Here is a 57,671-nt window from a genome sequence, read left to right as displayed (position 1 = left end):
CCCAGATGCCTTTAAATATAAGGCCAATAAACTTAACAATCGATTTCATAGTCATCGCTATTTTAAGTTGAATAGGCTTTATCAGATAGTGCCGATAAAGAATGAATTATTGCAAATGTCCTAAAGAACACTCAATGAGTATGTTAGCGTCTGCTAACGATAGTACCTGTATTTGCTGATCGTCAACTAATCCGTAGCTGGCTGGCCAGTCATTGCGAGGGATAGCCACTGAGCCAGGGTTTAGACGAAAAATGCCATTTGCAGCGCATTCCGCTACGGGAATATGGGTGTGCCCACTGATAAACACGTCTCCTGCTCCTAAAAAAGAAGGGAGTGATTCGGCCGAATAGATATGGCCGTGTGTACAGAATAAGCGGTGTGTGGGTCGAGGGATCATTTGGTAATCCGTTAGCATTGGAAAATGACAGAGAGCCTGATCCACCTCACTATCACAATTACCCCGAATAACGATGAGTCGCTCAGATAATGTATTAAGCAATGCGGCGACTTCTAATGGTGCATAGTGTTCAGGAATAGGATTTCGTGGGCCGTGATTGAGTAAATCCCCTAGACATATTAGATAATCTGCATGGCTTCGCTTAAATGCTTGGATCATCTGCTGGGCGGCATTTATATCGCCGTGAATATCAGAGCCGATAAAAAATTTCATGCCTCTATCTCCAGAAACGAACAAGAGGGGTCGATCATACCTGTTCTGTGTATCAGGGAGAAGAAAATTCCGTCTTGATCCTCTGTTCATCGCAAGATAAAGAATATTCAGGATTATTACGGGATGATATTAAAATTCGATTTTGAGAGATCAATAAGGGACCCGTATCGCGGCTGCTATGAATCCACACATGAAAAAGTGTTTTTTATATGGGGTGGGCCATATACTATATGTTGTGTTTATGTTAATGAGGTTTGATTATGCAAGCGATTGAATTACTTCTAGAACGTCACTCTTGTGCTAAATTAGGGTTACCGGCTCCTGGTGGGGAAGCATTAGCGAATATTTACCGGGCTGGATTGAAAACACCGGATCACGGTGGGTTTACCCCTTGGCGTTTTATCGAAGTTTCAGAGAGTGGGCTTGATACGTTGTCGTCAGTTTTTGCAAAGGCGGCTACAGCCGAAGCGGGGGATGTCGCTAAAGCTGAACAAATGCCTTATCGTGCGCCACTCATTATCGTTGTGATTGCCAGTCTTAAACATCATCCTAAAGTTCCGGATATTGAACAGGTGATGTCAGCTGGATGTGCCGTTCAGGCCATGCAAATGGCGGCGTTAGCACAGGGATTCAACGGAATTTGGCGAACCGGCCCCATGAGTTATAGTGATGTTGTTAACACTGAATTAGGTTTGAAATCTAATGAACAGATTGTCGGCTTTTTATATTTGGGAACGCCTCAATCAGCTATCCCGCAGAAAAAACCGTATGCAATTGATAAATTTGTGTCTAAAATCTGAGTCCATGTCGATTCTGGAACACCTTTGAGTATTCCAGTAAAATAACTTTATCCGTTGCATTCTATTGGTTTTGTCGTCCGGGAGAAAAAATGCGCTCGATTTTAAAGTGGGTCCTTGCTGTCATTATTGTTTTAATTGTTATCATTGCAGCCGCGTTGTGGCTGGTTGATCCGAACCAGTTTAAACCGCAGATTGAGCAGCAGGTGACTCAATTAACCGGACGAACCTTTACGATTGATGGGCCTATTTCATGGCAGCTATTGCCTTCGGTAGGGATTGAGCTGAAAGATGTTAAACTGATGAACCCTGCTGGTTATCCAGAGCGTCCGATGGCGCAGTTGGGGGAATTGGATCTGTCTTTAGCGGTGTTCCCGTTGCTCCGGGGGCAGTTAGAGATTGGCAATGTCACATTGAAGCAGGCCCATGTTGAAATTATTAAACGTGCGCATGGGAAGAGTAATCTAGATGGTTTAACGGGGTCTGCGACTGCAACCCACGCATCGGCGTCGACAACTTCGTTGAAGCCCGCAAAAACAGCCACAGCCTCCCAGGCTACTGCTGCTAATGTTGATAAATCGTCATCCTCGGTGGCTTTATCTGATTTATCCATCGCCAGTGTCGATATTGAAGATGTGCAATTGCTCTTACGTGATGAAACGACCCATAGTGAACAATCACTTCAGGTACAGTCATTGCAGTTAGGTCGATTTCAGTTAGGTCAAAATAGCCCATTTAGTTTCGTTATTTTAGCTAAATCAGATCAGGCAGCGGCAACCCTGAAAGGGAAAGGACAGTTACAGGTTGATCAGAAGTTAAATACCATTCAGATGGAACCTCTGCAGTTAAATGTGAATATAACCGGAGATGCACTGCCTCAGAAACAATTGGATGGTCAATTGACCGGTCATATTAAGGTTACATTACAGCCGCTTATAGCACGGCTGGATCTGTCTCAAATTAGCTTTGATAAGATCACCGGTAAAGGTTCGGTGACTGCTGATTTGACCAATATTCCTGAGCTCAATGCATCATTGTCGTTGGGTCAAATTGATTTAAATCGGTATCTTAAACCAGCTGATTCTACAGCGCCTGCGGCCTCTAAAGCGGCAACGGTTAATACAGAAACGACGAGCCATTCGTCAGCGGCTTCAACAAATAGGCCCTTGTCGGATCAAGAACCAGATTTAAGTTTTTTACAGTCGTTTAACGGTCAATTAAATATTGATATCCAGCAAGTGCTATACCAGAAAGGTTCGGTGGGGCCGATTACATTACAGGCTCAAGTAAAAGACGGGGTTGCTTCGGTTTCGAAAGCTAATGTCCAACTTTATAAAGGGGCTGTAAATGTCACCGGAACTTTAGATAGTAAAAGTAAGCATCCTGATTATCAGGGCGACTTAACGATTAAAGGGATCCAGCTTTTGCCACTGCTACAGGATTTTGCAAAGGTAGATCTATTATCCGGGGAATTGAATAGTTCTGTAAAAATCGATGGTAAAGGACTTTCTGAGTTACGTTTGCAGCGGGATAGTGTTGCGAGTGGGCATTTTGGGTTGAAAGATGGGGCTTATCACGGCGCTAATATTGGCTTGTTGATTCGTAATACCTATCATCAATTAAAAGGTCAAAAAACTGAGCAGACGACTACATCGAATCAGAGTACAGAATTTACCTCATTAACCGGAGATTTCACGAAGAAAGACTATCGGGTAACTAACTCGTCATTAGTGATGGAATCAGCATTGTTGAAAATGAATATGCATGGCAAAGGGACATATCAGTTGGATAACCAGCATATTGATTATCAGCTGCAGGTTGCTGTTAATGGCAGTTTGGATGGAACAGCCAAAAACAATATAGACGCACTTAAAAATGTCACCATTCCATTAGAAGTGACGGGAACCGCACCCGATCATATAAAATATAAAGTTGATCTAAAAGACGTGCTGAAACAGGAAGTGAAACAGCAAGTAAACGTTGAGAAGAAAAAACTGAAGAAAAAAGTGGAACACGAAAAAGATAAACTCTTAGATAAACTTAAAAATAAATTAGGGAATGGTCTTCCCTTTAAGCTATAAGCTATAAGCTATAAGCTGTGAGTTGATGATGAGCTCTTCCTAGTAGAAGAGCCGAGAACGGGAAAGGAAGCCCGGAAAATTAAGATTAAGATGTTATGTATTTTTATGGTTTTAGATAGCATGTCTAAAATGTGTATATGTAACCGTATCTGATTGAGAACAGGGATGATTTTAGAGAAATTGGAACGATGGATTGATGCCACGATTGCGTCATATCCTGAGGCTATACCATGTAGCTGCTTTGCAGAGGAATTTGCGGGTTATTTTCAGCCAGATTATTTAGCACGGTGTCATTTCGTGATCACGGATGAAATCCCTATCCCACAGATGCCGGAACTGGATTCGATTGGCATTCGTGCTTTTTTGAGCCACCCGGATCGGCGTACGATTTGTTACAAACAAACTTATTTTATTAAATCTGCAGTAAAAGATAATCGCCTTTTGCATTTTCATGAGTTAATCCATACCTATCAATGGAAACTGTTGGGGGTCTGGTTTTTTCAACGTTATTTCGATGAATACCACAATTTTGGATATCAAAATGCGCCCTTAGAGCGGATGGCGATAGAGATGACTCGTCATTATCAGAAACGTTTGCCTGCGATTGATGTGCAGTCATGGCTATATGGGCAGATTTGATTGGGTGGCTTGGTTTCGTGAAGGCAATCGCGTTTGAATGGCGAGTGATTAGAAAAGGCTCTTATCATGGATAAAGAGCCTTCGGGTGATAGACACATTTATCGTCATGAGACGATAAATGTATTTAATTAATATTCAGCTAAGCGAGGGGCCCGAGGGAACGGAATTACATCACGGATATTTTGCATTCCAGTAACGTAAGTGACCAAACGATCAAATCCTAAGCCGAATCCTGAATGAGGGACACTTCCATAACGACGTAAATCACGATACCAACCGTAATCTTGCTGACTAAGTCCCATCTCTTCAAGACGACTATCTAATACGTCGATACGTTCTTCACGTTGGCTACCGCCGATGATTTCACCGATCCCCGGTGCCAGAACATCCATGGCTGCGACGGTTTTACCATCATCGTTCATGCGCATATAGAATGCTTTGATATCTTTGGGGTAGTTTTTCACAACGACTGGGGAATGAAAGTGTTCCTCCGCCAGGTAGCGTTCATGTTCAGAAGACATATCGATACCCCATTCAACCGGGTACTCAAATTTGCGTCCGGACTGGAGTAAAATTTCAATGGCATCGGTGTAATCGACCTGCGCAAAATCTTTACTGATGAAATCTTCCAACCGACTAATCGCAGTTTTTTCAATGCGTTGGGCGAAAAACTCCATATCATCTCGACATTCATCCAGAACTGCTTTGAATGCATATTTCAGCATTTTTTCTGCTAATGCGGCGGTTTCGTCTAAATCGGCAAACGCGATTTCAGGTTCAACCATCCAAAATTCAGCAAGATGGCGGCTGGTATTCGAATTTTCGGCTCGGAAGGTTGGACCAAATGTATACACTTTGCTCAATGCGCAGGCATAGGTTTCAACGTTCAACTGACCCGATACGGTTAAGAAGGCTTCTTTACCAAAAAAGTCTTCACTAAAGTCAACATCACCTTTATCAGTTCTGGGCAGATTGGCTAAATCTAAGGTGCTAACCCGGAACATTTCACCAGCCCCTTCACAATCACTGGCGGTAATAATTGGGGTACTGATCCAATAAAAACCCTGCTCGTGGAAGAAACGATGAATGGCTTGTGATAGGCAGTTTCGAACGCGCATCACTGCTCCAATGACATTGGTCCGGGCGCGCAAATGTTGGTATTCACGCAGGTATTCAATGCTATGGCGTTTGGCAGCCATTGGATAGCTGTCGGGATTTTCAACAAATCCGAGTACATTGACTTCTTCAGCCTGAATTTCAAAGTCTTGGCCCTGTCCCTGAGATTCAGACAGAATTCCGATGACTTCAACAGAACAACCTGTTGTCAGCCGCAGAATTTCATTATCATAATTCCCCAGCGAATTAGGAACGACAGCTTGGATAGGGTTAAAGCAAGAACCATCATGAATTGCAAGGAATGAGATACCCGCTTTGGAATCGCGGCGAGTACGGATCCAGCCCTTTGCTGTTACTCGATCACCAGGCTTACAGACGCCTTTGAGCAGATCGGCCACTGAAGTGTGCGTCATAGCAAAAAATTACTCCATCACTAAAGATATTATATTAGAAGGCTAGTTATGTTACTCGCCAGATGTGAAGACTCAAGGAAAAATTGCCCCATTTCTCAGGTTTGTTGAAGTTTTCACAATGGCTGATGGGTTGAATGGGGGATGCTCCTTGGAACATGTCGCTTGGCGTTGAATTTTGTGCAGATTCGGTAGGATTTAGGGACTCATCATAGGAGACCCTAAGCTTAGAATCTATCGGAATGGGCCTGTTAAGCCGAAATGTACCAAACCCGCATGGATCAGACTCTGGGAGATGGTTATTAACAAATCCTATCGAGATCGTCGCAAAGGCCCGGATCGACTACAGCGATCCCTTATGTGGCTCACACTCAGCTGCTGGTTCCTTTTTTTGCTCGCACTTATCTTTTTTCATTACGCTCGGCCGGAAATGCAATATGGATTGTATAAGTATCGAGATATTAATGTGCGGGAAAATTGGGATAAAACTTATTTACCTTGGTATTTAGGGTTACTTTGGTTTTGTTTATTCGTTACAGTAACTGACTTAGTGATTCGGATAAAACGGAACCGGCGTCGCAGTGATCATCGTAATTATAATTTATTGCTGTTATTACTGATGCTCTCTGGTGCGCTGGGAAGTTATTACGTTGGGTTATTCTAAACGAGCAATATTGATGCGTGGTGTCCCTGGTTCGGGTAAGTCATCCTTAGCCCGGCGTTTATGTGATCAGGGATTAAACGGGCGGGGGAGTCGGCAACGCTATTTGGGGATCTGTTCGGCCGATCAGTATTTTTATGATCAAAATGGAACGTATCACTTTGAAGCGTCACGGTTGGTTGAAAATCATGCGCGTAATTTATGGCGATTTCGTCGGTTAGTTCATTATCGCTGGCCACTGGTGATTTGTGACAATACCAATATGTATAGTTGGATGTTGGATGGTTATCTTCAGGCATTATCCGAGACAGATTATCAGATTGATATTTATGAACTAGCGGGTGATGCCTCTATACGACAGCTGCAACAGTTTGCAGCGCGTAACCAACATCAGGTGTCATTATCAGTGATCCAAAATATGTTGACTCACTTAGAGCCGGTACAGCCTGATCAGAAGCGGATGATCGATCATTACTATCGAATATCGGCAGAAAATTGTGTAAACGGTATCGTTGTATGTGAATATTCACATACAACGTACTTCAAGTATTAACTGCATTTATTTAGATCTATATTCACAAGACTACTATTTCTATTCGATGATTAATGAACAACGCCACAATGGCCGTCTGAAGAGGCTAGGTTAGTTGTATCCCCTGCCACCTGTGGCAACAAAGTGGGTAGACAACTGGCATTATCCAACGAATAGTTATAAGGAATGGAAATAGAGGTTGTGGAGTATGGATTTGGGCCTGCAGGATGGTTGGTTGAATTGCTCAGCCATGTAACATTGTCAAACACGTTACCACTGATATCCCAGTATCCCATATCATCGGTATAGAAAGTTCCGATAGGATTTTGTGCGTTTTTGAAATAGTTATTCTGAGCTTTAATTTGCCCTCCAATTCGGGGATTCATACCCGATTTGCTCATATCAACATAGTAGTTGTTGTAAGCGTGGACTGTCCCGAAGCGCAGTAGCGGCATTCGTGAATCAACTTGGCCATAAATATTATGATGGAAGGTCACATAGCCGTTTTCGGTATCACTATCACTGTGGCCAATTAATCCACCACGGCCAGAATGATGTAAATAGTTATAGGAAACAGTGACATATTGAGTATGGTTTTTCATGTCAATTAAGGAATCATATCCATCTTTTTCTCCCCCAGAGGCTTCCAATTCATTGTGATCAATCCAGACATTATGTACATCTTTTTCTAATCCAATGGCATCGCCTCCATTAGAAATAGGGGAGCCTGATTTTTTAACGTTACGGATGTGAACATTGCGGATAATAATATTGGATGCTTCTCGCAGGTGGATCCCGATTTCATCGAATAGGGCACCATTACCTGTTCCGATTAATGAAATATGACTGACCCGTTTAAACTGAATTTCACTATCGGTGGTATCACAACTCCCACGAGCTTGAGTGGTATTGGCATGATTAATCGTACCAGAGACATAGATGATTAACGGTGTATCATCTGTGGCTCGATTACACATAGCTTGGTTGATTTGGGTTCCGGTTGAGGCATAGACGACCTGTCCTCCTTGTCCTCCAACGGTTCCACCATTCATTGATGCGTAGCCATCTACGGCATTGGCTGCATAAACTTGACTCCATGACATTGCTCCAAGCAGTGCAATTGAGCAATATCCTAATTTTAAAGGAAAATGGTTATCCATAATCTCTCCATAATAAATGTGATGGGCCTTGCGCCCATGTAGCAGAATCAAACAGCAAGTGATTATAAAAATAAAACAAAGATATCTTTTTTAAAGAACGATGTTTCAAAATATAAAGTAGGCTACATCTATAAAAAAGGCGTGAGATTTATCACGTTTTGATGAAATAAAAATATCTTGCGGAGGTATCATTTAAATGCTAATGATGAAAATATTTTTAGGTGGAATGAGTGCAGCTACGCTATATAAGTATACTTGTAGATACCACTCTTTTATCGATATCAGAGAGAAGAACGGCTTAGTATAATATAATGATATTTTATTATAAATAGAAATATTTTTAATTTTAATTTATGTAATTGTATGTAGCATGCATATTTATGGGTGATGCTGGAAGATAATCTATTTTTATACCTAATATCTATTTAAACTGGACTTTCATCTTAATTATGGTAAAAATCAAAATCTAAAATAGACACTCTAATTAGGGCTCAGGAGTAATAAATGAAAGGTACTATCCTTGAATTTAATGAATCAACTCGGACAGGAATTATTTCGGGTGAAGATGGCAATCGGTATTCACTCGATATGGAACAATGGAATGGAGGATCGCTACCTAAGTCAGGTACTAAAGTTGATTTTTCAGTAAATGGTGAACAAGCTACATCCATTTATATGATTTCATCTGGAAATGGTTCTTCTAAGAAAATTGCTGCAGCTATTTTAGCCTTTTTCTTAGGTGGATTTGGTGCGCATAAATTCTATCTTGGCTATACAAAACAAGGTGTTATCATGTTGTTGATATTCTTGTTTGGCTTTATTTTAATCGGCATTCCATCGATGATTATTGGGATTATCGCGTTTATCGAATTCATTATCTATCTGACTAAATCAGATGAAGAATTTGAACGAATTTATGTCACCGGGAAGAAACCCTGGTTTTAATTAACTCAAATATTTTGAGTATAATTTAAGTAGCTGATGATAGTCTTAGTGCTAAATCAGCTATTTTTATAAGTTAAATAAATTTAGTCACAATAAATTAACTCGGATGCAATACGTTGTATGATGCATCCATCTATCGATAAATGTGTTACTTTATGGATTTGATTAAATCATAGATAAATAATAACCATAAAAGCCATGATATCTACACTATTATTGTGATTCTAGCCATCCTTATATAGTATGCAAAAATGATTATTGAGCGCATCATTCTTATAAATATATAAGTATCTTATGTATCGATACGACCTTTCTTTTATTATTCTTGATGGTTAATACAAATAGCTAGAAAACTGATATTCAGTTTATTGTTATCTAACTTTTATTATCTTTAAGTTAGAAGATAGTTGTTTTTCCCATGCATGCTAAGTAACAGATGTTGATAAAAAACGTTTGTTACAGTGATACAGAAGCCTTAATTGGGAAAGATGCTACCTCGGTATCGGTTATGGCTCAAAATGAGCGAGAAGGGCAGTTCTGCAATCTGATTGAATAAGAATCCAACAACGCTAAGAAGAGGCCTTTGAACGTAATCGTTTCATTCCGAATAACTTTATTCGTTTGATGACAAGGGTATAATCAAAAATTAGTGATGTTAAAACGTCGATTTTTTTGTATTTTTGTTGTTAATATGGTGAGTGTTGTTATGAAACATGCATTAATTATTAATGCACATCAGCGATATGAAGGTTGGGCTGAGGGAAAACTAAATCATTTATTTGCCCAAGTGGCGCAGTCAACATTGGAATCTCTGGGATATGAGATAAAAACGACCATTGTTGATAGGGGATATGAACCCAACGCTGAGGTAGATAAACATCTATGGGCGGATATTGTGATTGTTCAAACTCCGTTATATTGGATGTCCACGCCTTGGACATTTAAAAAGTATATCGATGAAGTGTTTAATGTGGGTCTTGCGACAACAAAATTAGCGAAAGATGATGGGCGTACAAGACGTGATCCAAGTAAAATTTATGGTTCTGGCGGGCTGGCACAAGGGAAGCAAGTGATGCTTTCGGTAACGTTAAATGCACCCGTTAATGCGTTTAATCCTGAGGAGTTTTTCGAAGGTGTTACCATTGATCAATTATTTATGTGGGTACACAAAGCATACCAGTTTAACGGCTTTGAATCAGTCCCCGGATTTGCCGCGCATGATGTGGTTAAAAATCCAGATATAGAAAATGACGTTAAAAACTATGAACGCCATTTAAGAGATTTATTCAAATAGTCCTTATTTGTACTAGCTCAGATCTGATCTGACAGTTACCCATTTTTTGGTGTCGCCGTCAGATTAGATTTGAGCTAGATTTTTTTAGCTCAAATCAGGCTCAAATTTTTTCAAAAATAATTACGAAAGATTAACCGCCCCAATCATGCGCTCAGATCGGGAGGCGATTATTCATATGGCCGTTTGCCAGGGATTAAACGGTAAATTTATCGGTAATGAGATTCAATTGCCGGTGTAACTCGGCAAGTTTCGTACAGGATTGATCGACCTGAGCCGCCTGATCGGCGCTGTTTTGCGCAATGCCTTCGATTTCAGTAATGTGATTTTGTACGGATTCTGCGCTTTGGCGTTGCTCATTGGTCACCTCTGCAATATGGGTGGCTAATTCTGTCATTTGAATAATAGATACCATCATTGCATCAATGGCTTGTTTCGTCTCTTCACTGGAATCTCGGGTTAATAGGGCTCGGTCAGAGGCCTCTTTCATTGTCGATACAGCAGCTTGCACACTCTGATTCAGATTACTGATCATCTCTTTGACATCATCGGTTGAAAGCTGAGTTTTCCCGGCCAATGCTCTTACTTCATCGGCCACAACGGCAAATCCCCGACCTGACTCACCGGCTCGGGCTGCTTCAATTGCAGCATTGAGTGCTAATAGATTGGTTTGTTCTGCAATGCCACTGATCACCGTTAAGACAGAACCTATCTGGGTTGTGACTTCCTCAATACGCGAAATCGCATTCACAGCTTCGACTACGCTACTGTTTAACGTTTCGATATTATTCCGGGTGGTCTCAACTTGTCCTTGACCTTTGGTCGCATTATCATGGGCATGTTCAGCGGCTAGTGCAGCCTCACTGGTACTTTCAGAGACGGCTTGAATGGCTTCATTCATTTCTCGACTGGCATGATTGACTTCTCGAACGGAATCCGTTTGTTTTTGAAGTGATAGCCGTGTTTGATGGGACATGCGATCTAGGCTTTTGACCTCATCATCGCTGCGTTGAACACTGTCGATCACCTCTTTGACCAAGGCATTAAGCTGAATAATAAACTGATCAAGATAGTGTCCGAGTTGACCTAATTCGTCTTTTCGACTAATCGCTATTCGTTGGGTCAGGTCACCTCCTCCCTGGGCTAGAATTTTAACTCGCTGAATAATTTGTCCCAGATCCTTGGTGATTAATGAAGGGAAGAAAATCAAAACCCATAGACAGACCACAAGCGAAATACCCAGTAAGATCAACTGACCATAGCGATAATTTTGATGCAATTCAGCCAGTTGTTCTGAACGTTGATTCGCATGTGCAATAATGATGTCTGATATTTGATCTAAATAGCCTCGGCTTTCATTAAAAAGTTGTTCTCCCTCTTTATATGACAATCCAATTGCGCTACTTCGTCCCTGACGTGTGTCACTGTCTCGTTCTTTAGCGATACGCTCAGTCATTTCTCGCCATTGAGGGTAGACTTTCCAGAACTGATCCAATAACTGGCGAATTTCATCAGCTTGCGTATAACTCGCCATTTTTTTGATCCGTTCTTCAACCTGAAGAATATTTTCCTGATGCATTTTCTGCATCAACTGATATTGCTCACTACCGACCCGCAGCATCAGCATACTTCGCTCGGCAACTAATGCCTGATGAAAATCGCGGTCCGCCTGTTGCACTAGATTAAGTGAAGGTATCTCATCTGTTGTGACTGTGGAAATGGCTTTGGCTTGCAGATTTTCTGAGTACAAACTTCGACCAGCTAGAATCAGCACCAATATAATCACAACAACCAGTGGTAACGTTAATTTCCAACGGATCCCCAAATTGAAGAAAAAATTCATCCGCATCCTCCAAACATCTGACCTGATCTCATGTAGCGTAACCCTGTGAAATACCCAATCGTTTGAGTCAACAGGGTATGCAATTAATTGCTTTCTAATTGATCTAAGTTAATCCCGATAGTGAGAGCTCCAATTGCTTTGCCTTGATCGAGGATCGGGATGGAGATTTGGGCGAGATAGGCTAAGGTACTGTCATCATATTCGACGTCACTGATATATACGCTCCCAGTGCCGTTACTGTAGGATTTAATGAATTTATCTTCATCACCCTGCCAGTAATCAGACGTTTTATTGGTCATGGCAACATTGGCACCCTGATTATCCATCAGAAACAATTCAACGAAGTAAGGCTTACTTTTCTCTAGCTCCATCAATCGCTTAGCTGCATTATTATTCATTAATGAAGCCATAAAACTATCGACATCAGAGGTTGCGATCCAGGTTTTATCACGCGCTTTAATGGTATCCAGTGACAAATTTTCGTTATTTTGGGCTTTGACTGCTGCGACTAGAGCGGGATCACTTCCCCATGATTGCAGCATAGGTACAATCTTTTGAACCGATACGGGAGCTTGCTCCGCTAAAGCAACGTTCAGCATCAACAAGCAGCCAAACAGACTAGAACATAGTGTAAATAATCTTATCAATTGATGTTTCATGCGGATTCCTTCTATCGATTATTTTCCCTTTATTGAAGGTAGTCGAACATTGGATATTTAGTAAAAAAATTCGCTTCATTCAGTGATTCATTCAGCAATGTTGTGTCCGTTACAGTCAACGAAGCAAATTTAAGACGTACTTTTATGACGATTATTAATTGGGTCGAACGGTATTGTGATCAGTTGCTTAAGCGAACAGATTTAAAATAGGGTACTTTGAGTCTTAAATTTATTGCCCTGTATTGAGAGGATGTTATGGATATTGAAGCCCGATTGCATAGTCAAAAGGTCTACTGCTGTAATGATGATCAGTTGGCTGCAAAGCAGATGGAATGTTTGGATGTACTTTATGATTTTAATCACACGCGTCCCACTGAGATGCATAGACGGCAAGCAATCCTGCAATCACTGTTTGCTGAAATGGGGGAGAACTGTTATATCGAGCCGCCTTTACAAGCCAATTGGGGAATTCACACCCATTTGGGCAAAAATGTGTATGCGAACTTTAATCTAACGCTAGTAGATGACACGCATATCTATATTGGTGACTATGTCATGATTGGACCTAATGTCACGATAGCCACTGCGGGTCATCCCATTGATCCGGCATTAAGGAGGCGAGTGGCTCAATTTAATATTCCGGTGAAAATTGAAAATAATGTTTGGATTGGTGCTAACGCTGTTATTTTGCCGGGAATTACGGTTGGTGAAAACTCAGTGATTGGGGCTGGTAGTGTCGTCACCAAAGATATCCCCCCAAATGTGGTTGCAGTGGGAAATCCCTGTCGTGTTTTACGTGACATCAATGAACATGATCAAACTTATTACTACCAGAATCGGCGATTGGATGAAACGGCATTGTGATGAGTATGCGCAATGATGGTGAATCGGGTAATCTAAATGAGACGCTATCAAGCTTGCAATGTTCCCGATTGATGGACATTCTTTTATCACAGCGTTCATCATGCCGTGATGCGTGATTATTTCCCTATGCAGAGGCATTGCATTCAATCTCGGTTTGATTGGAATCATGTTTAAAGGGGATAGATTAAGAGTTGCTAAATGCAAAGGGGATATATGTTTAAATTAGATCACTTGATGATTGAAGTCGATCAACCTGAGTCGGTTGCTATTGATATCGCGGCACAATTGGGGTTGCCCCTAGCCTGGGCATTGATTGACACTCCGGATTATTCCAGTGCAGGAGTTAATTTTGGCGATATTAATATTGAGTTTATTCAATTTCGCAAGCGGTTTGGCGTGAGTCATACCCACTATAGTGGATTGAGTGGAATCGCCTTTGCAGTTAACGGTTCAGAACTGGCGTGTCAGGAATATTTGGTCGCCAATGGCTTTAGTTGTCGAGTGGGTGAACAGTCAACCGCCCATACGACGATTACCGTGGAAGAGCAACATGTGTTCCCTACCGTTTTTTGGTCAAATATCATTTTGATACAGCGGGTTGGAAAAATCGTTTGCAGTCAGAATTTCAGCAGTCTCAAGGAGGCATTTATGGTATTTCGGCATTTGAATCACTCGCTATCAAGACTGAAAAAGCACAGCGCAAAGATTTATTCATTGAATTTGGTCTAGAGGCCGGCCCCATCAATCGAATCACCTTTTCCGGCTCTGGCTCACAGAAGCCACAAAGGATCGATATAATTCCCGATTTAGAAGTCGTGATTGTATAAATTGCCCCGAATGCGTAAGCGTTCGAGGCAAATTTTTATGGGCTGAATTTAATGAAGTGTCATTCTCCTGGCCTGTTAGGGAGTATCACAAGCCAAGAGAATTTAACTGTGTTTACAGTGCTTCACGATATAACTGACGAACCTGATCGGCTGTGACCGGACGGGGCGCCGTACCGCCGCAAGGGTCCGCTAGCGCAGGTTCAATCCACTGTTCAATATCGTCTTCTTTGATCCCTAATGCTGATAAGCCTGCTGGGATCCCAACCTGTTTTGAGAGTGCTTCAATGGCGTCGACAGCTGCGGCTGCGGCTTGTTGAGTACTCATATTTTGGGTATCGACTCCCATGGCTGTGGCAATCCGGGCAAAGCGTTCGGCTTTGACTTCAAGATTAAAGCGACATAGCACAGGTAATAAAATTGCGTTACAGACACCGTGAGCAAGGTTATGGGTTGCTCCCGGTTGATGGGCTAGTGAATGGACCAGCCCTAAACCAGCACTGTTAAAGGCCATCCCAGCTAAGTATTGTCCATTGGCCATTTTTTCCCGTAACTGGACGTCATTGCCATGTGCGACGGTGTCTGGTAGTGCTTTAGCAATGGTTTCAATTGCAGCTAGCGCACTATGATCCGTAAGAGGATGTGCTGCTGTTGAAACATAGGCTTCAATAGCATGAGTGAGGGCATCCATTCCTGTTGCCGCAGTGACTGATGCCGGTAAACTAACCATTAATGAAGGGTCATTGACGGCAAAATCTGGGATGATCGCCGAGTCGATAATAACCATTTTAACATGGCGACGGGTATCGGTTACCACGGCATTACTGGTCACTTCTGCGGCGGTTCCTGAAGTGGTACTGATACAACCCAGCAGCGGGCCTTCTTGACCGATATGGCCAATACCTTCCAAGTCATAGACAGTTTTATCCGGACAAGCGATCAAGGCCCGAACAACTTTTGCCGTATCCATGGAGCTCCCCCCACCAAAGCCGATGATCATATCGCATCCTCTCTGGCGGTATGCACTGACGGCTTCATCGACGACATGGTCGGTTGGGTTGGCGCAAACATGACTAAAAGTAATGGGGTCAAATCCGTGTTCTTTGAGTAAGCTGAGCAGCGGTTCAATCAGTGATAGTTCAATCAGAGCCTGTTCGGTCACGATTAATGGTTTTCTAAATGGCTTTGCAGCCAATTGTTCAACAAATGCTGATAGAGCTTGAGGGCCGCTTAAGCTAATTTTAGGTAAACATAAAGCAAAACTCATAGAAGAGATCCTTTTAATAGATTAAATAAGGTTAAAATAGATAAATAAATAATGAATGCCTTAATGTTATGGACAGATTTAAATAAAACGTGTCTAAATATCAAAGAATTGATGGCGATATTTAATTGGAGTTGTTCCAAAAAGCTCATGAAACTTATATGAAAAATAATTGCTATCATTAAATCCGCATTCAAAGGCAACTTGGGTAACGGGTATCTTTTTATCTTTTAATAATCGAGATGACTGACATAATCGAACTCGATTTAAATAAGAATTGGGAGTAATCCCCATTAAACTTTTCATTTTCCGAGTGAGTGTTTTAAATGATATATTATATTTATCACTTAATTCTGGCCAGTTGATAGAACAATTATAATTTTCATGGATATACTTAACAATTAACAGTATTTTATTTACGTCTGCATCAAGTAGTTCACTATTGTGAGTGTTTCGCCATAAGGTAATTGCTAACTGATTTAATAAGTTAGTAATCATATAATTTCCATATTGATCATGATGCACATTTTCTTCTTTGATCAGTTGTAGCAATTTATGGCAATAATGGATGGTCTCATCATTTATAAAAAATTGTCCCTGGTTGGGCACAAATGAGTGATCCAGAATATCGCACAGCGAGTTATCCTTAAACTGTTCCGGGTTCAGTAACACATTTGTGAGGCAAAGATTATCCATGTTCACATAGCAATGTTCCAGCTCTGAACGGCTAAGATAGAAGATACTGCCTCTAGCTATCGGTGAGGCAATCCCATCCACAATATGGATCGCTGAGCCCGATAGAACTAAGACTAATTCATAAAATTCATGGCTATGGACCGGGAATTCGGGTTGAGGTGCCCGGGCTAATATATCGACGCCATTATTCTCTGGGAAGAATGATGAACAACTTAGTTGTGTAGTAAGCATTGGTTCACCTCTGAATATGACTGTTATATTCATTATGCGTCGCCTGTTATATTTTATATTCTAATAATTGTCTGTGATAGCTATCACTAAGCGAACAATTAAATAAAAATAAGAGCGAACTGGACCGGTGTGATATATATCACGAAAATAATATGTTTTGCAGAATCTTAATATTATCGACAGATTCTGATTTGAAATGTCCTTATCTAAAAGGAATACGATTAATTAGCCATTTATATTACAGACAAGTGAAATGTAAATGGATAATAAATATGCATTATTATGTCGCTGCTATTGATCTAGGTGCATCCAGTGGTCGAGTTATTCTCGGAATATTTGACAAAGATAACCAATCTTTATTATTTCGGGAGATTCATCGATTTAAAAACCAATTGGTTTTGGAACATGGGCATTTATGTTGGGATATTGATCATTTAGAAAAAGAAATTAAAGATGGTCTGAATCAATTATTAAATCAAGGTGATATTACTCTTAATTCACTGGGTATTGATTCTTGGGGTGTCGATTATGTTTGTCTTGATTCAGAAGGGCAGCGTATCGGACCGGCGATCGCATATCGGGATGATCGCACCTGCGAAGTGAGTCAGCAATTGCTGCAGCAAATCGGTGAAGCGCAGCTTTACCAGCAGACCGGGATCCAGTTTCAGCCGTTCAACAGTATTTTTCAATTTAAAGCGCAAGCTGATGATCCATTCATTCATTCAGAATCCATTCATCAAGTATTGATGATCCCTGATTATCTGCACTATCGCTTAACTGGGGAACCGCATTGGGAATACACCAATGCCAGTACTAGTGGCTTGTTGGATGTAGACGCACGGGATTGGGCTCCCAACCTGTTACAAGCCGCCCAGATTGACCCGGATTGGTTAGGTGAAGTTCGTTTTCCCGGCGAACAAATCGGGACTTGGCAAGCGCCTAATGGTCAGCAAATTCCAGTGATCAGCCCCCCAACACATGATACAGCAGCCGCCGTAGCGGCGACTCCGTTACGTAGTTCGACCAGTGCTTATATTAGTTCCGGAACATGGTCGTTAATCGGGGTTGAACGGGAACAGCCTTGTACATCGGCGATGGCTCGCCAGGCTAATTTGACCAATGAGGGCGGAGCCAATGGCCATTATCGGATTTTAAAAAATGTCATGGGCATGTGGTTGGTTCAAGGGCTGTTGGCTGAAAACCCTGAACTGACGGTTGAAGCGTTAACTGACCGAGCTGCTCAGTATCCCTTATTTACCAGCTTGATCGATCCCAATCATCCGGTCTTTGTGCATCCAGATTCGATGACTCAGGCCATTCAAGATTATTGTCAGGCGACGAATCAAACTGTACCGGAATCGGTCTATGCGTTAACTCGGTGTGTTTTGGATAGTTTAGCACTGAGTTATTGGCAGAGTTTGCGGCAAATTGAAACCGCTTGTGAGTGCCAGATTAGTGAAATCCACGTGGTTGGTGGTGGATCGAAGAACACTTTCTTAAACCAGTTGTGTGCCAATGTTTGCCAAAAACCGGTATTTGCCGGTCCGGATGAAGCATCGGCACTTGGCAATATCGGTTATCAACTTATGGGATTAGGTGCGATTGAAGATGATCGTCAACTTCGACAAGTCATCGCCCAAAATTTCCCACAGCAACACTATCGCCCCCAGCAATGTATTGGATTAGCAGCTGCTCAAGCGCGATTTAACGCATTGCCTGCAATGGCATCGTTAGAACTTAAATCGGAGGAATTAATATGAACCAAGATGTAGAAAAAGCCTATCAGATCGCTTGCGAACGCTATCAGGAACAAGGGGTTGATGTTGCTCAGGCGATTCAGGCTCTCGCTAAAATCCCGGTCTCGATGCATTGCTGGCAAGGTGATGATGTGATCGGTTTCGAGAAAAATGCCAAATCATTAAGTGGTGGGATCCAGACTACAGGGAACTATCCGGGCAAAGCTCAAAATGCTCAGCAATTGCGGCAGGATCTCGAATTTGCGATGAAATTGATCCCGGGTGCGAAACGGCTCAATTTACACGCGATCTACTTAGAAGCTGATGGTGCCGTGGCTCGGGATAAAATCCAGCCGGAACATTTCTCGAACTGGGTGAATTGGGCCAAACAGCAACAAATCGGCTTAGATTTTAACCCGACTTGTTTTTCTCATCCATTAAGCGGTGATGGATTCACGCTTTCTCATCAGGATGATAAAACGCGCCAGTTCTGGATTGATCACTGTAAAGCCAGCCGCCATGTTTCCGCTTATTTCGGCGAAGCCTTGGGAACACCGTCCGTGATGAATATCTGGATCCCAGATGGCATGAAAGATCTCCCAATTGATCGACTCGCTCCCAGAATGCGAATGATGGAAGCTCTGGATGAAATTATCAGTGAACGCATCGATCCCCGTTATCACATCGATGCGTTGGAAAGTAAATTATTCGGGGTCGGACTGGAATCTTACACCGTCGGCTCTAATGAGTTCTGTTTAGGTTACGCCGCTAGCCGCCATATTGCTTTGTGTTTAGATGCAGGCCATTTCCATCCGACAGAAGTGATCAGCGACAAAATTTCAGCCGTTTCACTATATGTCGATCAACTGTTGTTACACGTCAGCCGTCCGGTTCGTTGGGACAGTGATCATGTCGTCCTGCTGGATACTGAAACCAAAGCGATTGCCTCGGAAATCATCCGTAATAAGTTGCTTGATCGTGTGCACATTGGTCTGGATTTCTTTGATGCCTCAATCAACCGTATCGCTGCGTGGGTGATTGGTACGCGCAATATGAAAAAAGCACTGCTTAACGCATTGCTGGAACCTACTGAAAAACTCAGAACACTGGAACAACAGGGTGATTACACCTCTCGTCTGGCATTGCTTGAAGAAGCGAAGAGTATGCCTTGGCAAGCGGTCTGGGACTATGTGTGTGCCAGCGAAAATATTCCGGTTGGTCAGCAATGGCTAGCCCAAGTGAAACAATACGAACAGCAAGTTTTAGAGGCTCGAGGTTAATATGAGTAGCACCTTATCAATTGAACAATCCCCATTCGTCCAGGCTATGTGTAAAGCCACCCATGATGCATGGATCAAAGGTTGGGATGAACGTAATGGCGGCAATATCAGTTTATTGGTGGATGACGATGAGTTAGCGCCCTATTTGGATCAAGTGCAGGGAAATCGGGATTATCCCATGCCATCTCCGACACCGGCATTGGCTGGACGGTATGTACTCATTACCGGCTCCGGTAAATTTTTCCGCAATGTGGAACTGGATCCTGCCGGCAATATCGGTCTGATTCATATCGATGCTACCGGTCAGAATTATCGAATTCTCTGGGGGCTTGAAAATCAATCATTACCTACGTCAGAAATGTCAGCTCATCTGCTGTCTCATACCGCTCGCTTAAGTGCAAGTAATGGCACCAACAAAGTCATCATGCACTGTCATGCCACGAATCTGTTGGCCTTGAGTTATGTGGTGAAACCTACTTCAGCGGCGATGACTCGCACGTTATGGGAAGGATCAACCGAGTGCTTGGTGGTGTTTCCTGAAGGAATTGGTGTGTTGCCTTGGTTGGTCCCTGGTACGGATGAGATCGGTCAGGCAACGGCCGAAATGATGTCAAATCATCCTCTGGTGTTATGGCCATTTCATGGCGTGTTTGGAAGTGGTCCAACCTTGGATGATGCTTTTGGCTTAATTGATACTGCTGAAAAAGCTGCGGAAGTCATGGTGAAAGTCTACAGCATGGGCGGTGTTAAACAAACGATCAGTAAGGAACAATTTGTTGCATTAGGAAAACGTTTCGGGGTTACCCCGAATCAGGATGCGTTGAACGAATAATTCGAGCTGTACCCCAGCGGCGGAATGTTTATTCCGCCGTATAACAATGATTATATAGAGAGGCTCACTATGATTTCGATTATATCTGGTATTGGCTGGCACACTGTAGGGGCTGCATCAGCAGCATCGTTTTATGCCCCTATTAGTAAAGTGAAACAGTGGTCATGGGAGACAACCTGGGCAATTGCAGGACTTTTTTCTTGGATTTTATTGCCGTGGATTGTGACCTGGTTTTTAGTACCTGATTTTTCTAGTTTTTATGGACAAATTAGTTCCCACGCATTCCTTGGAATGTTTTTGTTTGGTGCGATGTGGGGGATTGGTAACGTTAACTATGGTTTAACCATGCGTTATCTGGGAATGTCGTTGGGGATTGGGATTGCCATTGGAGTAACCTTGGTGGTTGGCACTATCATGCCGACGATTATCAATGGGACTTTTTTACACCTGCTGACGACTCGAAGTGGCCAGATCACGATGGTAGGGATCATTATCGCGCTAGTGGGGATCGCGATTGTGACTTATGCCGGACATAAAAAAGAACAGGCCTTAGGCAGTCAGGTGGTTGATTTTAATCTGAAAAAAGGACTTATTTTAGCGGTATTTTGTGGCATTTTTTCTGCCGGATTTGCATTTGGCTTAAGTGCGGCAGAACCGATTCGGCTCGAATCACTGCATATTGGGATCGATCCTTTGTACGCTATGTTGCCGAGTTACGGCATCATTATGGGAGGCGGCGCCTTAGTTAACTTTGCCTATTGTTTTATCCGCCTAGCCATTAAACCTGAATTATCTGTTCGTCATGATTTCTCATTCCCTTGGAAAAATTTGATTATCAACGGGGTATTGGCTGCCACCGGTGGGATCATGTGGTACCTACAGTTTTTCTTCTATGCATGGGGTCAGGCTAGTATTCCAAATAGTTTGTCATTCGTGAACTGGATGTTGCACATGAGCATGTATGTACTCTGTGGAGGGATTGTCGGTTTGGCTTTAGCTGAATGGAAAGGTGTGGGATCTCGGCCGGTCCGAATTCTATGTTTGGGGATGATCGTTATTGTGATTGCGGCCAATGTGGTTGGTCTTGGTATGGCCGCTGAAGCTTAGGAGGTATTATGATTCGTCAGGCATCCATTATGCAAATTAAACCCGGATGTGAAGCCGAGTATCAGCGTCGCCATGATGAGATTTGGCCAGACATGGTCAAAGAGTTGAAAGCGCATGGTGCTCATCATTACAGTATTTTCTTAGAACCAGCGAGTCATCAGTTATTTGCCTACGTTGAAATCGATGACGAGCAACTTTGGAGTCAGATGGCTGAGACTGAGGTTTGCCAGCGTTGGTGGGCAATGATGTGCGATATAATGCCGAGTCATGAGGATAACAGTCCTATTGAAACTGCACTTAAACCGGTTTTTTATCTGGACTAAATTGCATGAGGCTACTATTTTTCGGTTTGTTTTATAGAAGAACCGTCGCCACCAATGGTGTTGTGAAATTTTAATTTCAAGCAAAATGGATTATGACTGGTAAAGCCATCTGCATTGCAGATGGCTTTTTTGTTCGATCTCAATAAAAAGGGAAAACGTTTCCCTTTTTGTTCAATTACTTGCCCCTCTTATTCTGCTCTAATCCTTGCTATTGATAGGGCTAATTTTATATATGACAACATGTGACCTATGTAGCGTTTAGGCTAAAAAAACATGTAAACGTTTACAGAAATGTGACGCGACTCATTCATAAGATACTATTTTTCTCTATCCTTGACGGCACTCATGTTGTTGGAATGCGTTCGATGTTGCTTCCCGTAGTTGAGATTTCATGTGTGAGAGTAAATTTATATCGATAAGGATTTTTTATGAAATCAATCGTCACTAAAGGACTATTGGGCACAATAGCAGCCAGCTTTATGTTTATACATACTAATGCAATGGCACTGGCCAAAGGGGCTGATGTAAGTTGGGTTTCTGAGATGGAAGCTTCTGGGTATACTTTTTACAATAGTAATGGGAATAAGCAGGATTTATTCGCAATCTTGAAGTCATACGGTATTAATTCGATTCGACTCAGACTTTGGGTCGATTCTAATTATTACAATAATGTTGATGATGTAATTAATAAAGCGAAGCGAGCTAAAGCGGCCGGTATGAAAATCATGCTGGATTTTCATTACAGTAATACTTGGGCTGATCCGGGACATCAGGCAACGCCATCGGCTTGGTCTAGCTATGATTTCAATGGGTTGATGAAAGCGATGTGGTGGTATACCCATGATGCGCTGACCGAGATCAAAGATGCCGGAATTACGCCCACTTGGGTTCAGGTCGGTAATGAAACTAATGATGGCATGATGTGGCCTTATGGCAAGGCATCCAAGCATATGCAGAATTTCACCTATTTGATTAATACGGGCTATGATGCGGTGAAAAATGTGTTCCCAGATGCCAAAGTGATCGTACATTTGGCGAACTGTCAGGACCGTACGGTTCTGAAATGGCTATTTGATGGGATTGGTGACCACGGTGCGAAATATGACATCATTGGAGCATCGATTTATCCGACGACTGCCAGTGGTATGACGTGGCAGCAAGCTGAATCGGCATGTTATAGCAACCTTAATTATTTGGTTTCTCGTTATAACAAAGATGTGATGATTACCGAGATCGGGGCTTCCTGGAATGATAGCAATGCTCAGAACATTGTCTCGACCATGATTAACTATGTGAAAAATGTTAATAATGGCAGAGGATTAGGCGTGTTTTACTGGGAACCTGAAGCGGCTAATTTCCAAAGCTATACGATGGGGGCTTGGAATCCGAATACGATGCGTCCTATGAGTACTTTAAACGCATTTAAATAGCGTTCAAAATTTGGAAATATCAGGCTATTCAGGCAGTCGCTGCTTTGGGAGGTATCCTCTGCATGCAGTGACTGCTTTTTTTATATGATTTCATGAACTTAAACTATAGATTCCCGACCATCGATCTCCAGAGGAAACGACCCTTTGGAATCTATAGGATAATGCGCATTAGTTTAAGTGAGCGATCACTGTTTTCATGGCCGTTGTGATCTGTGTGAGTTGCTCCGGCTCGATAATGTAAGGCGGCATAATATAGACGAGCTTACCGAAAGGCCGGATCCAGACGCCTAAATCGACAAATTGTTTCTGAATAGTAGCGAGATCAACCGGCTGATGTAATTCAATGACACCTATCGCCCCAATGGCTCGAACATCCGCGACAGCGGTTAATTCCAGTGCGGGCCATAGTTCGCTTTTGAGTTGGGCTTCAATCGATTGCAGTTTGGTTTGCCAATCCATTGCGAGCAATTTTCGGATGCTGGCTAGCGCAATACTGCAAGCCAACGGATTGCCCATAAAGGTAGGACCATGCATAAATACGCCGGCTGGGCTGTGATCGATCATTGTGGCAACGTGGGTTGTGGTCAGCACGGCTGATTGTGTCAGATAGCCGCCAGTCATGGCTTTACCCACACAGAGAATATCGGGGCTGATCTGAGCATGCTCACAAGCAAATAATTTTCCGGTTCGGCCAAAACCGGTGGCAATTTCGTCGGCGATTAACAATATTCCGTACTCATCGCATAGTTGGCGGACCCCTTGTAGATAATTGGGATGGTAGATCCGCATTCCACCAGCGCCCTGAACAATTGGCTCTAATATAATGGCGGCAATATCAGCACCGTGCTGGCTGAGTATCTGTTTTAATGAATCTAAGTCGGCTGCATCCCACGGCTCGCTGAAACGACATTGGGGAGGCTTGGCGAAAAACTGCTCTGGCACAAATCCCTGATACATTGAGTGCATGCTGTTGGCCGGATCGGTCACGGACATGGCGGCAAAAGTATCGCCGTGATAGCCCCGACCGATTGTGGCAAATTTAGTGCGTTTTTGTCCTTGACCCTGCCAATATTGCATGGCCATTTTAAGGGCAACTTCAACGGCGACTGAGCCTGAATCGGCCAAAAACACTTTATCTAACCCTTCTGGCGTGATCTGCACTAATAGTTCACATAACTCAACAGCGGGGCGATGTGTGATACCGCCAAACATGACATGAGACATTTGGCTTAATTGAGTTTGCGCAGCCAGATTGAGTTCCGGAACATTATAGCCGTGAATAGCGGCCCACCAAGATGACATGCCATCGATGAGAGTACGGCCATCTTCTAGATGTAAATAGACCCCTTCGGCCCGCGCAACTGGATAGCAGGGAAGGGGATGACTCATCGCGGTATATGGATGCCAGACGGTTTGGCGATCCCGTTCGATAATATTGGTCATTTTTTAGTCTGTTGTAAATTTTATAAAAATCATAAGTTGACAGTTTACGCGCCCGAACTAGACTATTCCATAAATTTCCCAAATTCATGAAATCAATCCACTATGCCAAATTTAATCCGCCATGACTGGACGCTTGCCGAAGTGACCCAGTTATTTGCTTTGCCGTTTAATGATCTGCTGTTTCAGGCTCAGAGTATTCATCGTCAGTTTTTTGATCCGAATCAGGTGCAAATTTCGACGTTACTTTCGATTAAAACCGGGGCTTGTCCCGAAGACTGTAAATACTGTCCACAGAGTGCCCGCTATGATACTGGTGTTGAAGCGGAACGATTGATGGAAGTTGAGCACGTGATCAATGAAGCGAAAAAAGCCAAAGCGAATGGCTCAACTCGTTTTTGTATGGGAGCGGCCTGGAAAAATCCAAAGCAGCGGGATATGCCCTATTTGGTCAAAATGGTTGAAGGGGTGAAAGCTCTGGGGATGGAAACCTGTATGACGTTGGGCATGCTCGATCAGCATCAGGCTGAAGAACTGGCTGGTGCAGGGCTGGATTATTACAACCATAATTTGGATACCTCCCGTGAATATTACCAACAGATTATTACTACGCGTAGCTACGATGATCGGTTGACCACCTTAGAATATGTGCGTAATGCCGGAATGAAAATTTGTTCTGGGGGTATCATGGGGTTAGGTGAAGAGGCCTCTGATCGTAGTGCGTTATTGATGCAGCTGGCTAACTTACCGACTCATCCACAGAGTGTGCCGATTAATATGTTGGTTAAAGTCAAAGGGACCCCATTGGAAGATGTGGCTGATCTCGATCACTTCGATTTCATCCGCTGTATTGCTGTGGCGCGGATCATGATGCCGGAATCTCATGTGCGACTGTCGGCTGGACGGGAATCCATGAATGAGCAGACTCAGGCACTTTGTTTTATGGCCGGAGCTAATTCGATTTTCTATGGCTGTAAATTATTAACGACCCCGAATCCGGAAGAAAGCAGTGATATGAAACTACTACGGAAACTAGGGATGCGTCCTGAAGCTGTATCGACCGAGATCGGCAACGAAGAACAGGAAGAAGCGTTGTACCGGCAGGTCGTTAAAAAAGCCAATGAGTCTGACTTTTTTTATGATGCATCTTAATCATGACTTTGTTTGCAAATCAATTTAACCGGCTGACGCAGCGGCGCGCCAGCTCATTATATCGTCAGTGTCAGGTGAATGATGCCCCGACGGGGCGATTATTTTTTGCCAATGGCCGCAGTTACCTAAATTTTTCCAGTAATGATTATCTGGGGCTGGCCCAGCATCCAGATGTCATTCAGGCGTATCAACAGGGCGCGGCTCGTTATGGCGTGGGCTCCGGTGGTTCACCGTTAGTAACCGGATATCAGCAAGCCCATCATCAATTGGCTGAGCAGCTAAGTGATTGGTTAGGCGTTGATCGAGTGATGCTGTTGACCAGTGGTTTCAGTGCCAATCAGTTGGTATTGAAAACATTGTTGGAGGCAGATGATTTACTGTTGCAGGATAAACTAAACCACGCTTCCTTAATTGATGCCGGTTTAACCAGTCAGGCCTCGATGCGGCGCTTTTTACATAATCAGCCAGAAGCATTGCTCAAGTATCTAAGTCGCTCTGATGCAACGAACAAACTGGTGGTGACGGAAGGCGTGTTTAGCATGGATGGTGATCAAGCACCATTGCATCAAATGGCCCAGATTTGCGAGCAGCATCAGGCTTGGCTGATGGTAGATGACGCCCACGGAATCGGTGTATTAGGCCAACAGGGACGGGGAAGTTGTGATGTGTATCAGGTCCAGCCTCAGATCCGAATGGCAACATTTGGCAAAGCTTTCGGTGTCGGTGGGGCTATGGTGGGGGGAAGTGACGATCTGATCGCGTTTTTGACGAATTTTGGCCGGGAATATATCTACTCGACGGCAATGCCCGCCGCACAAGCTTGTGCCGTGCAAGCGGCATTGTCGCTGATTCGTCAGCAACAGCAGCAGCAACAGCTTCGGGAAAATATTCAATGCTTTAAATCGTTGATGGAGCAGACGCCGTGGACCATGATGGCTTCGGATACGGCCATTCAACCTTTGTGGGTGGGGTCATCGGAAACGGCGTTGGCACTTTCACAGGCACTACGGGAAAAAGGCTTCTGGGTCAGTGCGATTCGTCCTCCAACGGTTCCTCAAGGGCAGGCTCGGTTGCGGATTACACTAACAGCGGCACATCAGCAGCAAGATATCGTGCAATTGGCCGAAAGCCTGAATGAGCTTGCTGTTGTTTTTGCTCAGAATGAGGTCATGCCATGATGGCCACTAAGCAGGCGATTGCCAGCCGTTTTGGTCAGGCTGCGGCCTCTTATGATCAATTTTCAACTTTGCAGCGTTCGACCGGGCAGCGATTGTGGTCATTGATCGGGTCTTCGGCGATGCTCTCAACGCGTTTAGATTTGGGGTGCGGCAGTGGTTATTTTTTACCGCAGCTCGCGCAAGACTGTCAGCGATTGATTGGCGTCGATTTAAGCCCGGCAATGTTGAAAATGAGTGCTCAGCGCAATACCCCCGCAATGCTGATTCAAGGGGATGCCGAGTCACTTCCATTGGCAGATAGTTGCTGCGATTTGATCTTCTCAAATCTGGCCCTGCAATGGTGTGATCATTTGGGGCAGGCTTTAGCTGAGTGTTGGCGGGTGTTAGCCCCGGGGGGAATGCTCCTTTGGAGTTCACTGGCACAAGGCACTTTAGCTGAATTGCAGCAGAGTTTTCAGGTGGTCGATGGTGAAGCTCATATTCGGACGTTTCTTTCTTTGGAGGCGATTGAGCAGCAGGCCTGGCAGCAGCATTCCTGGCAACAGGCTGATTTAAGCTGTGAACCCATGGTGCTTTATTATGCTCAATTGCGAGATTTACTACGGGAATTGAAAGGTTTTGGGGCTAATCATTTAGATCATCGCCGACCAGGATTAATGACGCCGTCACAATTACGTAGTGCCGAACGTTATTATGAGCAAAATTTTGTGACCGATTCCCTGCAATTACCGGCCACTTATCAAGTTATTTATGGAGTATTTAGAAAATGAGTCAGAGACCTTATCCTATTCTATTTGTGACCGGAACGGATACGGAGGTGGGCAAAACAGTCGTGACTTGTTCACTGCTAGAAGCATTTAAGGCCCAACAATGTCGGGCCGATGGATTTAAGCCGGTTGCCTCCGGTGCAGAATATCAAGAAGGGGAATGGAGCAACGAAGATGGCCGGGCATTATTAGCACATAGTTATCGAAAATTACCTTACAATTGGGTTAATCCCAATTTGTTTCAACCGGCAATTGCGCCGCATATTGCAGCCGCGCAAATTGGAAAACCGATCCGGACTGATATTTTGGATCAACAGCTGAGTCAGATATCTGAAGGGGCTGAGATGGTTTTGATCGAAGGTGCTGGGGGGTGGCAGGTTCCATTAAATGATACGCAGCGTTTTTCGGATTGGGTGAGTGGGCATCGCTGGCCCGTTGTGCTGGTGGTTGGTATTCGTCTGGGATGTATTAACCATGCGTTGCTCAGTATTGAATCCATCACGCACTATGGTTGTCAGGTTGTCGGATGGGTCGCCAATCATGTTGTGCCGCGTACTGAGGTGCTGGATGAGAATGTGGCGTATTTAAAGGCCAACATCGATGCGCCTTTGTTGGGGGTGATGGATCATCAGCAAGGTCCTGTGGACCCATACCAAATGTCTACATCACTGGATGTAACAAAATTGTTATAGAGTCGCGTGGCTCCTTCGTGTCCCGTGGCAGCGGCTTGGTGATGGGATTGCCGATTTAACCGATGAATAGCCTCCATATTTTCGATGATAGCTCACTTGACTGACCGTAAGATAAAGCTAATATCCAGCCATTGGTCTTGCATTTTAACATCAAGCACCAATATTAACTTTTAGTTACTTTTAACGGTAGGCGTTAACAAATGAAACGTATAGTGCTGTATATTCTCACCAACTTGGCCGTTGTGCTGGTGTTGGGCATTGTCCTGAATATTATCTTTGCGGTGACGGGAATTAATCCTCGGGGATATATGGGGTTATTAGTTCTGGCTGCTGTATTCGGCTTTGGTGGTTCGTTTATTTCCCTTTTGATGTCGAAATGGATAGCGAAGCGTTCCGTGGGTGCTGAAGTGATTAGTCAGCCTCGAAGTGAACGGGAATACTGGTTAGTGGATACCGTTCGTCGTCAGGCTCAAGCCGCTGGGATCGGCATGCCGGAAGTGGCTATCTATTATTCTCCGGAAATGAATGCATTCGCAACCGGCGCAAGCCGTAATAATGCCTTGGTGGCCGTGAGTTCAGGTTTGCTGGATGCCATGTCAAAAGATGAAGCTGAAGCTGTTTTAGCGCATGAAATCAGTCATATTGCCAATGGTGATATGGTCACCATGACTCTGATTCAGGGGGTATTGAATACCTTCGTGATCTTCTTGTCGCGGGTCGTGGCTGGAATTATTTCTAATGTGGGTAATAATAGTGATGACGAGCGTCCCGCCATAGGTGGGCTGGCTTATATGATGACGACTTTCGTGTTGGAGCTGGTCTTCGGAATGTTGGCCTCTGTGGTCGTGATGTGGTTCTCACGTCAGCGTGAATATCGAGCTGACGCCGGGAGTGCTAAATTGGTGGGCAGTAGTAAAATGATTGCTGCACTACAGCGTCTGGAACGGGGTCATGAGAGTGAGTTAGAAGGTTCGATGATGGCCTTTGGGATTAAAGGACGTTCGAATATGAGCGAATTATTGATGAGCCATCCTCCAATTCAGAAACGAATTGAAGCATTACGCCAACTTTAATTTAAATCATGGCTTTTAGTGTTCGGTTTTATTTTACTCAGACGCGCGTTGAATGTAGCGCGCGTTGATGTGAGTTAATATAGAATAGGGCATGATAAGTGATAATAATGAACTTATCATGCATCAATCGGCTAGATAAACAGTGAGTATACAATGGGTATTGTTGGCAATATGATTGAATAGTTAATATAGCCGATGATATATGACAATTCTATTTTGTATAATCTATAAGCAATTTATTGAAAAAGTATACGGCAAGAAATATCGGATACTGGATATTCGAATCAAATCCTTCAATTTGTTCTTTCCTTTTTTGTCCCGAACAGGGAAACTCTCATAATCAGCAATGAGTCGAAATGTATATTCGTTTATTTCGGGAATATCTGTTCATCAGTAGTGAATGTGTAGGTGAGATATGTTTACAGTCAATTTCCCCTGTTTACCATCATAGTTCATTTAATGACAAAAATCATAATAAAAATAATATCATCAGGTATAGGGAGATAACTGGATGAATCGTTTGCAAAGGGTATTTAGGTAATGCGTCGGTTATCATTAAGCATCTTGATCCCTTTAATTGTGTTAGTGATATGGGGCGTTGTTAATAGTGTTTTTTTTTGGCAAACCCTAGGACAAAATTATCAACAGGCGTTAGCTACAGAGCAACACAATCTGCAGCAATTTAGCCGTCAGATCGCATTTGTGATTCGTCACTCTCATAAGCAGTTATTGTCTACTGAGGGAGAAACCGATGTGGTTCACTTACTGGATGATGGCTCGGTAAGACGACTGCTGCTCATTGATTCTAAAAAGAAAATTCTGCTAGATAGCCAGATGGTTTTGCGTGGTAAAAAATTACAGCCAGATTTGTTACCTGATTTTTCTGTTGCTAGTTATACCCAGACGTTAAATTCGGGAGCATTAAGACAAGTCAACTCGGATCAGTTACAGGGCCAACGTTATCAACTGGTTCAGTGGGATGATGAAAACCATCACATCCAGAGTGGTGTACTTTATTTAAATTATAATTTTTCTGCCCGCTGGCAACAGCATAAACTTGATTTGCTAAAGCATTTTTTGATGCAGTTTGGTGTTGCCGTGTTAGTTGTTTTTATTTTGGCCTGGCTATTGCGGCGTTGGTTGGTCAATCCGGTTTTGGCAATGACGTGTAGTGCTGATGCCTTAAAACAGCAGCAACATCCCCTAGGACATATGGTGAAGGCCCATGGTGAGCTCGGGCGACTCTATGAATCAATCTTCGGTATAGGCCAAATGGTGACCAGCTCACTGGCTAAAGCGAAGCAGGATGAACAGTATTGGCAATATGCATTAACGGGGTCAGGTAATGGCGTCTGGGAATGGCACATTAGCGCTCATAAAATGATTTACAGTCCGCAATGGTGCCAGTTGTTGGGGCTGGAACCCGATAAAGTTGAGGCTGAATTTTATGAATGGGAATCGCGGATCCATGAAGACGACCATGACTCATTCCGGCAATCTTTGGATCAATATTTAAGTGGGCAAATCAGGGAATTTAAACATATCCATCGTCTTTTAAATAAAAAGGGTGAATATATCTGGGTTCTGGCTCGAGGACAGATTGTTGAATACGAAGGCAATACCCCGTTACGGATGTTGGGAACGCTATCGAATATCAATGAGTATCAGCAAACTCGTCAGCAATTGGAATTTCATTACTCTTATGATGATGTGACCGGATTGGTCAATCGGCGTCGGTTGTTAATTGAGCTGGAAAAACGGTTACAACAGCGCCATTCGGATCATCACTATGGCGCGTTGTTGTATTTAGACGTGGATCACTTCAAAAATGTCAACGATCTATTTGATCATCATATCGGCGATGCCTTATTGCGTTTGATAGCAAAGCGGCTTCGCAAAGTGACTCATCATAAAGGGATCGTCGCACGGGTGAGTGGCGATGAATTTGCCATATTACTCGCCGACTTAGGTGAACAGAAACAAACTGCAATTCGAGAGGCGTTACTGTTCGCTAATAAGGTTCGAGCGAGTATGGTCAATGGTTTTCAGATCCGATCGAATGAAGTGAACTTGTCAATGACTGTTGGGATTGCTTTATTCCCAAGTCGGCAGGGGAGTGCCTATGAAATTTTCCGACAGGCTGATATAGCTTTGTATCACGGTAAAGAAAGCGGCCGTTCGGGGAGTCATTTCTTTATTGAGGAGATGGCCACGCGAGTGCATCAACGTCATGAATTGCAATTGTTAATGCGTCAAGCGATGCATAGCCATGATATGGTTTTGTATTATCAGCCTCGGTATAACGATGATTATCAGATGGTGGGGGCTGAAACCTTGCTGCGTTGGTTTGATAGCGAACGAGGTTGGATTTCTCCGGGGCAGTTTATTCCACTGGCGGAAGAATCCGGGTTTATTGTCTCTCTTGGCGCCTGGATTATGCGGGGGGCTTGTCGGGCCCTGAAACAATGGCAGGATCGCGGGTTACCTAAAACCTTTACCACTCTCTCAGTCAACGTGAGTCCGAAGCAGTTTCACCGGAGTCGTTTTGTCCAAGAAACATTGGCAATCATCCATGAAGAAGGCTGTGATCCCAATTTGCTGGAACTGGAAATCACTGAAGGGGTTTTGGTGACCAATATTCAGGAGACCATTCATAAAATTCAACAGTTGCGGGATATCGGGGTCCGTTTTTCGGTTGATGATTTCGGAACAGGGTACTCCTCTTTAGCGTATTTAAATCAATTACCGATTAACTGCCTTAAAATTGATAAATCGTTTGTGGATGAAGTTAAAGCGGATGGTGAACATCAAGGGACGATTATTTCTACAATTATTGCCATGTCGGAGAATCTTGGTCTAGATGTGATTGCTGAAGGGGTCGAAACTGATTATCAGTTGCAGTTTTTAAAATATCGGGGATGTCATATCTATCAAGGTTTCTTGTTTAGCCAGGCTTTGGAGCCGGATATTTTTGAAGGGCTTTTGTTTAAAGATCGATAATGCCATGCAGACTTAGTCGTCTGCATGGTTAGACTATTATTATTCAGGTTTAGCCAGTCGTAGTTGCAATAACGTGATGATGCGATTGCCAAAAAGATTGATGATCAGGGCCAATCCAATGACTAATGCTCCCGTGATTTGCATGGCATTTAAATTTTCCCCTAACAACAAATTCGCACTGATAAGGCCGATGACCGGGATCAACAACGATAGAGGGGCAATACGCCAAGTTTCATAACGTCCCAGCAAATAACCCCAACTACCGTACCCCATGATGGATGCAATACCAGATAAATACACCAGAGCCAGAACGTTATGCCATTGAATATTCAGAATACTGTTCGCCATGGCGTGAGGACCTTCGAAAAGTAAAGAACTCAGCATGAATCCGAACATCGGGACAAATGAGCCCCAGACGACCAGTGACATCATATTGACCGAATAGCGCTGCACAATGACTTTATTGGTGATATTCCCAAGCCCCCAAGATAAGGCCGCGCCCATAATTAAAAGCAGTGTCAGTAATGTGACATGGCCTCCATCACCGGAGTGAGGCAAGGCTAATAAGAGAATCCCGCCAATGGCGAGCAACATGGCCAGTAGATGATAGAACTTGAGTTGTTCTTTAAATAAAAAGGTTCCGATCAATAAGGTGAAGAAAGCTTGCGCCTGTAATAGGAGCGATGCAATCCCGGCAGGCAGCCCCAGTTTCAGAGCAATAAACAACAGCGAAAACTGACCAAAATTGATGGTTAAGCCATAGAGAGCAACCCATTTAAACGGAACTTTGGGCAGTTTAATGAAGAATACGGCCGGGATGGCAGTAAATAAAAAGCGCAGTCCGGCCAGTAATAGTGGCGGCATTCCTTCCAGTCCAACTTTGATCACCACAAAGTTGATCCCCCAGGCGACGACAACCGCAAGCGCCAACAGCATATCTTTAACTGACATTGAATAGTTCCCACATGAATGTTTTTAGCGTTTAGTACAGGAAATTAACTCTGTTTCACAGCCGAGATTTTCAGGATTGATAGGCGATGAAATTTTAGGCGATAGTCTGTCATAATACGCTGGACCATCTAAAAATTAGGTATCCAATCTACCTTTTTATGGAGCTTTTGGCTAGGATCTACTGACTTTTCGTGACTATTTTACAGCCATCTGGCTTCTTGATTTAGGGAAGATAGATGTTGAGCTGTGTAGTCATTCTCCACAAACGATGCTTAAAGGTGCATTCATAGCGCGGATGGCCCTTCAGGTTCATTTGTCATCAAAGTTGTAGATGATGTTCTAACCACTGACCAACTCGGTTAAATATTGCTGGTTGAAACCAAACCAGATCACCGTGCCCTGCATTTTTCAAAAGCTCGTAGTCAACTGGTTGTTGACGAGCCTTTAGTGCTTCATAAAGTTGTTGACTCTGTTCGGGGCTAACCAGTGTATCGGCGCTGCCGTGTAGAATTAGCATCGGTGGTTTAGGCCCTTCTAAGTAGCCCATTGGGCTAGCGGCCAGCGCTTGTTCGGGAGCATCAAAAATGCTGGCACCCGCAAACTGATAAAATGCCGGGCCGTGTAATAGTAAGGCTTCGGTTGCGGCCGGAGAATGATGAACGTCATCGACTTCAGGACCGAATCCTTCACCGATATTTAATAGATTGGATATACCATAAATCGTGACACAGGCTTGGACTTTGGATGACTGATGGAGCCATTGTCCCTGCTCAAATTCGGGACTATCGGCTAAGGCGACCATCTGTGACAGATAGCCGCCGGCTGAGTCGCCCAATACGGCAATTCGATTCGGGTCAATGCCAAAATCCGTCGCGTGCTCACGTAAAAAACGGATCGCGGTTTTACCATCAATCACGGGAGCCGGGAAGCAATCTGGAATCACCCGATATTCAGCGGCAGCCACCACAAAACCGGATTCGGCCAGAGCCATGCGCATTTGAATAAATTTTTCGTGAACGGCATTGGTAAATCCTCCACCTGGGAAATAAACGACAGCAGGTTTGAGCGTCTCTGTTCTGGGGATCAGCAAGGACATCTGTAATTGCCGCATGGCACGTGGCGTTTTAATTTGTGAATAAGTGACCGGGTTAATGGAATCAATCGCGGGGCGGTGGGTTTCGACTTCAAAAATTGAAGCGCCTTGAGTAAAACCGGGCAATGAAGTAGGCATGATGCGTGTATTTTTCAGATAAATGATAGACTTATTTTATCATGTCTTGAGAGATCGTGATTTTTAGAATACTGAAATTAATGGGAATAGTGGGCTGAATAAAAAACGCATTTCAATCCAGAAATCTGAAATGCGTTTCAGTTGATGCTAACCGCCGATGAGGCTCATCGGCCTTCTTTAGAGCGAAGCCATATAGGCTCGCCAGCTTTTAAGATGGGTAATTTCGGTGGCTCCCTTGAGGGCTGCCGGTTCGCAGATAAAACCATTGACCAGACGGCCATCGTTCAGTTCGACCTGACCCAAGCCCAGAGGAGCTTTAATTCCAGCTAGAAAATCGGCCAGATGCTCAGCGGGTAAACGCCAAATTTCGATCTCAATCGACTCCCCTTGGGTTGAGCGAACCAAAGCGGGCCGTTGCGGCTGTTCACTGGCCAGTGCGTACAATTGGTAGTGTGAGGCGGTCGTGGTTTGTTCAATGAGCACGGCCCCTTTTTCGGTTAACTGATGATTGAGAGGCATGCCACTTAAGTGTGCTCCGCATACTGCCAAATCGATACTAGTGGCCTGAGCGGGGAGTGCTCCTAAAGGTAAACCCAGCTGCTTTTGCCAGCGTGAAGCCAACGTCAGCAAAGCATCTTCACAGAACGTTTGACCAAATAACGTGATGCCAAATGGCAATCCCTGTTTAGGGCCGTTTTGACGAAATCCACTCGGTAGGGCTATGGCTGCATAATCGAGCAGATTCATAAAATTGGTGTAAGTTCCCAGATGGCTGTTTAGGGTAATGGGATCCTGTTCAAGCTGTTCAATCGTATAGATGGTGCTGGCCGTTGGTGTGACGATAAAATCAACCTGCGCTAAGCTGGCATCGGCGATGCGCTTGAGTGACTTAAGTTGGTAAAGTGCTTTGTAAGCATCGACGGCGCTATAGCCTTTAGAGTTACCAATAATGGTTTGAATCACCGGCAGGCAACTTTGCTGATGCTCGGTAAAGAACGCTTCGGTCGCGGCCAGACGTTCGGCAACCCACGGGCCTTCATACAGCAATTTGGCAGCATCTAAGAAGGGTTTGAGGTCAACGTTGACCGCTTGGCCTCCCATCGCTTTTAATTGCTCGATGGAATCATAGAACAAGTCTTGGGCGGCATCATCACTAAAAAATTCAAGTGATGCACTATCCGGCACACCAAATGTAAAGGTTTGCAGATGAGTGGCTAATTGTTCAGGTTGTTCACGGGCAAATGGATCGCTGCTGTCAAACTGAGCGGCTACCGGCCAAATCAGCGCTAGATCAGCGGCTGTTTTCGCAAAAATGGTCACGCAGTCGAGGCTTTTGCAAGCCGGGACGACACCGCTACAACTGATGCAACCGACACTGCCTTTGAGTCCCAGAATATTGTTAAATGAGGCCGGAACACGACCGGAGCCCGCTGTGTCGGTTCCCAAAGAGAACACGACTTGCCCCGTTGCTACAGAAACCGCCGAACCGGCACTGGATCCTCCGGAAATGTACTCGGGATTAAAGCTATTTTGGCAAGCACCATAAGGGCTTCGAGTTCCAACTAAGCCGGTTGCGAATTGATCTAGATTGGTTTTGCCCAGTGGAATCGCACCTGCTTCAATTAGTTTTTCGACCACGAATGCGTTTTGCTCGGGCGTATAGCTAAAATCCGGGCAAGCGGCTGTGGTGTTAAGCCCAACTAAATCGATATTATCTTTAATCGCAAAGGGGATCCCAAATAAAGGTTTATCTAGTGGACTATGTCCTTCCAGTGCCTCAATATAGTTTTGCAGTTGTGCTTCAGTGACCGTGCTAATCCAGACCTGATGCGTATCGGCTTTAGCCGCTGCCAGACAGTCGCTCAGCAATTGCTGAGGTGTGATTGAGCCAGATGCATATGCGTGGTGGATTGCGTCAATCGTCATCGGATAGATCATGCGTTTTCCTCCAGAATTAATAACGTTTGTCCGGCGTGGATGGCATGACCTTCGGTATGCATAATGTCCACAATTTTGCCTGCGACAGGAGCCGTGATTTCAATTTCCATTTTCATCGATTCAACAATGATCAGCGGTTGGTCGGCTTGCACCGTATCGCCGGGTTTGACCAATACTTTCCAGACACTTCCGGAGACCAGGCTTTCAACGGCTTGTTGGTTGTCGGTCAGTTCCAGTGGCGCATCTTCTTCGACGGTCATTAAATCGGCTTCACTGTTGAAGTTGGCCTGACCGGTTTCAATCCAGCGTTGCCGCTCGGCTTCAAAGGCTTGCTGTTGACGCGTTTTGGCAGCCACGATCTCATCGTGATTTTGCTCAAGGATCTGGTTGTATTCGGCGAGCGAGAATTCCGTATGCTGAATATCGAGTGGATAGTTGCCTTTCGGAAATTCGCGGCGAATTCGTTTGAGTTCTTCGGCACTGACTTCATAAAACTCGATCTGGTCAAAAAAGCGCAGTAGCCACGGTTTTTCAAACTCTTGAGTGACGCGATAGCGATTCCACATCTGCAGCGTGCGACCCACAAACTGATATCCGCCCGGGCCTTCCATGCCGTAAACACACAGATAAGCCCCACCGATACCCACGGCATTTTCCGGAGTCCAGGTTCGAGCCGGATTGTATTTGGTCGTCACTAAGCGATGGCGCGGATCTAAAGGCGTCGCAACCGGTGCGCCCAGATAAACATCACCTAAGCCCATCACCAAATAGCGAGCGTTAAACAAGATCTGTTTCACTTCATCCACGGAATCAAGACCATTAATTCGGCGAATAAACTCGATATTCGAGGGAGCCCAAGGTGCATTTTTGCGCACGATCTGATCATATTTCTGGATTGCTAAGCGGGTCGCTTCATCGTCCCATGAAAGCGGCAGCCGTACGATACGGGCTGGAACTTTCATTTCATCGATATTCGTCAGTTCGCTTTCAGCCTGTTCCAGAAGGGTGAGCAGCTCCTCAACCGGCAGGGTTAAATTATCATAGTGGATCTGCAGTGAGCGGATCCCCGGGGTGAGTTCATGGATCCCATCGATGTGAGCATTTTCCAGCCACAGCATCAGTGCATGAGCACGAAAACGCAGCCGGATATCCAGTACTTGCGGACCATATTCAACCAACAAGTAATCATCGCCACTTGGACGATAGACAACGCGTTCACCATAACGGCTGGCGTCAATGGTTTTCAACACCGGCGTTTCGATAGGTGCAGGCGTATACGCAACCGGTTGGGCGGTAAAGCTGGAGAGTTCTTTCAGCTGTGCGCGTTCAATCTGCTGCGCATCGGCCATTGAAACCGCAATAAAACGGACTTTATCCCCGGCTTTGAGTTGCCCCATCATCCACAAATCAGCTTTAATAATTGTCGCCGGACAGACAAAACCGCCTAGGCTTGGGCCATCCGGACCTAAAATCACCGGCATATCACCGGTAAAATCGATGGTTCCGACAGCATAAGCGTTATCGTGTAGGTTGGATGGGTGTAAGCCGGCTTCACCGCCATCTTCACGAGCCCATTGTGGTTTAGGACCAATCAGCCGAACGCCGGTTCGACTGGAGTTATAGTGCACTTCATAGGCACTGGTAAAGAGGGTTTGTATATCGTCTTCGGTGAAAAAGTCCGGTGCTCCATGTGGCCCGTAAATGACTCGAATTTGCCATTCATGCGTCAGTTGAGGGCGAACGGCTGCGGGGATTTGGGCGTCCAGCGGGGTTGTTTGGACGTCAAAAAGATGTAGTACATCCCCAGCCTGCAGTGTGCGTCCCACATGTCCGCCAAACTGGCCCAGCGTAAAGGTTGCACGGCTTCCCAAATACAGTGGGCAATTAAAGCCACCTTCAATGAGCAGGTAACTGCGGCTACCGGTATCTTTGATCTTACCTAATTTTAAAACACTGCCTGCGGCCACCGTGATGACTTGCCACATCGCAAGTGTTTGGCCATCCAGTGAAGCATCGATATCCGCACCGGTTAGGACAATTTTTCGTTCACTGTTAAAACTGAGTGTCGGGCCGTTTAAGGTCATTTCCAAACCACTGCAATCAGATGGATTACCCAGTAGTTGATTCCCAAGTTGGAAAGAACGTGAGTCCATAGGCCCTGATGGCGGTACCCCAATGTGCCAATAACCGATACGTCCCGGATAATCCTGGATCGTGGTTTGTGTGCCGCCACGGATCACATCAATGGTTTCACTCGGGGCGTGGAATTGGCCTAAGCTTTGAGTGAGTATATGGCCTTGTTGCATCACGTCGCTTTGTAAGAGCGCCAGTAGATAATCACGGTTGGTTTCAATGCCGTAAACTTCAGTTTCACCCAGCATCTGTGACAATTTATGAAGTGCTTGTTCACGATTCTCCTGCCAGGCAATAAGCTTCGCCAGCATTGGGTCAAACAGTGCTGGTACAGTGATCCCGGTTTCGAGCCAATGATCGATACGCTGTTCAGGGAGGGAGACTTCAGGGAAAGCAACATGACTAACCAATCCGGCACTAGGGCGGAACTGTTTACTGGGATCTTCAGCGTATAAGCGAGCTTGTATGGCATGGCCATGTGGGACCAAATCAGCGGCTAATTGTGACAATGGTGCGATATCGCCTGAACCGAGTTCGATCATCCAGCGAACTAAGTCGATCCCATAAACTTGTTCGGTGACGCCGTGCTCAACTTGCAACCGGGTGTTCATTTCCAGAAAATAAAATTGCTGAGTATCGGCATCGAATACATATTCAACGGTTCCCGCACTGCGATAATGGCAGGTCTGACCAAGCCGAACGGCGGTTTGATGCAACTGGGCGCGAGTGGCATCACTTAAATGGGGGGCCGGGCACTCTTCGACGACTTTTTGGTTCCGCCGCTGTGCGGAACAATCACGCTCACCAATGGCGATCACTTCACCTTGGCCATCACCAAAAATTTGAACTTCAATATGGCGGGCACGCTCAATGAATTTTTCTAAGAAAACCCCACTGTTACTGAAGTTATTTTCACTTAAACGTTTAACGGTTTCGAATGCATTTTGAAGGCTTGCTACATCATTACAGCGTTGCATGCCGATACCACCCCCTCCGGCGGTACTTTTGAGCATGACCGGGTAACCGATGTGTTCGGCTTGTTGAATGGCCTCTTCTACGGTTTCTAATAATTCGGTGCCGGGGAGTAACGGAACATGGGCTTGCTGGGCGAGGGCACGGGCTTTATGTTTTAAGCCAAAGTCGACCATCTGGGTGGCCGTTGGGCCTAAAAAGACCAGATTTTCCTGTTCGCAGCGCTTGGCAAAATCGGGATTTTCACTTAAAAATCCGTAGCCGGGATGAATCGCCTCGGCTCCGGAGCGTTTGGCAATTTCAATAATGAGGTCTTGGTTAAGATAAGTCTGTGCGGCGCTGCCATCGCCGAGTGAATAGGATTCATCCGCACCGTGAACATGACGGCTATCGGCATCGGCATTATGGTAAATTGTTACCGCCGTGATTCCCATCGCTTTGAGTGTCCGGATAATCCGGCAGGCAATCGCCCCTCGGTTGGCAATTAACACTTTGGAAAACATAGTCAACTCGCTCTTGCTTCTCGCAAATCACGCGGGTCGTCCCGCAAATATAAATGAGCGTTCGCCAAGGTCGTCCTTGCGCTCTTTACGATTTAGTTCCAGATCAGAGTTTCGACTGGAGTTGGATTATAGGCATTACAGGGGTTATTGAGCTGTGGACAGTTCGAAATCAGCACCAACACATCCATTTGGGCTGTTAATTCGACATATTTGCCCGGTGCACTAATCCCATCGGCAAAGGTCAGACCGCCTTCAGTGGTAATCGGTACATTCATAAAAAAGTTAATATTATGAGTGATGTCTCGTTTGCTTAAGCCATACTCAGGATTTTCAGTCACGGCGAGTAACCAACTGTCGCGACAGGCATGCATATTTTTCTTTTCTAGCGCATAGCGGATTTGGTTACTTTCGGTGGCGCAGGCACCGCCTAAAGTGTCATGTCGGCCGCAGGTATCAGCAGTAATCGTTAGCATTGGGCGACAGTGATTACTCATCAATACGGTATCGGTGCTCAGATAGACATTGCCTTGTTCACGGATGGTGTCAACAGCGCTATAACGCTCTGCTGGATCTTCAGCACTGAAAAACAGGGTATCTGCGGCCTGATTACCTTCTAGGTCGACAATTCGAAAAGTTTGTCCCGCTTTAACGGTGTGTAGCCAGTAAGTACCCGCATCAACTGTTTCACGGTAGATAGCATCTTCAGCTTTGAGTGGACTTTGTTTGATCATCACATTCTCCTTATTTAGCAATACCTAAACCCAGACAGTAACGACGGGTGTTTTCAAAACCACGGCCGTTTTCAGGTCGAGAGTTCAGACATAAATCATCATCCTGAACTGGATCCGCACGGAGGACTTCAAAGTGAACGCCTTTGTGCGGGTATTGTTCAGCCGGATTGAGTGGATGAGGACAACTATTCATGACTACAACGGTGTCCATTTCAAAGCGCAGGGTAATGGAGTCGCCCGCTTTGGAGTGCTCTGGGGCATAAACGAGTGCGCCGTCTTCATCGGTAGCGACTTTACTAAATAAATTCAGATTAGCCGCCAGATCGCGATCACCTAAACCATATTTCGCAATTTCAACTAAAAAGCTGTCGTAGCCGTTTTGTTTCCAGTTATTGCGATCATGCTGATAATCGCGTTCACCCCAGCGTTGATTGACCATTGCTTTGTTGGTGGTTCCGGCAACGGTATCGATCCAACCAGTGGTATCTTCGACGATAGAGCAGAAAATATGACCCATATCCGAATAGAGACAGTGGCCCGCAGTGAGTTTAAAGGTGTGCTGGCACTTTAGCGTATCGGGTGCATTATAGCGTTCCAGAAGATTGTGAGGGTTGTAAAATAACATGCCGACATTAGCCCCTCCTTCGATGTCGGTTAGCCTCAATGCGGTTCCTGCTGCGAGTTGTAGCGACCAGTGGCTGTTTCCGGGCAAATCATCTTCATAGAGTAATTCACTCATGCTTGTTCTCCTCTCTTAATTGAATGTTGAATATCTTTTAAATCTTGCGCTCCCAGTTGCTGGTGGTTGAGCGCAATGTCATAGGTAATTTGAGCCCCAAAACGCTCAGGGGCGTGTGGATCGTGGCGAATTTTATCGAATACCCACAATCGACTACCTAACTTAAACCCTTCTTTTAAATCGTGGGTGACCATGAAAATAGTCAGCCCTTGTTGTTGCCAAAGCTCATGGATGAGAGTGTGCATATCCGCTCGAATCCCTGGATCCAGTGCGCCGAAGGGTTCATCGAGTAGCATGACCCGTGGTTGTTTCATCAGGGCTTGGGCGATGGCTAGCCGTTGCTGCATCCCCCCTGAAAGTTCATGAGGATAGCGATGCAGGGCATGGCTGAGTCCCACGCGTTCCAGCATGGCTTCAGCGCGTTCTTTGACTTCTTGCTTGGTCTTGCCGAATAATTTTCCAAGTAGTTTGGAGTGACTGAATTCATCGGCGAGCATGACATTACCTAATGCCGTTAGATGTGGAAATACCGAGTATTTCTGAAACACAATCCCTCGCTGTTCATCCGGTTGATTAGGAATGGGTTCTCCATCCATTAATAATTCACCGCGGCTGGCTTGTTCAGTCCCTAAAATTAATTTTAAAAAGGTACTTTTGCCACATCCGGAAGCTCCGACGACGGTGATAAATTCACCGGGATCAATCGCAACATTAATGCGTTCTAGAACGCAGGTATCGCCATACTCTTTCCAAATGTTTTTGGCTTGCAGAATCGGCTGGCTCATGCGTTTTCTCCTCCATTTGGACCGTAATACCAGGGAAATGCTTTATGGGAGAGGGTCTTGAGTAACCAGTCCATTGCGAATGCTAACAGCGTAATCCAGACCACATAAGGCAGAATCACCGCCATATCCAGATAACGTCGAACCAGAAATATTCGATAACCCAAGCCACTGGTAGCGGCGATGGCTTCGGCCGCAATTAAAAACAACCAAGCACTCCCGAGTGTTAACCGGACGGCTTCTATTAGACGAGGTAACACTTGTGGCAGCATGACTCGAATCAGAATATGCCAGCTGGATGCTCCAAGCGTCTGGGCTTTAATGAGCTGCTCGGCCGGCAAACTGGACGTTTTTAATTGCAGGTCTCGCACTAATATAGGCGAGACTCCGATGACAATGAGCATGACTTTGGCAAAATCACCGAGGCCGAAGGCAATAAACAAAATCGGTAAAATTGCCATCGGAGGAATCAGTGATAAAGCGGTAAACAAAGGAGACAAAGGAGCTTTGATTAATGGAATAGCGCCATTGAGCAGACCGATCACCAATCCGATCAAAGCACTAAACCCCACACCCATCACTAACAGCCGTAAACTGGACCAGGTATCTGACCACAGTAGGTAATCCCCGGTACGGCGACTGGGTACCATCGCTACACGATAAATTGCGTTGGCAATGCTATGTAGCGAAGGGAGTAGTTTATCCTGTGCATTGACTGCCAGCCTGGCCTCCGAGTTAATGATGTACAGTGCCAAAATAATGATAAACGGCAGTAATCCTAATAGTACTCGACTAACGTGATCAGGCTTGCGGTTGATGAGTCGGCTCATCGAAAGCTCCTTTGACTTATCTAAAGGTTATAATTTGCCGTCTGCAGCAAGTTGCATAAAGGTTGGGTTAAAACGCATTTTGATATTATGACTATCCCCAAAGACGCCAGTGGGTGTTTCGATACCGATAAACTGAGCACTGGGTGCGCTATCCCCTAATAAACCATGATCAAAAGAGAAACGGGCAATACGCGACATTGTATCTTTGAGTTTGGCGTTGTTGGTCAGAGCGACAGCTTTTTCTGGTGAATAGAACATATAAGTGGTTTTAAGTTGGCCCTCATAGTTCGCTAAATCAGTCCCTGATGCTTTTGCCATCATGGAACGAGCTTCACGGCCTTTGTCATCATTTTTGGACATGACCTGCATGGTTTCATACCAAGCACCGGTTAACGCTTTGGCTAGTTCAGGATGTTGTTTGACGGTATCGGTTTTAACGACCATCAGGTCCAGAATTTCACCAGGGATCATATGCGAACTAAATACTTCGTGAGCATTGGGCTGATCTTTAATGACAGATAGCATTGGGTTCCAGGTGACGGTTGCGGTCACGTCATCACTGGCAAATGAAGAAACGATATCTGAGTCAGATGTATTAACGAGAGTGACATCTTTTTCGCTCATTCCCTGGAATTGCAGGGCACGGGCTAGCAAATATTCAGAAACACTCAGAGAAACCAAGTTAACACGCTGGCCCTTAATCGCTTTGAGTGACGATTTGTTTTTAAGCACAATGCCGTCATTCCCATCTGAATAATCACCGACAATAATAGCGCTGGAATCGACACCGCTAGCCGCAGGAATGGTTAACGCGTCCATGTTGGTCATGACACAACCTGCAAATTTACCGGCGGTATATTGGTTGATGGACTCGACGTAGTCATTAACCTGAACCAGATTAATATTGATGTGGTATTTATCAGCCCATTTTTTCAGGATGCCACTTTGTTGGGCATAATCCCAAGGCATCCATCCCGCATAGATAGACCAAGCAATGTTAAAAGTCGGGTTAGCAAAAGAACACAAAGAAACGAGCAGTAATAACGGCGCAAGAAGCCATCGAAGCTTAATAAGAACAGTTGAGTATTGCATCTTTCCCTCCTTGGGAACGGTTCAAATAACGGGAGATCAGGGCTGTGCGCCGTTGGTCTCCCGGGCTTTTATCCCGCCGTGTAACCTCAAGAAGGTCGATAACTCTCGGACCAGTCATTACTTAACATAAGTAATCGGAACCCTAGTCATCTATTAGCAAATTGTCTCAGCACAGAGAAATCAGCGTACTTACACGCCCTGATGCCCCAATGTTGCAACCAATTAAAGCATATAGTATGCCTCGTTTTATATCTCTATGTAAAACAAATAGTTATAGAAAAATAAAGGGGGTAATGAAACCCGTGACGCACAAAATGGACGCACCAAAAAAATGCAAATGGAAAAAAGTTGAGCACAATGGGTGCAATTTTACGACATGAGTGAAGAAACTAGATTAATGTGAATTTATTATTGATTTATAAAACAATAAGATACGTGTACTGGTTGATGCTGCTAGTCATTCCCGTATATTTGAGTAAACGGGGGAATTTGTTCTTCCCCTAATTCTTAGATATGAGCGATATTGTTTTTTTGCGTCAATGATATTCAATATTGCTCTTATTGATCGGTAACAAGAAATCCGATATCTGTTGCGGAAAGAACTGGAACGGTTGATTTTCTGACAGCTCTTATTTCGTTAACACTGCCTTTTGCTATTAATTTTAAATTATAAAAAATTCCGGCTTCTTTTTTAGCTTTTGCGAGTCGGTCTATATTAGTAAAATTTGTATTTTTGCTATAGGAAATACCCACAAAACGAATCAGTTTCCCTTTACCGTTTCTGGCTGCAGTAATAATAAAATTTTTGTCGTTTTGAATTGCTAAAACATCTCCAATGTAAAGCATCCCTTTTTCATTGAGTGGTTTATTAGTTTTTACAATTCGGATGGAGTCAGCTTTTAATTTTACCTCAAATGCAGATGGATTTTTATCCTGTTCGGCATAAGCGGTTAAAGAGAATAAAGTGATACAGATTAATAGAGTGCCCCTGAACATTCGCATTCATCCTTAATGGGTGGGTTGTGTATAATTAGTGGTCAGGCTATAAACCAAGCAATTGCTTAGCCTTTGTTATTTGATGTACCCTCTAATCATGAAGATATATTCCATTATATTGAGCTGTGCACTATATTCCATCCTCAACGCTTAGAATAGATAGTTGTGCTACAGGCTCTTGTATTAGAGTATCTAAACGTGAGCCTTTAAGGTATATGACGTTGTCCACTTCCCCTAAACTGAGACAAACTTAAATGGAGTTTTCTACACTAATAGATGTAGGAGAGAACCATGAAACAATCACGATTTACTGAAACTCAGATCGTCAATATCCTCAAAGAGGCTGATACGGGGATGAAAGTGGAAGACATATGTCGCAAACACGGCATGAGTTCGGCCACCTATTATAAATGGAAATCGAAATACGGTGGAATGGATGCTTCTGAACTAAAACGAGTTAAAGAGCTGGAAGATGAAAATACCAAGCTGAAACAGTTATTTGCTGAAGTGAGTTTGGAAAATAAGGCCATGAAGGAGCTCTTCGCAAAAAAGGGTTGGTGAGCACGGAGAAGCGTCATTGTGCCTGGTTGCTGGTTAACTCAGGCCTGAGCATTTTAAAAGCCTGCTCACTGGTTGATATCAGTCGTTCGAGTTATTACCGACCCGTCATGGATTGGCGACAAAGGGATGCGGCTGTGATTGATGCGCTGCGTGCAGAACTCAACACGTCGCCCCGAGCGGGTTTCTGGAAGTGCTTTGGCCGACTCCGTTACAAAGGATATCCGTTTAATCATAAACGAGTGTATCGGGTCTATTGCCGAATGGGGTTAAACCTGAAACGACGGGTTAAACGAGTGTTACCGAAGCGTATGGCCCATCCATTACATGTTGAAGCCAGGGCCGATCATCAGTGGGCATTAGATTTTATGCACGATGGATTGTCCTGCGGAAAACGTTTCCGAACACTGAATGTTGTTGATGAAGGAACGAGAGAATGTCTGGCCATCGAAGTGGATACATCACTCCCGGCAGAACGGGTCATTCGGGTACTGGAGCAACTCAAAGTGGAACGAGGATTACCGGTCCAACTGCGAGTTGATAATGGCCCGGAGCTTATCTCATCCAAATTAACGAATTGGTGTGAACAGCAGACGATTCAACTTATTCATATTCAACCAGGTAAGCCTCAACAAAACGGATTTGTTGAGCGATTTAATGGCTCATTTCGTCGAGAATTTTTAGATGCCTATTTATTTGAATCACTGGAGCAGGTGCAAGAAATGGCGTGGTTCTGGCGACTGGATTACAACGAATGGCGAACCCATGAAAGTCTTGGTCATCTGCCTCCGGCGGCTTACCGGAAACAACTGGAAAACTCTACTTTAGAACTGTCTCATTAATGGGGAAGTGGACAACGTGATGATGATGCAATGAAATAGAGCTATCCATTAGCTGGATAGCTCTATTGAATAAATCTATTGCTGCAAGTTATTGGATGTTGGAATTAAAGTATTTAAGCTGGCATCTAGTGCATCATCAAATTGCAGATAAAAATTTTGCTCACCAATTAATGAAATAATCTTGGCTTTTTTCAGCTTATAAGTCACTCGGGGATTCGCCCCGGAGATTACAACCTGAGTATTTTTCTTTTGAAAACGACGAATAATATCTTCTAATGTTTGTAATCCGGTAATGTCCATAAATGGAACCCATTTTAATCGTAAAATTAAAATTTTGGGATCATCTTGGATCCGGGTCATGACATGCTCAAAGGTCTCTGCGGCGGCAAAGAAAAACGGACCTTCTAGGGCATAAACAGCTAGCTCGCGGGGGAGATGTTCGATCCCGTGGCGTTGTAACTCCTGCGATAAGTCCGTGTCTACATTAGGTTTAACTTCGACACTGGAAGCCATTCGTCTGACAAAATGCAAAATGGCGATGATGACACCAATATTGACGGCAACGACTAAATCGGCAAACACAGTCAGACAGAATGTTAACAATAAGATAACGACATCTGCTCTGGGGGCGCATTTGATCAGTTTGATAAAGTGTCCGGCTTCACTCATGTTCCACGCGACCACAAATAAAATGGCACTGAGTGTGGCCAATGGAATCGTGGTCGCCAACGGGGCTAAAACAAGTAGGATCACCGTTAAAGTAATGGCATGCACAATACCGGAAATGGGTGAATTTCCACCATTTCGGATATTGGTTGCAGTTCGGGCGATGGCTCCCGTTGCGGCAATTCCCCCAAATAAAGGGGAGAGCAGGTTAGCAATCCCTTGGCCGATCAGCTCCTGATTGGAATCGTGTTTTGTTCCCGCCATTCCATCGGCGACCACGGCTGAAAGTAGCGATTCGATAGCGCCTAACATGGCGATAGCGAAGGCCGGGCCAATCAGGGTGAGCATGGTAGAAATGGTCATGGGGGGAAGTGCAAAAGTCGGTAAACCTTGAGGAATACCTCCAAAGGCGCTGCCGATAGTGCGAACATTATCAAACTGGCAAAAATACTGAATTAGCGTTACGACAACCAAGGCCATGAGTGGGCCCGGTATTTTGGATAGTTTGGGAATTTTGGGGATAAAAATAACGATCGCCAACGATAGCAGTGCTAATCCAGTGGTTGCAAGCTGTAGATGGGGAAGTGCCTTAATCAGTGAGAATAATTTTTCATGAAAATGCGCTCCGGTTATACCCGATAACCCGAAAAAATCTTTCCATTGTCCGACCCAAATCGTGACGCCAATACCGCTGGTAAAGCCGATGATGACGGGTTTCGGAATGAAGTGGATGATACTGCCTAGTTTGCTAATTCCCAATAAAAATAAAATCACACCGGCCATCATCGTGGCGATTTGTAATCCTGAGACCCCATATTGCTGGACAATACCCGATAAGATGACAATAAAAGCACCGGTGGGCCCGGCAATTTGCACTTTTGACCCCCCGAATATGGATACTGCGATGCCCGCGATGATGGCGGTGTACAAGCCTTGTTCTGGTTTAACACCAGAGGCAATCGCAAATGCCATGGCTAACGGCAATGCGACAACACCGACAATAATTCCCGAAGTGATATTGTGGAGGATGTTTTTAGGGGCAAATTGGCCTGACTTTATGGATTCTAATAGAACAATCATGGTTCCGGTACAACGAGTGGGTGAGTGAATAAATAAAGAAGAGGCGGATCCTACACTCTCTTACTATAGAGTAAAGATGCAGCGATTTTTAATATGAAAAAAATCTAAAAATTAAATTTTAATCACTCTCAGAATTAAAAATGAGTAAAAATCAGACCTTATAAAGGTCTATGTCAATAGCTGTTCATTTTATTATTGAACAGCTCAGCATTGAATTTATCAATATAAAAGATAATGAGTGATTAATACGTAAACAATAGCTCCTTGAGCTTACAACAAATTTTAATGCGTTGAATTATTTTGCAAAGCAAATTTCAATAGTCGCTATGCCATATTCGGATGTGAATGGCATCAGTATTTTTGCTCCATCCGTTTTGTGTTGAATCGTGTGAGACGGTCCGGAAACAACAATCGGAGTCGCCATGTTAAATTCATATCCCTGATCCGCTAGGATGCGTTTAGCCCCACCGGTGACCATATTGGTGATTTCCCCGATCATGTCTGTGACATCATCGTTAATGTCTTTAGGTCGTTCACCCAGCATGCGATGCATGACTTCAAGAGCTAAGCTTTTGTCAAAACTGATAGAAAAAGATCCTTTGGTCATTGGTCCTATCATACCAATAACTCCGGATACATCACCTCTTGCCACTTCATCTTTTTTCAGTCGAGGGGCCTGAGGTTTCAGCTCTAATTGAGCCATCGTGCTGAGAACGTTCAACAACGAACTCAAAAATGGATTAACAAACTTTGCTTCCATAATGTTCGCTTCATATCCCTTATGAATAGGCTATAGGTCTATGCATTTTTTATCGCTACTATTATAAACCATAGCTAAATTTAAAAGATTCAGGAAAATAAATATTTGCTCATAGTCTCAGCTTGGCGCGATATTTTCAACAGCTTAGCTTTGCAGCGTCAAGTTTTCCCGAGCATTATATCATGGTAAAAATAGTTTGAACTCTGTATGGCGCTATGCACAATATTTACCTGCTTTGGTGGCTCGATCCTGAAATTCTACGCATTTGTCGCAGCTTCGAATGAGTCAGAACGGTGTGGCCGTTATCTGATAAACACTTCGGCATCGAAGCAGCTATAAACGCGTTTTGTTGGAGTTAATCCAGCCTATGTGGGTCTATCCTGCTTTTAATAATGATTGGTAAAAAGCGTCATAAATTATGATATCGATTCATTATTAAAGTTCTGCGATTTACATACAGACTATGTATTGTACACCATATTTTGGCGATGATTCATTAGATAAGGTTTGTTTATGATGAATTGGATTAGTGATCCAAATGCTTGGTTGGCATTGGGGACACTTACGATTCTGGAAATAGTTTTAGGTATCGATAATATTATATTCCTGACTTTGGTTGTGAGTAAGTTACCGTTACAGCAGCGTCAGTCGGCTCGGTATATTGGTTTGGCGGGAGCGATGCTGGTGCGCTTGGCATTGCTGTCTGTGATCGCGTGGTTAGTCCATCTCATCCATCCTTTGTTCTCCGTTGGGGGGATGGATATTTCGGCTCGGGATCTCATTTTGTTTGGTGGGGGTGTATTTTTAATTTGGAAAGCCAGCAGCGAAATTCATGAGAGCATTGAAAATAGTGGCCATGAGCGGAGTCATCGGCGCTTACCGTTTTGGGGCGCTATTTTGCAAATTATGCTGCTGGATATTATTTTTAGTTTAGATTCGGTGATTACTGCCGTGGGGTTATCCGATCATTTGTTCATCATGATGGCGGCTATTGTGATTGCGGTGTTGATCATGATGCTGGCTGCTAAAGTTATCGGTGATTTTGTGGAGTCTCACCCATCGGTCAAAATGTTGGCTTTGGCCTTTTTAATTCTGGTTGGCTTTACATTGATTTTGGAAAGCTGTGATATTGAAGTACCCAAGGGCTATATCTATTTTGCGATGTTTTTCTCGATGGCTGTTGAGGCATTGAATCTTATTCGCAGTAAAAAAAATACAGATTCAGACTTGGTTTAAATTTTTCATTAGAAGAAAAGCCCCCTCATTGCTAAAACTTATCAAACCCTTTGATATTTTCAAAGGGTTGTTCTCCGCCCTTGTGAAATTCATATTTATCCTTATTAATCAATTAGATAAAATTGACATTTCTATTGTTTAATCTATTTAATATCGAATGATAGATGTTGTGCCGCTTGCAATGGATTAACCTTGGGTTATATAGTTAACCAAGGTTAACTTTGCTGGATTATTCATCATGCTGCAATCTATTTCAAATCGTGCCATACAGCTTAAGGCGACCCGCACTCTGTCGGGACATGGCGGTAAAATGGGCTGGCTTGCCTTCTTTGGCCCAGCTTTGATTGCAGCAGTTGCTTATGTTGATCCGGGAAATTTCGCAACGAATATTGAAGCGGGATCCCGGTACGGTTACACCCTGCTGTGGGTCGTGTTAGTTGCCAATATTATGGCAATGGTGATCCAGTCATTATCTGCACGGTTAGGATTAGCCACGGATAAAAATTTAGCGGAGATGATCCGAGAGCGTTTCCCTAAACCATTGGTCTGGTTCTATTGGGTTCAAGCTGAAATTGTGGCGATTGCAACCGATTTAGCTGAATTTCTGGGGGCTGCACTAGCCTTTAATTTATTATTCGGTTTGTCTTTAATGCAAGGTGCTATTTTAACCGGCGTGATTACTTATGCCGCATTGCAGATGCAGCGTTATGGATTCCGGATGATGGAGATTATCATTGGTGCCATGATTATGGCGATTGCTTCTGGATTTGTTCTGGAATTGTTTTTCAGCCATCCGGATCCCTTAGCAATGGCGCATGGCTTGTTGGTGCCTTCCTTTCCTGATAGTTATGCTGTTTATCTGGCTACCGGTATTTTAGGGGCTACTATTATGCCACATGTCATTTATTTACATTCGGCTTTATCGCAAAAACGAGTACAGACTCAACATGTCAGTGATCGATTGAAATTAATGCGTTTTTATCGCTGGGATGTGATCGTGGGAATGGCACTGGCGGGGATGGTTAATATCGCACTTCTAGCATTGGCTGCCGCAGCATTTAATCGTCATGGTTTTGAAGGGGTGGCAACGATTAGTGAAAGTTATAAATTGTTGGCCCCATTGATGGGTGGAAATTTTGCCAGTTATATTTTTGGTTTCACATTGCTGCTGGCAGGATTGTCATCCTCTATTGTTGGAACCATGTCGGGACAGGTGATGATGCAGGGATTTGTGCGCTTTACAATTCCGGTCGGGATCCGGCGGCTCATTACCATGATCCCCGCAATCGCGGTAATTATGTTAGGGGTTTCGGAACAAAAAGCCTTGGTCGCCAGTCAGGTTGTTTTGAGCTTTGGGATACCGTTTGCGTTGATCCCTTTACTCATGTTTACCTCCAACCGACATCTGATGGGGGTTTTAGTGAATAAACGGTGGTTATCGGTGATTGGAGGGGTCCTTTGTGGATTAATTATTATCCTGAACGGCTATGTGTTATTTTATACAATCATGGAGTAAATAAATCAGACGAATCATTGGTAATCCTTGTGCCACAAAAGACTTATTTTCAAAGAGTTAAAGAAGATCATCAGCGAGAGCTGGTTGAAGATTACGTTGAGGAAATTGCCCGGTTGCATGCTGAAGGTGGTGAAGCAAGAGCCAGTGATTTAGCCATCCGGTTTGAAGTCAGTCCTGCGGCGGTATCGAAAGTGATCGCTAAGTTGCGCCGGGACGGTTTTGTTGAAGCTCGGCCTTATCGGGGGATCTTTCTGACCTCGCAAGGCTCGGAGTTGGCTATTCAGGTTTCGCACCGACACCAGACTATTTTGCAGACGTTGATAGCTCTGGGGGTTCCAGAAGAAGTGGCTCACAGTGATGCTGAAGGAATCGAACATCATTGTAGTGAAGCCACTATTGCAGCGATGCAGCAGTTTTTAGCCCGTCAGACTGATTGAAATAACTGAAATCAAGCGTTGTTTTAAAGATGTTGAAGTAACTGCTCCGCGATATATTCAGCATCGTCGAGGGGCCAAATGGGTAACGATTGCGGTGATAAAGGCTCATTGGTTGCGATGGCAAAAATATGGGGATCTTGATCAGCAAGTAGCGGTTTTTGCAGTGCGGGTCGGTGAATTTCAAATTTAGGGATGGCGCTGTGGCGGTATCCTTCAACGAGAACTAAATCGATTTCAGACCACTGTAGCCGGGCCAGTTGTGATTCGACGGAGTCGTGGTTGCGTTGCTGGGCAAATAATATCACCTGATTTGGACAACTCAACAGCAACTGTCTGGCTCCACTATGCTTGATCCGATAACTATCTTTTCCTGGTTTATCGAGTTCAATCTGGTGATGACTGTGCTTAATCACAGCAACATTGAAGCCTTTGGCGGTTATAATTTCAACCAGCTGGCATAAGAGCGTTGTTTTTCCTGCACCACTGTAACCTGCCAGCCCAATGACTGGTTTTGGCCAATTTTGTTCATGGGGTTCTATCATCTGTATCTAAACTTTGTCACACTCATTCCGTAATGCGATTATATCAGGAAATGTATTTGCGCTGGTTTTTATTGATAGGGCTAATGGGTGTTAGTGGTTTAACGCTGTCTGCTGAAAGTTATCATATTCAGGGTGGTTCATCGGCCGAGCAAGAGAATGTCCGGCTATTTTTAGAAGCCCAACAGTTCGGTGCTCAAGTGAGCCAGGCTGATATTCATCGCCAGAGCCTCAAAAAAACGCAGCAGGCATTGCAGGCGTTGGGGTATTTTCAAAGTCACAATCAGATTGAGGTCTCTGGCCCGGCCGATTCCCGGCGGATTGATGTCCGTTTGGATCCGGGGCCCAGCGTTAATATTGCCCATGTCGATTTAGATTTAAAAGGGGAAATGACCCAAGATCCTCGATTTAAGCTGTTATTACAAAACCATGCGCTGATTGTTGGGAAACCGTTTCATAGCGGCCAATATGAAGCACTAAAAAGTGCGATGAATCAGTTTGCGTTGACCCAAGGCTATTTTGACGGCAAATTTCTGCATAGTCAGGTCCAAATTTCTCTTGCGCAACATCAGGCAATCATTCATATCCAATATAATAGCGGTGTACGTTATCGAATGGGGCAGATTGTATTTGCCGACCCGGATGTTCCCCGTTCGCTACTGACCGGACTTGCTCCATTTCATTCCGGTGATCCTTATCAGGCCGATCAAATTGTTGAGTTTAGTCAGGCATTGAATCAAACCGGCTATTTTAAATCGGTGATGGTCACTCCAATGTTGGCACATCGTCATGATGGTTTGATTGATCTAGAAGTCGCGGCCACTCGTAAACCATCAGATACATTTAGTGTAGGGTTAGGATATTCGACTGATCTGGGATTAAAAGGGCAGTTGACATGGTCTCACCCTTGGGTGAATCGTTTTGGGCATAGTTTTTCTGCGGCAGTTGAAGGCTCCAGTAGCGAACAGACCTTGGAGACGGAATATCGGATCCCGGTTACGAATCCAGTTAACGATTTTGTAGCGTTGCAAACCAGCTATAAACGAGAGTTGGAAAATGATACTGATAGCCGTAGCCATCAGCTGACGTTATCCCGCCAGTGGTATATTGATCCACAATGGACACCAACTCTGTTTTATAAAACTTTGTATGAAGATTATCGGCAGGGGCATCAGTCTGATTCAACGATATTGTTTCTGCCTGGATTCAGTTTGACTCGGTTACGGCGTGAGGGAGCAAAAAGTGATCCTGTCTCTGGGGATTTGATATCCGTAACGGCTCAAACAGCGAATAAAGCTTGGCTCTCTGATGTAAATTTAACCAAGTTGGTTTTCCAGGCGAAATGGTTGCGCAGTTTGGGACGACATCGATTGATTTCCCGAACTTCATTGGGAGCTATTTGGGTGGATGATATTGATCAGGTTCCGGCATCGATGCGTTTTTTCGCCGGGGGCGATCAAAGTATCCGAGGCTACACCTATAAAAGTATCAGTCCTGAAGATCAGGAAGGACAATTGGTGGGAGGTAAATATTTGGCGACGGCTAGTGTTGAATATAACTACCAGTTTGCTTCGAAGTGGCGAGCGGCTGTGTTTTATGACACCGGGACTGCCGCCAATGATTTGCATCACCGACTCTATGCCGGTGCTGGGGTTGGCATCCGCTGGTTAACGCTGATTGGTCCGGTTCGTATCGATTTTGCTAAAGGATTGGTGGATGCTCCGGATAGCTGGCGAGTGCATTTTTCTCTGGGGCCGGATTTATGACCTATTGGCGTCGTGCTGGATTTGCACTGGGTCTGGGAATTCTGGGGGTGGTCATTGCCGTGACCGCATTGTTGGCGAGCCCTCGATTTAATGCCTGGGCCATCAATCGTCTGCTCCAAGATCTTCCAGAACTGCAAATCCGGGGGTTACACGGCACACTCTGGAGCGGATTTTCAGCTGAGCAGATGCGCTATCAAAAATCAGGACTGTTTGTTTTTGCTCAAAACCCTCAAATCACTTTAGATAGTACATGCTTACTGGCTCGTAAAATCTGTATCCATGATATTAGAGCTGATCAGCTCAGGGTGATGATTCAATCATCCGCATTAGCGGCCTCTTCGCCGCAGAGCTCTGCTACCGATTCAGAATTAGAGCTTGGACGATGGTCCGTCGCCGTTGATCGGCTGCGTATTCGACAAGCTCAGTTTGAGGTTGATCAGCAGCAGTGGGGATGGCAGAAGCTCACTATAGACTATGCGTTTGGGCACTCTGATCGGATTCAGTTAGGAACCGTACAACTGGATGACTGGTATTACCGAGCCGCAGGGCCAGTAACCTCAATATCTTCACCGATGGCAGTCCCTCATCAATTAGTGAGTGCATTAACCTCTCAATTGGCTGTTTTCAAATTCCCATATTCGATAACAGTGCAGCGGTTTATGGCTCATGATGGGCAGACATCGATATGGCCGACACCCATTTCATTGATCCGGTTTCGGGGGCAATTTACACCGGAACAATGGATGATTTCAGATTTGCAGTTCCATAGCCCCGAAGGCTCTGTTGCCGGTCAGTTGCAACTGGCTTTAGCCTCTCCTTTTCTGGCGAATCTCAAGTTACAGATAACAGCCCCTTGGCGGGGGATGACCCATCAGTTGGATGTGGCGGCGACCGGACCGGCGAAGCAGCTGGACGTTCAGGCCGCTTATCGTGGAATGGGAGATGCCAAATTAACCGGACAGTTGAATTGGGATGATCCGACATTACCATTTTCATTGCAGTTAAAAGGGAAGCTTTTGTCTGGAGAGCCGGAGTCTATTGGTGATCTCCAAGGCCAATTGCAATTAACGGGTTCGTTGCGTGGATATCAGGGAACTTTGCAGGCTTCATTGCAAGCAAAGCAGGTTCTGCAGCTGACTGGTACGCTTCAGGGGGATTGGCAACAACAACAGAATGTGAGGCTAAAACTGGCGACCGGAACCGGTCAGCTTGAGGTGATGGGGCACGGAAATTGGCAAAGCCTAAGTGCACAGTTGCAGTTACAAGCGAAACATTTGGATTTAAATCCTTGGAGCCCGGTGTCATTGCCTGTCATTAGTGATGGAACCGTCGATATCGGAGTACAGGGTCATCAATGGCAATTGAGTGATGGTCGGATTCATGGGCGTTGGCAAAAACAACGGTATGCAGTTGAATTGGATGCGGCAGGGCTAAACTGGAAACAGGTCCAACAACTGAAGATGCATGGCACATTGGGGAAGAATCAAGTGCATCTTGAAGGGGCTATTGGAGAAAAAGTTCATCTGACGGGGACGTTTAATCTTTCACATCTGGATCAGCTCTGGCCGGGGCTCTCTGGGAAAATAGCCGGACATATGGTTCTGGAAGGACCGTTTCAGGCATTGCTGTTAAGTTGGCAGAGCCAGGGACAACAACTTGCTTATGCTCCGGCTGCGATTCAATTCAAACAATTCGTTGGGCAGGGACATATACGACTGGATGAGCGGTTATCTGGCGACAGTACATTGACATTACAGCAATTTCAGTATGGCCGTTATCCGGCGGTCGATATGAAAGCGACCTACCATAGTGCAGGGCAGCAAAGCCTGAATTTTCAGGCTATTCAAGATCATCGTCAGCTGCGGATGCGTATTGCCGGTTTGGGTAACCGCTTTAAATGGCAGGGGCAACTTGAGGCGTTGTCGGTAACGGATTCAGAGGTACAGTGGTCGTTACAGCATCCGACTGGCATGGCTTGGGAGCAGCAACAATTTAAAATCGAACCATTATGCTTGCATGATATCTCGCATCAGGGGCAATTCTGTCTGACGGAACCGTCGTTATTTTCGGCCGATTCGATTCAGTTTGAGGGGCAAATCCAGAGTCTTACCGTCCCGGTCTTTGTACAGCCTTGGTGGCAACATCTGCAATGGTCCGCAGCATTGAGTGGTTTGTTTCATCTGCACTGGCAACGAGGAAGCGTGCCGGATGCCAAAGTGACCTTGCACAGTACGTCTGGGACACTGCTTATTCCCAAGCTCGGTCAGAAACCGGTGCGCTATACCTATCAAAATGCTCAATTGCAGCTGGTGAGCACGTCACAGCAATTGCATGTAGCTGCTGTTTTCGATAGCCAACAGTTGGGATCGGCTCGGGCTGATTTAAGTACGAATATGACGGCGGATCGGCGCTATCCTCTGACGGGAACTGTTTCACTGAAACATTTTCAACTCGCTTCATTGGCACCGTTTTTTGATACCGTTTCAGAATTAAATGGGCGTCTTCAGGGAGAGCTTCAGATCCGCGGCTATAGTGATGCGCCGCAGTTATCAGGGCAGATTCTTCTTGAAGAAGGGCATCTGTCCGGCCCTTCAATTCCATTGGTGATGGATCATTTGCGTTGTGATATTCAAGTCAGTGGGCAACAAGCTCAGATTCAAGGACAGTTTGATACGCAAGG

General features: G+C 44.5%; 48 protein-coding genes, 1 pseudogene and 1 riboswitch (2 of these 50 cut by a window edge). Of the genes and pseudogenes, 27 read left to right on the top strand and 22 right to left on the bottom strand.

The features are described from left to right. Together sppA and yfcE are read right to left on the bottom strand one after the other, a co-directional pair. Positions 1-49: the 5' portion of a signal peptide peptidase SppA gene (sppA, locus tag ABUE20_RS01800; protein ID WP_408618102.1), read on the bottom strand. The gene continues 1,805 nt to the left of window position 1, outside the view; the window shows 49 of its 1,854 coding nt (coding positions 1-49); its start codon is at positions 47-49; its stop codon lies off the left edge, out of view. Between the two features lie 57 nt (positions 50-106). Beyond that, the gene (yfcE, locus tag ABUE20_RS01795) at positions 107-670 is read right to left on the bottom strand and encodes a phosphodiesterase (protein ID WP_408618101.1); all 564 of its coding nucleotides are present in this window, start codon (positions 668-670) and stop codon (positions 107-109) included. Between the two features lie 260 nt (positions 671-930). Here yfcE and ABUE20_RS01790 point away from each other — a divergent pair, with 260 nt between their 5' ends. From ABUE20_RS01790 to ABUE20_RS01780, 3 genes are all read left to right on the top strand, one after another. Then, the gene (locus tag ABUE20_RS01790) at positions 931-1,470 is read left to right on the top strand and encodes an NAD(P)H nitroreductase (RefSeq protein ID WP_408618100.1); all 540 of its coding nucleotides are present in this window, start codon (positions 931-933) and stop codon (positions 1,468-1,470) included. 89 nt (positions 1,471-1,559) lie between these two features. Next, positions 1,560-3,548, top strand: coding sequence for an AsmA family protein (locus ABUE20_RS01785; RefSeq protein ID WP_408618099.1), 1,989 nt, complete (start codon positions 1,560-1,562; stop codon positions 3,546-3,548). 165 nt (positions 3,549-3,713) lie between these two features. Next, positions 3,714-4,187, top strand: a complete 474-nt coding sequence (locus tag ABUE20_RS01780; protein ID WP_408618098.1) for a hypothetical protein — start codon at positions 3,714-3,716, stop codon at positions 4,185-4,187. Between the two features lie 128 nt (positions 4,188-4,315). Here the strand turns inward: ABUE20_RS01780 and asnS are convergent, their stop codons facing one another. Continuing rightward, the gene (gene asnS / locus ABUE20_RS01775) at positions 4,316-5,716 is read right to left on the bottom strand and encodes an asparagine--tRNA ligase (RefSeq protein ID WP_408618097.1); all 1,401 of its coding nucleotides are present in this window, start codon (positions 5,714-5,716) and stop codon (positions 4,316-4,318) included. A gap of 292 nt (positions 5,717-6,008) precedes the next feature. On the opposite strand from asnS, the gene ABUE20_RS01770 reads away from it, so the two are divergent. Together ABUE20_RS01770 and ABUE20_RS01765 are read left to right on the top strand one after the other, a co-directional pair. Next, complete coding sequence (locus tag ABUE20_RS01770; protein WP_408618096.1) at positions 6,009-6,377, top strand: hypothetical protein; 369 nt, start codon at positions 6,009-6,011, stop codon at positions 6,375-6,377. Between the two features lie 13 nt (positions 6,378-6,390). Next, a complete protein-coding gene (locus ABUE20_RS01765; protein WP_408618095.1) occupies positions 6,391-6,927 on the top strand; it encodes an AAA family ATPase in 537 nt (178 codons plus the stop codon). Positions 6,928-6,989: 62 nt separating this feature from the next. On the opposite strand, the pseudogene ABUE20_RS01760 reads toward ABUE20_RS01765, so the two are convergent. Then, positions 6,990-8,009 (bottom strand): annotated as a pseudogene (locus ABUE20_RS01760) (pectate lyase family protein); the annotation flags it as partial. A gap of 561 nt (positions 8,010-8,570) precedes the next feature. Here ABUE20_RS01760 and ABUE20_RS01755 point away from each other — a divergent pair. Then, positions 8,571-9,011: a TM2 domain-containing protein gene (locus tag ABUE20_RS01755; RefSeq protein WP_408618094.1), complete on the top strand. Its 441-nt coding sequence runs from the start codon at positions 8,571-8,573 to the stop codon at positions 9,009-9,011. A 706-nt stretch (positions 9,012-9,717) separates the two neighbouring features. Then, positions 9,718-10,305, top strand: a complete 588-nt coding sequence (locus ABUE20_RS01750) for an NAD(P)H-dependent oxidoreductase (RefSeq protein ID WP_408618093.1) — start codon at positions 9,718-9,720, stop codon at positions 10,303-10,305. A 193-nt stretch (positions 10,306-10,498) separates the two neighbouring features. Here the strand turns inward: ABUE20_RS01750 and ABUE20_RS01745 are convergent, their stop codons facing one another. Next, positions 10,499-12,145 (bottom strand): methyl-accepting chemotaxis protein, encoded by a 1,647-nt coding sequence (locus tag ABUE20_RS01745; RefSeq protein ID WP_408618092.1) that lies wholly within the window; start codon positions 12,143-12,145, stop codon positions 10,499-10,501. 83 nt (positions 12,146-12,228) lie between these two features. Continuing rightward, on the bottom strand, positions 12,229-12,804 hold the full coding sequence (locus ABUE20_RS01740) for a cache domain-containing protein (RefSeq protein WP_408618091.1): 576 nt from the start codon (positions 12,802-12,804) through the stop codon (positions 12,229-12,231). A gap of 255 nt (positions 12,805-13,059) precedes the next feature. On the opposite strand from ABUE20_RS01740, the gene ABUE20_RS01735 reads away from it, so the two are divergent. Then, positions 13,060-13,668, top strand: a complete 609-nt coding sequence (locus tag ABUE20_RS01735) for a sugar O-acetyltransferase (protein WP_408618090.1) — start codon at positions 13,060-13,062, stop codon at positions 13,666-13,668. 213 nt (positions 13,669-13,881) lie between these two features. Next, positions 13,882-14,397, top strand: a complete 516-nt coding sequence (locus tag ABUE20_RS01730) for a hypothetical protein (protein WP_408618089.1) — start codon at positions 13,882-13,884, stop codon at positions 14,395-14,397. 210 nt (positions 14,398-14,607) lie between these two features. On the opposite strand, the gene ABUE20_RS01725 is transcribed toward ABUE20_RS01730, so the two are convergent. Together ABUE20_RS01725 and ABUE20_RS01720 are read right to left on the bottom strand one after the other, a co-directional pair. Further along, complete coding sequence (locus ABUE20_RS01725) at positions 14,608-15,759, bottom strand: iron-containing alcohol dehydrogenase (RefSeq protein ID WP_408618088.1); 1,152 nt, start codon at positions 15,757-15,759, stop codon at positions 14,608-14,610. A 93-nt stretch (positions 15,760-15,852) separates the two neighbouring features. Beyond that, positions 15,853-16,683: a helix-turn-helix domain-containing protein gene (locus ABUE20_RS01720; RefSeq protein WP_408618087.1), complete on the bottom strand. Its 831-nt coding sequence runs from the start codon at positions 16,681-16,683 to the stop codon at positions 15,853-15,855. A 272-nt stretch (positions 16,684-16,955) separates the two neighbouring features. Between ABUE20_RS01720 and rhaB the strand changes: the two genes are divergently transcribed. The 6 genes from rhaB (at position 16,956) to ABUE20_RS01690 (ending at position 23,391) form a co-directional block, all read left to right on the top strand. Next, positions 16,956-18,443 carry a rhamnulokinase gene (gene rhaB, locus ABUE20_RS01715; protein WP_408618086.1) on the top strand — a complete coding sequence of 496 codons (1,488 nt, stop codon included), beginning with the start codon at positions 16,956-16,958 and terminating at the stop codon, positions 18,441-18,443. Then, the gene (locus ABUE20_RS01710) at positions 18,440-19,699 is read left to right on the top strand and encodes an L-rhamnose isomerase (RefSeq protein WP_408618085.1); all 1,260 of its coding nucleotides are present in this window, start codon (positions 18,440-18,442) and stop codon (positions 19,697-19,699) included. The genes rhaB and ABUE20_RS01710 overlap by 4 nt, the downstream gene beginning before the upstream one ends. A gap of 1 nt (position 19,700) precedes the next feature. After that, positions 19,701-20,531 (top strand): rhamnulose-1-phosphate aldolase, encoded by an 831-nt coding sequence (gene rhaD / locus ABUE20_RS01705; protein WP_408618084.1) that lies wholly within the window; start codon positions 19,701-19,703, stop codon positions 20,529-20,531. Positions 20,532-20,600: 69 nt separating this feature from the next. After that, complete coding sequence (gene rhaT, locus ABUE20_RS01700) at positions 20,601-21,638, top strand: L-rhamnose/proton symporter RhaT (protein WP_408618083.1); 1,038 nt, start codon at positions 20,601-20,603, stop codon at positions 21,636-21,638. Positions 21,639-21,646: 8 nt separating this feature from the next. Beyond that, the gene (gene rhaM, locus ABUE20_RS01695; RefSeq protein ID WP_408618082.1) at positions 21,647-21,961 is read left to right on the top strand and encodes an L-rhamnose mutarotase; all 315 of its coding nucleotides are present in this window, start codon (positions 21,647-21,649) and stop codon (positions 21,959-21,961) included. Between the two features lie 428 nt (positions 21,962-22,389). After that, a complete protein-coding gene (locus ABUE20_RS01690) occupies positions 22,390-23,391 on the top strand; it encodes a glycoside hydrolase family 53 protein (RefSeq protein WP_408618081.1) in 1,002 nt (333 codons plus the stop codon). A 168-nt stretch (positions 23,392-23,559) separates the two neighbouring features. On the opposite strand, the gene bioA is transcribed toward ABUE20_RS01690, so the two are convergent. Next, positions 23,560-24,834 carry an adenosylmethionine--8-amino-7-oxononanoate transaminase gene (gene bioA, locus ABUE20_RS01685; RefSeq protein ID WP_408618080.1) on the bottom strand — a complete coding sequence of 425 codons (1,275 nt, stop codon included), beginning with the start codon at positions 24,832-24,834 and terminating at the stop codon, positions 23,560-23,562. 102 nt (positions 24,835-24,936) lie between these two features. Between bioA and bioB the strand changes: the two genes are divergently transcribed. The 6 genes from bioB (at position 24,937) to ABUE20_RS01655 (ending at position 32,693) form a co-directional block, all read left to right on the top strand. Then, positions 24,937-25,983, top strand: a complete 1,047-nt coding sequence (bioB, locus tag ABUE20_RS01680; RefSeq protein WP_408618079.1) for a biotin synthase BioB — start codon at positions 24,937-24,939, stop codon at positions 25,981-25,983. Positions 25,984-25,985: 2 nt separating this feature from the next. Then, positions 25,986-27,161, top strand: coding sequence for an 8-amino-7-oxononanoate synthase (gene bioF / locus ABUE20_RS01675; RefSeq protein ID WP_408618078.1), 1,176 nt, complete (start codon positions 25,986-25,988; stop codon positions 27,159-27,161). Then, entirely contained in the window at positions 27,158-27,931 is a 774-nt protein-coding gene (gene bioC, locus ABUE20_RS01670; protein ID WP_408618077.1) for a malonyl-ACP O-methyltransferase BioC, read from the top strand. The genes bioF and bioC overlap by 4 nt, the downstream gene beginning before the upstream one ends. Further along, positions 27,928-28,620, top strand: a complete 693-nt coding sequence (gene bioD / locus ABUE20_RS01665; RefSeq protein WP_408618075.1) for a dethiobiotin synthase — start codon at positions 27,928-27,930, stop codon at positions 28,618-28,620. The genes bioC and bioD overlap by 4 nt, the downstream gene beginning before the upstream one ends. A 200-nt stretch (positions 28,621-28,820) precedes the next feature. Then, positions 28,821-29,693, top strand: a complete 873-nt coding sequence (gene htpX / locus ABUE20_RS01660) for a protease HtpX (protein ID WP_408618074.1) — start codon at positions 28,821-28,823, stop codon at positions 29,691-29,693. Positions 29,694-30,233: 540 nt separating this feature from the next. Further along, positions 30,234-32,693, top strand: a complete 2,460-nt coding sequence (locus ABUE20_RS01655; RefSeq protein WP_408618072.1) for a bifunctional diguanylate cyclase/phosphodiesterase — start codon at positions 30,234-30,236, stop codon at positions 32,691-32,693. A gap of 39 nt (positions 32,694-32,732) precedes the next feature. Here ABUE20_RS01655 and ABUE20_RS01650 read toward each other — a convergent pair whose 3' ends face one another. The 10 genes from ABUE20_RS01650 to ABUE20_RS01605 all read right to left on the bottom strand — a co-directional run bounded on the left by ABUE20_RS01650 (position 32,733) and on the right by ABUE20_RS01605 (position 45,591). Continuing rightward, positions 32,733-33,644 carry an EamA family transporter gene (locus tag ABUE20_RS01650; RefSeq protein WP_408618070.1) on the bottom strand — a complete coding sequence of 304 codons (912 nt, stop codon included), beginning with the start codon at positions 33,642-33,644 and terminating at the stop codon, positions 32,733-32,735. 319 nt (positions 33,645-33,963) lie between these two features. Continuing rightward, complete coding sequence (locus tag ABUE20_RS01645; RefSeq protein ID WP_408618068.1) at positions 33,964-34,875, bottom strand: alpha/beta hydrolase fold domain-containing protein; 912 nt, start codon at positions 34,873-34,875, stop codon at positions 33,964-33,966. A 177-nt stretch (positions 34,876-35,052) separates the two neighbouring features. After that, on the bottom strand, positions 35,053-36,813 hold the full coding sequence (gene atzF / locus ABUE20_RS01640) for an allophanate hydrolase (protein ID WP_408618066.1): 1,761 nt from the start codon (positions 36,811-36,813) through the stop codon (positions 35,053-35,055). Next, on the bottom strand, positions 36,810-40,421 hold the full coding sequence (gene uca / locus ABUE20_RS01635; protein WP_408618065.1) for an urea carboxylase: 3,612 nt from the start codon (positions 40,419-40,421) through the stop codon (positions 36,810-36,812). Before uca ends, atzF begins: the two co-directional genes overlap by 4 nt. A 92-nt stretch (positions 40,422-40,513) precedes the next feature. Beyond that, on the bottom strand, positions 40,514-41,152 hold the full coding sequence (locus ABUE20_RS01630) for an urea amidolyase associated protein UAAP2 (RefSeq protein ID WP_408618063.1): 639 nt from the start codon (positions 41,150-41,152) through the stop codon (positions 40,514-40,516). A 10-nt stretch (positions 41,153-41,162) separates the two neighbouring features. After that, positions 41,163-41,891, bottom strand: a complete 729-nt coding sequence (locus ABUE20_RS01625) for an urea amidolyase associated protein UAAP1 (RefSeq protein ID WP_408618061.1) — start codon at positions 41,889-41,891, stop codon at positions 41,163-41,165. After that, positions 41,888-42,676, bottom strand: a complete 789-nt coding sequence (locus ABUE20_RS01620) for an ABC transporter ATP-binding protein (protein WP_408618059.1) — start codon at positions 42,674-42,676, stop codon at positions 41,888-41,890. The genes ABUE20_RS01625 and ABUE20_RS01620 overlap by 4 nt, the downstream gene beginning before the upstream one ends. Beyond that, a complete protein-coding gene (locus tag ABUE20_RS01615; protein WP_408618057.1) occupies positions 42,673-43,503 on the bottom strand; it encodes an ABC transporter permease in 831 nt (276 codons plus the stop codon). The genes ABUE20_RS01620 and ABUE20_RS01615 overlap by 4 nt, the downstream gene beginning before the upstream one ends. Before the next feature lie 27 nt (positions 43,504-43,530). After that, a complete protein-coding gene (locus ABUE20_RS01610; RefSeq protein ID WP_408618056.1) occupies positions 43,531-44,595 on the bottom strand; it encodes a putative urea ABC transporter substrate-binding protein in 1,065 nt (354 codons plus the stop codon). 55 nt (positions 44,596-44,650) lie between these two features. Continuing rightward, positions 44,651-44,752, bottom strand: a riboswitch (guanidine-I (ykkC/yxkD leader). Positions 44,753-45,153: 401 nt separating this feature from the next. Beyond that, positions 45,154-45,591, bottom strand: a complete 438-nt coding sequence (locus ABUE20_RS01605) for a hypothetical protein (RefSeq protein WP_408618055.1) — start codon at positions 45,589-45,591, stop codon at positions 45,154-45,156. 291 nt (positions 45,592-45,882) lie between these two features. On the opposite strand from ABUE20_RS01605, the gene ABUE20_RS01600 reads away from it, so the two are divergent. After that, positions 45,883-46,991 (top strand): IS3 family transposase gene (locus ABUE20_RS01600; protein ID WP_408618053.1). Its coding sequence is split into 2 segments (ribosomal slippage): positions 45,883-46,132 and positions 46,132-46,991, totalling 1,110 coding nucleotides; the frame shifts between segments, so codons are not numbered across the junction. A 75-nt stretch (positions 46,992-47,066) separates the two neighbouring features. Here ABUE20_RS01600 and ABUE20_RS01595 read toward each other — a convergent pair. Then, complete coding sequence (locus ABUE20_RS01595; protein ID WP_408618051.1) at positions 47,067-48,737, bottom strand: SulP family inorganic anion transporter; 1,671 nt, start codon at positions 48,735-48,737, stop codon at positions 47,067-47,069. A gap of 295 nt (positions 48,738-49,032) precedes the next feature. Continuing rightward, entirely contained in the window at positions 49,033-49,497 is a 465-nt protein-coding gene (locus ABUE20_RS01590) for a chemotaxis protein CheX (protein WP_408618050.1), read from the bottom strand. Between the two features lie 513 nt (positions 49,498-50,010). On the opposite strand from ABUE20_RS01590, the gene ABUE20_RS01585 reads away from it, so the two are divergent. From ABUE20_RS01585 to mntR, 3 genes are all read left to right on the top strand, one after another. Then, positions 50,011-50,733 carry a TerC family protein gene (locus ABUE20_RS01585; RefSeq protein ID WP_408618049.1) on the top strand — a complete coding sequence of 241 codons (723 nt, stop codon included), beginning with the start codon at positions 50,011-50,013 and terminating at the stop codon, positions 50,731-50,733. Between the two features lie 238 nt (positions 50,734-50,971). Next, complete coding sequence (locus ABUE20_RS01580) at positions 50,972-52,249, top strand: Nramp family divalent metal transporter (protein ID WP_408618048.1); 1,278 nt, start codon at positions 50,972-50,974, stop codon at positions 52,247-52,249. Next, complete coding sequence (gene mntR / locus ABUE20_RS01575) at positions 52,165-52,686, top strand: manganese-binding transcriptional regulator MntR (protein WP_408618046.1); 522 nt, start codon at positions 52,165-52,167, stop codon at positions 52,684-52,686. Before ABUE20_RS01580 ends, mntR begins: the two co-directional genes overlap by 85 nt. A 23-nt stretch (positions 52,687-52,709) precedes the next feature. Here mntR and mobB read toward each other — a convergent pair whose 3' ends face one another. Then, the gene (gene mobB / locus ABUE20_RS01570; protein WP_408618045.1) at positions 52,710-53,228 is read right to left on the bottom strand and encodes a molybdopterin-guanine dinucleotide biosynthesis protein B; all 519 of its coding nucleotides are present in this window, start codon (positions 53,226-53,228) and stop codon (positions 52,710-52,712) included. Positions 53,229-53,284: 56 nt separating this feature from the next. Between mobB and ABUE20_RS01565 the strand changes: the two genes are divergently transcribed. After that, on the top strand, positions 53,285-54,991 hold the full coding sequence (locus ABUE20_RS01565) for an autotransporter assembly complex protein TamA (protein WP_408618043.1): 1,707 nt from the start codon (positions 53,285-53,287) through the stop codon (positions 54,989-54,991). Beyond that, a protein-coding gene (locus ABUE20_RS01560) for a translocation/assembly module TamB domain-containing protein (protein WP_408618041.1) crosses the window boundary here: on the top strand, positions 54,988-57,671 show its 5' portion. The gene runs 991 nt beyond the window's last position; 2,684 of the gene's 3,675 nt are visible here — the first part of the coding sequence; it begins with the start codon at positions 54,988-54,990; its stop codon lies beyond the right edge, outside the window. The genes ABUE20_RS01565 and ABUE20_RS01560 overlap by 4 nt, the downstream gene beginning before the upstream one ends.

Source organism: Celerinatantimonas marina (assembly GCF_046054165.1).
GTDB lineage: Bacteria > Pseudomonadota > Gammaproteobacteria > Enterobacterales > Celerinatantimonadaceae > Celerinatantimonas.
Note: the sequence above shows the minus strand (reverse complement) of the source record. Positions and strands in the feature narration are given on the sequence as shown.

Bases quoted from the DNA above. Each gene is read 5' to 3' on its own strand.
- yfcE (WP_408618101.1), bottom strand. From the start codon at position 670: ATGAAATTTTTTATCGGCTCTGATATTCACGGCGATATAAATGCCGCC.
- ABUE20_RS01790 (WP_408618100.1), top strand. From the start codon at position 931: ATGCAAGCGATTGAATTACTTCTAGAACGTCACTCTTGTGCTAAATTA.
- ABUE20_RS01785 (WP_408618099.1), top strand. From the start codon at position 1,560: ATGCGCTCGATTTTAAAGTGGGTCCTTGCTGTCATTATTGTTTTAATT.
- ABUE20_RS01780 (WP_408618098.1), top strand. From the start codon at position 3,714: ATGATTTTAGAGAAATTGGAACGATGGATTGATGCCACGATTGCGTCA.
- asnS (WP_408618097.1), bottom strand. From the start codon at position 5,716: ATGACGCACACTTCAGTGGCCGATCTGCTCAAAGGCGTCTGTAAGCCT.
- ABUE20_RS01770 (WP_408618096.1), top strand. From the start codon at position 6,009: ATGGTTATTAACAAATCCTATCGAGATCGTCGCAAAGGCCCGGATCGA.
- ABUE20_RS01765 (WP_408618095.1), top strand. From the start codon at position 6,391: ATGCGTGGTGTCCCTGGTTCGGGTAAGTCATCCTTAGCCCGGCGTTTA.
- ABUE20_RS01755 (WP_408618094.1), top strand. From the start codon at position 8,571: ATGAAAGGTACTATCCTTGAATTTAATGAATCAACTCGGACAGGAATT.
- ABUE20_RS01750 (WP_408618093.1), top strand. From the start codon at position 9,718: ATGAAACATGCATTAATTATTAATGCACATCAGCGATATGAAGGTTGG.
- ABUE20_RS01745 (WP_408618092.1), bottom strand. From the start codon at position 12,145: ATGAATTTTTTCTTCAATTTGGGGATCCGTTGGAAATTAACGTTACCA.
- ABUE20_RS01740 (WP_408618091.1), bottom strand. From the start codon at position 12,804: ATGAAACATCAATTGATAAGATTATTTACACTATGTTCTAGTCTGTTT.
- ABUE20_RS01735 (WP_408618090.1), top strand. From the start codon at position 13,060: ATGGATATTGAAGCCCGATTGCATAGTCAAAAGGTCTACTGCTGTAAT.
- ABUE20_RS01730 (WP_408618089.1), top strand. From the start codon at position 13,882: ATGTTTAAATTAGATCACTTGATGATTGAAGTCGATCAACCTGAGTCG.
- ABUE20_RS01725 (WP_408618088.1), bottom strand. From the start codon at position 15,759: ATGAGTTTTGCTTTATGTTTACCTAAAATTAGCTTAAGCGGCCCTCAA.
- ABUE20_RS01720 (WP_408618087.1), bottom strand. From the start codon at position 16,683: ATGCTTACTACACAACTAAGTTGTTCATCATTCTTCCCAGAGAATAAT.
- rhaB (WP_408618086.1), top strand. From the start codon at position 16,956: ATGCATTATTATGTCGCTGCTATTGATCTAGGTGCATCCAGTGGTCGA.
- ABUE20_RS01710 (WP_408618085.1), top strand. From the start codon at position 18,440: ATGAACCAAGATGTAGAAAAAGCCTATCAGATCGCTTGCGAACGCTAT.
- rhaD (WP_408618084.1), top strand. From the start codon at position 19,701: ATGAGTAGCACCTTATCAATTGAACAATCCCCATTCGTCCAGGCTATG.
- rhaT (WP_408618083.1), top strand. From the start codon at position 20,601: ATGATTTCGATTATATCTGGTATTGGCTGGCACACTGTAGGGGCTGCA.
- rhaM (WP_408618082.1), top strand. From the start codon at position 21,647: ATGATTCGTCAGGCATCCATTATGCAAATTAAACCCGGATGTGAAGCC.
- ABUE20_RS01690 (WP_408618081.1), top strand. From the start codon at position 22,390: ATGAAATCAATCGTCACTAAAGGACTATTGGGCACAATAGCAGCCAGC.
- bioA (WP_408618080.1), bottom strand. From the start codon at position 24,834: ATGACCAATATTATCGAACGGGATCGCCAAACCGTCTGGCATCCATAT.
- bioB (WP_408618079.1), top strand. From the start codon at position 24,937: ATGCCAAATTTAATCCGCCATGACTGGACGCTTGCCGAAGTGACCCAG.
- bioF (WP_408618078.1), top strand. From the start codon at position 25,986: ATGACTTTGTTTGCAAATCAATTTAACCGGCTGACGCAGCGGCGCGCC.
- bioC (WP_408618077.1), top strand. From the start codon at position 27,158: ATGATGGCCACTAAGCAGGCGATTGCCAGCCGTTTTGGTCAGGCTGCG.
- bioD (WP_408618075.1), top strand. From the start codon at position 27,928: ATGAGTCAGAGACCTTATCCTATTCTATTTGTGACCGGAACGGATACG.
- htpX (WP_408618074.1), top strand. From the start codon at position 28,821: ATGAAACGTATAGTGCTGTATATTCTCACCAACTTGGCCGTTGTGCTG.
- ABUE20_RS01655 (WP_408618072.1), top strand. From the start codon at position 30,234: ATGCGTCGGTTATCATTAAGCATCTTGATCCCTTTAATTGTGTTAGTG.
- ABUE20_RS01650 (WP_408618070.1), bottom strand. From the start codon at position 33,644: ATGTCAGTTAAAGATATGCTGTTGGCGCTTGCGGTTGTCGTCGCCTGG.
- ABUE20_RS01645 (WP_408618068.1), bottom strand. From the start codon at position 34,875: ATGCCTACTTCATTGCCCGGTTTTACTCAAGGCGCTTCAATTTTTGAA.
- atzF (WP_408618066.1), bottom strand. From the start codon at position 36,813: ATGATCTATCCGATGACGATTGACGCAATCCACCACGCATATGCATCT.
- uca (WP_408618065.1), bottom strand. From the start codon at position 40,421: ATGTTTTCCAAAGTGTTAATTGCCAACCGAGGGGCGATTGCCTGCCGG.
- ABUE20_RS01630 (WP_408618063.1), bottom strand. From the start codon at position 41,152: ATGATCAAACAAAGTCCACTCAAAGCTGAAGATGCTATCTACCGTGAA.
- ABUE20_RS01625 (WP_408618061.1), bottom strand. From the start codon at position 41,891: ATGAGTGAATTACTCTATGAAGATGATTTGCCCGGAAACAGCCACTGG.
- ABUE20_RS01620 (WP_408618059.1), bottom strand. From the start codon at position 42,676: ATGAGCCAGCCGATTCTGCAAGCCAAAAACATTTGGAAAGAGTATGGC.
- ABUE20_RS01615 (WP_408618057.1), bottom strand. From the start codon at position 43,503: ATGAGCCGACTCATCAACCGCAAGCCTGATCACGTTAGTCGAGTACTA.
- ABUE20_RS01610 (WP_408618056.1), bottom strand. From the start codon at position 44,595: ATGCAATACTCAACTGTTCTTATTAAGCTTCGATGGCTTCTTGCGCCG.
- ABUE20_RS01605 (WP_408618055.1), bottom strand. From the start codon at position 45,591: ATGTTCAGGGGCACTCTATTAATCTGTATCACTTTATTCTCTTTAACC.
- ABUE20_RS01595 (WP_408618051.1), bottom strand. From the start codon at position 48,737: ATGATTGTTCTATTAGAATCCATAAAGTCAGGCCAATTTGCCCCTAAA.
- ABUE20_RS01590 (WP_408618050.1), bottom strand. From the start codon at position 49,497: ATGGAAGCAAAGTTTGTTAATCCATTTTTGAGTTCGTTGTTGAACGTT.
- ABUE20_RS01585 (WP_408618049.1), top strand. From the start codon at position 50,011: ATGATGAATTGGATTAGTGATCCAAATGCTTGGTTGGCATTGGGGACA.
- ABUE20_RS01580 (WP_408618048.1), top strand. From the start codon at position 50,972: ATGCTGCAATCTATTTCAAATCGTGCCATACAGCTTAAGGCGACCCGC.
- mobB (WP_408618045.1), bottom strand. From the start codon at position 53,228: ATGATAGAACCCCATGAACAAAATTGGCCAAAACCAGTCATTGGGCTG.